We start from the raw sequence: 46,106 nt of genomic DNA on the forward strand, positions 1-46,106 counted from the left end.
CGTCTAGTCACGTTTCCCCTGGTGGGGGAGCTCGTTCCGGGCTGAAAATTGGGGGTCCGGTCGCTCGTTGACATCGTTGCTGCTTGGCTGTTGAGGCCGTCGTCTAGTCGGATGCTGGGAGCCGCGTTGTTGGGTTCTTCACTGTTGCTTCGAGCACGCGGATTAGCTTCGCTTCGCCCTTGCGGCTCCTGCGGGCGACCGGTCTGGTATGGGTTCGGCTGGGGTGGGGTGGTCTGTGATGTTGGAAGAGACGCGGGACCGCGACGAGATCGTTGAGCGGGTCGCGGCGTTGGATATCGGCAAGGCTGAGGTGGTCTGTTGTGTGCGGGTGCCTAGCCCGAGCGGGTCGGGACGGCGGGCGCAGGAGGTCAGGACGTACCCGACGATGACCCGGTCGCTGATCGCGTTGGGTCAGTGGCTGGCCGGGCTGGGGGTGACCCGGGTGGTGATGGAGGCGACCTCGGACTATTGGAAGCCGCCGTTCTACTTGTTGGAGGCGGCCGGGTTCGAGGTGTGGCTGGTCAACGCTCGCGATGTCAAGCACCTGCCGGGACGGCCGAAGACCGACAAGCTCGATGCGGTGTGGTTGTGCAAGGTTGCCGAGCGGGACATGATCCGTCCGAGTTTCGTGCCGCCCGCGCCGATCCGTCAGCTTCGCGACCTGACCCGCTACCGCATCGACCTGGTCGGCGATCGGGGCCGGGCCAAGAACCGGGTGGAGAAGTTGCTCGAAGACGCGCAGATCAAGCTGTCCGTGGTCGCCAGTGACATCTTCGGTGTGTCCGGGCGGGCGATGATGCAGGCCCTGATCGCCGGGGAACGCGACCCGAAGACCCTCGCTCAACTGGCCCGCACGCGCATGCGCACCAAACTGCCCCAACTGGAAGAGGCGTTCGTCGGCCGCTTCAGCGAACACCACGCGTTCCTGCTGGCCCGGATGCTCGCCCAGATCGACACCGTCAACGCCGATATCACCACGGTCGAGCAGCGCATCGCGGAGTTGGTCGCCCCTTTCGCCGCAGCGGTGACCCGCCTGGATGAAATCCCCGGCGTCGCTACCACCGCCGCCCACGCCATCCTCGCCGAGATCGGTGTGGACATGACCCGATTCCCCACCGCCGGCCACCTGGCCTCCTGGGCCAAGTTCGCCCCCACCGTCAAACAATCCGCCGGCAAGAACAAGGGCAACGGCGCCACCGGACACGGCAACCCATACCTGGCCCGCACCCTGGGCGAAGCCGCTGTCGGCGCGTCAAAAACCAGCACCTTCCTCGGACAGCGCTACCGCCGCATCGCCAGACGCCGGGGCAAGAAGAAAGCCGTCGTCGCCATCGGCCGGTCCATCCTGACCATCGTCTGGCACCTACTCCACGACGAACAGGCCAGGTTCATCGACCTGGGACCCGACCACTACGACACCCGCACCAGCACCCAACACGCCGTCCGCAACCACATCCGCGGCCTGAACGCCCTCGGCTACCAGGTCACCCTCCAACCCGCCGCATAACCACAAACAAACCCAGTCCCGGCTCCACTGCGCTACGCCGGGACGCTGCCGCACGCCCACCAACGCTCATTTTCGGATTAGGAGGTCGCCGCCGCGGCCGGCTTGGCCGAGCTGGCGGCCGACGAGGACGACGACGACTTGTCCGCCGACGAAGTGGAAGACGAAGAAGAAGAGGACGACGTCGAGGACGACGTGGTCGAGGACTTCTCCGGCGAGGACGTCGAGGTCGAGGAGGACTCAGCGGAGGACTTGTCGGACGACGAGCGGGAGTCGGTGCGGTAGAAGCCCGAGCCCTTGAACACGATGCCGACGGAGTTGAACAGCTTGCGGAGCCGGCCCTCGCACGCCGGGCACTCGGTCAGCGGCTCGTCCGTGAAAGACTGCACCGCCTCGAGCTGGTGGCCGCACGCGGTGCAGGCGTACTGGTAGGTGGGCAACGGATCCTCCGCAGACTGGCACTCCACTAATCCGAGTGCTAATAATGCGCCACGAACGGCCGTCGCGTCCACCTCAAGCGGGCAACATCACCAGGCCGTCGCCGGGTGTGATCAGCGCACCGACCCGCCGGTCGTGCGGCTCGTCGGGCACCTCGTCGACCACCTCGCCGTCGTGCAGCAGCGCCACGACCAGCGTCTGCGGCGCCACCCGGGCGAGGGCGCGGTCGTACGAGCCGCCGCCCCGGCCCAGCCGCGCGCCGCGCCGGTCGACCGCCACGGCGGGCACCACCACCATCTCGGCCGTGGCGATCGCCTCCGGCCCCAGCCGGCGCCCGCTCGGCTCGCGCAGCCCGTGCGGCCCGGGCGTCAGCGAGTACGGCCCGTGGTATACCGCCCAGTCCAGGTCGAGATCGGGCAGCATCACCGGCAGTAACACCCGCCCCTCCTCGCTCATCATGTCGGCGAGCGCGTCCGCCAGCCCGGGACCGCCCGGCTCCGCCCCGACCGGCACGTACCCGGCGAGACAGTGGGGCCCCACCTGCCGTACCAAGGCGGCAAGCTCAGCCACGACGCGCGTGGCAGCGTCTTCCAACGACGGCGCCGGCAGTGCCCGGCGGCGGTTGAGAAGCGCGGCCCTGAGCGTGGCCTTTCGCGGTAGTTCCGATAAATCCGGCACGCAACACTCCTGCCATAACCCGCCCTAGTTATTCCCCTTGTGTCAGCATCCCATTGAGGAGGCAACTGTGACGCTCCGTGGGCGGTTGACAACCGCTTTCCTCGCGGTCGTACTCGGTCCCGTGCTGCTCGGGGCCTTCTTTGTGGGCGCCACCGTGGCGGCCGTGAGCCGGGACCGCTCGGTCGACCGGCTCGACGTCGCCGCCACCACGGTCCGATCCTCGGTCGGCGCCCTCTGCCAGCAGCTACACGCGGTGGCCGACGCCGTCGCCCTCCCGCCCACGCCGGAGCAGCGCCTCGCCGTGGCCGACCAGGTCATCGCCCGCGGGCTGGCCGCAGCGGTGCACGTCGACGGGGTCACCACGCCGGGCGGCCCGGCGCGGCCCTGGGCGGACTGCTCCGGCGCGGCGCCCGGCGGGTTCCAGGCGCTGGCGGTCCGGGTGGAGATGCGCGACGCGAACGGCGGCCTCCTCGGCTCAGTCGAGGTCGCGCAGACCGTCGACGCGCCCTTCGTCCGCCGGCTCGCCGACGCCGCCGGCGCGGCGGTCACCCTGCGGTCGGGCCCGACCTACACCACCGAGTCGGCCCACCACCGCGACGCGGTGGTCCAGGCAGCGGTGGGGGTACGCGGAGACGCGGTCGCCGATTCCGCACCCGGCCGCTACGTCCGGCGCCTCGACCCGTCGGCCGGCCAGCCGCTGCCGCTGGCCCTCTCGGTGCCGCGAGGCGAGCCGGACGGGATCTACGCGGTGCTGGTGGCCACGGTGGTGCTGGCCGGGCTGCTCGCGGTGGTCGCCGCCTGGTGGCTGGCCCGCTCGACCACCCGCCCGCTCGCCGAGCTCGGGCGGGCGGCCGACCGGGTGGCCGGTGGTGACCTGGCCGCCCGGGTGCCGGTACGGGCCCGCGACGAGGTGGGGCGGCTGGCCGCGGCGTTCAACCGGATGACCCGCGAGACCCAGTCGTACGTGCGCGCGCTCACCACCAGCCGCGACCAGCTCCGCAACCATCTCGCGGTGCTCGGCGACACCCTCTCCAGCACCCACGACCTGCACCGCATCCTCGAGGTGATCCTGCAGACCGCGCGCGCCGCGACCGGCGCGCGGGCCGGCGTGGTGCTGCTGCTCGACCCGGCCAGCGGCACGCTCGTCGCCCAGTGCGCCGAAGGGCTCGAAGACCCGGACCTGCGGGTACCGGTGGGCCGTGGCCTGCTCGGCACGGTCGCCGCCACCGGCGAGCCGCTGCGCGGGCGGGTCGACCGCGACGGCCCGCCGATGCTGGATCACGAGCCGCGCTGCCGCACGTACGTGGCGGTCCCCTTCGCCAGCCCCACCGCCGGCACCGAGCTGGAGCCGCCCGCGCTGGGCGTGCTCGCCCTCTACGACCGGCTGGGCCTGGACGAGTTCGACGACGCCGACCTGGTGACGCTCCGGACGTTCGCGGGGCAGGCGGCGGTCGCGGTGGAGAACGTGCGGGTGCACGAGGAGGCGCAGCGGCTCTCGCTCACCGACCCGCTGACCGGCCTCTGGAACTACCGCTATCTGAAAGAGTCGGTGCGCCGCGAGGTCGAGCGGGCCAGCCGGTTCGGCCGCATGCTCGCGGTACTCGCGCTCGACCTCGACCGCTTCAAGGAAGTCAACGACACGCACGGGCACGCGGCGGGTGACACGGTACTGGCCGAGTTCGCCCGGCGGGTGCGAGGTGAGGTACGCGAGGTCGACCTCGCGTTCCGGCAGGGGGGTGAGGAGTTCGTGGTACTGCTGCCCGAAACCGACGCGCGGGGCGGCGCGATCGTGGCCCAGCGGCTCGGCGCGGCGATCCGGGACACGCCGATCGCGTGCGGCGACGAGTCGATCGACGTGTCGGTCTCCATCGGCATAGCCGTCTATCCCGACCACGGTGTCACCGGCGCGCAGGTGCTGGATGCCGCCGACGACGCCCTGTACGCGGCGAAGGCGGCCGGCCGCGACACGTACCGGGTCGCGGCGGAGGGTAAGCACCCGGAGTCGCGGGAGCTACCTGTCCCGGCCGGCGCGGCGCCTCCCGACGACGATCTGCCCCGGGCCGGCGGCGCGTCACCTGGGACTCACCCGCCGCGACAGAGCCGTGGCCGATAGTCTCGCGGCATGTCGGAGCACGCAGCCACCACCCTCTCCTCTGGTCGGCGAGCCGTTAAGGCGGTCATCCCGGCCGCTGGCCTGGCCACCCGCTTCCTTCCCGCCACCAAGGCGGTACCCAAGGAGCTGCTGCCGGTCGTCGACCGGCCGGTCCTGCAGTACATCGTGGAAGAAGCCGCGGCGGCCGGGATCAGCGACGTCCTGCTCATCACCGGGCGGGGGAAGACATCGATGGTCGACCACTTCGACCGCCAGCCGTACCTGGAGGCGCGGCTGGAGGAGAAGGGCGACAAGGAGCGGCTGGCGGCCGTGCGCAAGCCCAGCCAGCTCGCCGACATCTACACCTGCCGCCAGCACGAGCCGCTCGGCCTCGGCCACGCCGTCGGATGCGGCGAGGCGCACGTGGGCGACGAGCCGTTCGCGGTGCTGCTCGGCGACGAGTTCGTCGACCTGGCCGAGCCGCTGCTGCCGGCGATGCTGGAGATCCAGGCGCGCACCGGCGGCATCGTGCTGTCCTTCATGGAGGTCGCGCCGGAGGAGACCAAGCGGTACGGCATCGCCTCCGTCGCCGACCCGGAGCCGGAGGTCGCCGACATCGGCGAGGTGGTGCGGGTGACCGGGCTGGTGGAAAAGCCGGCCCCCGAGGAGGCGCCGAGCAACCTCGCGGTGCTGGGGCGGTACGTGCTGCCTGGCACGATCTTCGACGCGATCAAGCGGACCAAGCCGGGCAGCGGCGGCGAGATCCAGCTGACCGACGCGATGGCGCTGCTACTTGAGGAGGGGACGCCGGTGCACGGCATCGTCTACCGCGGCACCCGCTACGACACCGGCATGCCACTCGGTTATCTACAGGCGGTCGTGCAGATCGCCAGCCAGCGCGAGGACGTCGGTCCGGCGTTCACGTCGTGGCTGCGTGACTTTGTGAAGGAATCGCCGGTGGGGAAGACGACATGACATCCACGGCCGATGCCGAGGCGGCCGCCAACGAGCTGACGCCGCTCGCCGACTACCTGGGCAGCGTGCTGCGCAGGCTGCGGCCGCTGCCACCGCTCGACCTCGACCTCACCCAGGCGTACGGCAACGTGCTCGCCCAGGACGTGGTGGCGGCGCACGCCTACCCGGCGTTCGACCAGGCCGCGATCGACGGGTACGCGGCCCGCTGGGAGGACGTCGCCGCCGCGTCCGCGTCGCTCGACGGGGCGCCGAGGGCCAGCGGCGTCCGCCTCAACGTGGTGGGTGACCTCGGCGCGGCCAGCTGGCGGCCGGTCCGGCTCACCGCGGGGACCTGCTTCTCCGTCGCCGCGGGCGCGCCGCTGCCGGCCGCCGCCGACGTCGTGGTGCCGGTGGAGTGGACCGACCAGGGTATGGCCGCCGTCGAGATCTTCCAGGCCCCCAAGCGGGGGTACGGGCTGCGCCGCGCCGGCGAGGAGCTGCCCGCCGGTACCCTGCTCGCCCGCGCCGGCACCCAGGTCAACCCGGCGCTCGTGGCGGTGTTCGCGGCCACCGGCATCGGGCACGTCGTGGTGCGTTCCAGCCCGCGCGTGGTCGTCGTGGCGACGGGTGACGAGCTCGTCGACGTGGGGCGGGCCAGCCAGCCCGGCCAGGTGGTCGACGCCAACTCGCACGCGCTCACCGCCGCGGCGGTGGAGGCCGGGGCGATGGCGTACCGGGTGGGCATCTGCGACGACGACCCCGAGGGGCTGCGGGGGCTTCTCGAGGACCAGACGCTGCGGGCCGACCTCATCGTGACCACCGGTGGCACCGGCACCGGACCGGGCGACATGGTGCGCCGGATCCTCTCCCGGCGCGACGGTGCGGTGACATTTCGGGAGGTCGCGCTGTATCCCGGAACCACCCTCGGATTCGGTACGGTCGGTGGTGAGGAGGTGCCGATCGTGTGTCTACCGGGTGAACCCGCCGCCGCACTGATCGGCTTCGAGGTGCTGGCCCGCCCCGCCATCCAGCTGCTGGCCGGGGCCGAGCCGGTCTTCCGGCCGAGCGTGCGCGCCCACCTGCTGGAGACGGTGCCGTCGCCGGCCGGGCTGCGCGAGTTTCGCCCGGCCCACGTCGCCGAGCGGCGCGGCGGTGGCTACACGGTGCAGCCGCTGCCCGGCGGGCCCTACACGATGTCCGGCCTCGCCGACGCCAACGGGCTGCTCGTCCTCGGGGAAAAGGTCACCACGGCGACCGCCGGCTCCACAGTGGACGTACTGTTGCTGGACCGGCGCAGATGATCTTCGGGGTGTCGCCGGGCTGGCCGGTCGTTCTGGTCGACGGGCACGTCTCGCTACGCCCGTACCGGCGCTCCGACGCCGCCACCTGGTCCGAGGTGCGGCGGGCCAACCAGACCTGGCTGGCACCGTGGGAGTCCTCCCCGCCCGGACCCTGGGACGAGCTCAACTCGCCGAGCGCCTTCCGCTACGTCCATCGTGACCAGCGCAGGTCGGCCCGGCGCGGCGAGAGCATGCCGTTCGCCGTGTGCCTGCGCGGCCACCTGGTCGGCCACCTCAACCTCGGCAACATCGTCCGGCGCGCGTTCTGCTCGGCGTACGTGGGCTACTGGGTCGACTCCCGCGTGGCCGGGCAGGGTGTGATCCCGACCGCGCTGGCGCTCGCCGTCGACCACGCGTTCGGCCCCGGCGGGCTGCACCGGGTCGAGGTCAACATCCGGCCGGAAAACAAGCCCTCCCGGCGGGTGGTGGAAAAGCTCGGGTTCCGCGAGGAGGCCTACCACCCGCGGTACATGCACATCGACGGCGCCTGGCGCGACCACATCGGGTACGCGCTGACCAGCGAGGAGGTCGCCGCGGACGGCGGCCTGCTGGCCCGCTGGCACCGGCTGCGCGCGACGGCAGGTTGATCTTTACGCTCGGGCCTTGCGGCGCGGCGCGTGTCTATCCTGGTCAGCCCCCTTTAACCTCAGTTAACTGGGACAACGGTGACGCGGGGGTGATGCGTCACCGTCAGGGGTGACGGGAGGGGTGAGGGTGCCGACCTCGGTGCTCCTCGCCGTCCTCGCCGCCGCCGGGCTGCTCGCCCTAGCGCCGGCGCTGGTACGCCGGTACGACGCGACCGAGCGCCTGGTGGCGGAGCGGGCGCAGTCGACGGCACGGGTGCTGCAACGCCAGCGCCGCCGCCGCACCGTGCCCGGCCCCCGCCCGATCCGTGCTTCTCGGGTGGTTTTGTCCCTGCGCCCAGCGGCCCCGGTCTCCGGCATCCCGGTCTCGGCGGCCCCGGTCTCTCCCGCACCCACCGGACGCCGCGGTCGCCTCCGCTCGGTACCCGCCCGCGCCCGGCGCCGCCCGCCCGTGCGGCGCCACACACCGGCGATCTACCGGCGCCGCCGGGTGCTCGCGGCGCTGTTCCTGCTCAACCTCGTCGAGCTGGTCGGCGTCATCGTGGTCGGCCCCGGCTTCTGGATCAGCGTCTCGGTCACCGGCACGCTGCTGGTGGTGTACGTGGTGCACCTGCGCAACCGCGCGCTGGAGGAGCGCCGCCGGCGCCGCCAGCAGGCCCGCGAGGCCGCGTGGCTGGCCGCACGGCAGGCGGAGGTACGCCGGGAGCAGGCCCGCCGGGCGGCGCAGCGGCGCGAGCAGCAACGCCGGCTGGCCGCCCAGCGCGAGGCCGTACGCCGCGCCGCGATGGGGCTGGAGACCGGCGTACAGGCGCCGTCCGTCTCGTACCGCCGCGCGGGCGGACTGCGCGGCCGGGCGTACGAGGCCGGTCGTCCAGGTGCGGCGCACTCGGCCTGAGCGGCGTTCTGCTGCGCCCTTCGCGGACGCTCGGCCCGCGGGCGTCTTCCCGGCGCGCCGGGGGATCTGATTCGCGGTCGGGGTGGGCGACCTGTTAGCCTTGTCGCCGGTCCGCTGCCAGGTTTCGCTGGTCGGCGGGCAGCTTGCTGGGCTCCGGCCCAGCGGCGGGGCTGTGGCGCAGACCGGTAGCGCACCTCGTTCGCATCGAGGGGGTCAGGGGTTCAAATCCCCTCAGCTCCACAAGCATCGGGTCGGCCTCTGCCCGCGAGGAGCGCGGACAGGGCTCGCTTGTCATTTCTGTTCCGGAGGCCGAGCCCTCGGACGCCCTGCGGCGCGGTGGTGCGGTCTGTGGGCGGTGGCTGCCGCGAGTGTCAGGGTTTGACGGTCCACTGGACGTTGGTGGGACGCTGACCGGTGCGCAGGAACTCGTGGGCGGCGTTACGCGTATTCGGCGTCGCCGACGACCTGGCCGGCCGGGGCGCCGGGCGGCACGGGGCCCCACGCGGGCAGGAAGTCGGTGTCGGTCTCCCAGTACAGGTCGGACCGGTCTCCGTAGAAGTTGAGGTGCCAGGTCCGCCGGCCGTCGTCACTGGCGAGAGTCACGCCTTTGGGCGGCTCGGGGTCGAGGATCGCATCGAGGTCGGCAACGCTGGAGTCAAGAACGGCCGCTCGGTGGATCTGACGATATGGCCACCCACACGATCGCCACCACCACGGCGCCTACGACCGCGCCGCGCTTGACCATCGAGCGCCACGCGGCCCACTTCGCCGACCGCATCACCGGCACCAACGCTTTGGTCTTGATGTAGTCGCTCCGGGCTCGCCGCCAGATCGCGTGGGTGAGTCCCAAGCCGTATCCGAGGAGTAGGCCGAGGATCGTGCCGGCGATGAAGAGGCCAGGCAGGGGGGGACCCTCGGGAGGAGGAGCAGCCAACATGACGGCCAGTTTCGATGGCTCGGAAGCCGGAAAGCCATATACGCCAGCATGAATGTTGTGTCTATTGCCTGACCAAAAGGCATTCATTGCGATAAACGTCTGCCGGTAGTCGCCAAAAGGATGACCTATTCCGCGTCGTGTGAGTCGCGCGACAGCCCTTGAACCAGCTCGTTAGTAACACTAACGTTAGGTGGACTAACGACACCGAGGACGGGGAGCGGGCATGAGCGCGCTGGACATGACGATGATGTATGCCTTCCATGACGCGCTGCGGCGGGAGGTGGAGCGGATCGCGCGCGTCGCCGCCCGCCAGGACGGTGATCCGCGGGAGGTGTTGCGGACCGCGGTCGGGTGGCAGATGTTCAAGGAGTACCTGCGGGTGCACCACACCTCCGAGGACGACGCCCTCTGGCCGCCGCTGCAGTCGTTGCTCGACGGAAGGCCCGCCGACCTCGCCCTCCTCGGCGCGATGGAGGCCGAGCACGCCGCCATCGACCCGCTCCTCGAAGCGGTCGACGCGGCCCTGGCCGACCGCGACTCCGGGCCGGAGCGCCTGGGTGGCCTTGTCGACGCCCTCGCCACCGGGCTGGGTGGGCATCTGCGCCACGAGGAGAAGGACGCGCTGCCGCTGATCGGAGCGACGCTGGCGCAGGAGCAGTGGGCCCGCTTCGGCGACCTGCACCGTACCCGGATCGGGTCTGACCTGCCGCGTTACCTGCCGTGGGTGCTCGACGGCGCCGGCCCAGCGCGGGCCGAGCGGATCCTCGGTGGTCTTCCGGCGCCGCTGCTCGCGGCCTACCGGGACGAGTGGCGGCCGGCGTACGTGCGGCTGGGATTGTGGGCTGATGGGCCGCTGACGTAAACGGACGCGGGTCGAGCTCAGGTGTCCAGCCGCTTGACCAAGGTCGCCGGCGCGACCGTGCGGTACGCGTCTTGGCAGAGTTCGGCGATCTCGGCCCAGTCGACCTCGCCGTCGAGCCGGATGCCGAGCCAGCCGCGGTGGCCGACGTAGGGCGGGCGGAAGAAGCGCTCGGGCGCCTCGGCGGTCAGCTCGCCCTGCACGCCGGGCGGCGCGGCACACCACATGTGCGGGAAGTCGTTGTCGTGGTGGCCATGCTCCCACAGCGTCACGAAAGTGCTCTTCCCGCGCACGAACCAGGTCGGCGCACCATGACTAAGCCGCTCGGTCACCTCCGGAAACGCTCCGCAGATCGCCCGCAGCCGCTCTACGACGGTCACGCCGGGAGATCGGTCCACTCCAGGAGAGTAGCCGGGCCGGGCGGCGGGCGGAGACGTCTTCGATCCAGCCCAGCAGTACCAGTGGCGCCAGCAGCAACCCCAGTGCCACCAGCAGGTAGCCGACCTGGCCGAGCCGCCACGCGCCGATGAGGTCGCCCACCACGAAGCTGGCGGCGATCGCCGGGTTGTGCCAGAGGTAGATGGTGACGGCGCGGGAGTTGACCGCGGAGACCACGCGTTCGAGCGGGCGCCAGGTCAGCCGGGGCGACAGCCGCAGCAGGACGAGCACGAAGCCCAGCGAGTAGAGGGCCTGCGCCTGCGGGATGTCGTTGAGGTCGTAGACGCCGGGGGAGAAGAGCACGACCCACGCGACGCCGGCCGTGACGCAGGCGGCGGCGAGCGCCGCCAGCAGCGGGGTGGATATGCGGCGCAACGCGCCGTCGCGGTGGGCGAAACCGACCACCCAGCACGCGCCGAACGTGGCCAGGTCCGTTACCACACCCGCGTCGCCCACCACGAACACCAGGGCCAGGGGGATCAGCGCGGTCCGCAGCGGCCATCGGCGGTACGCCCAGAGCAGGATCGGTGACAGCAGGACGAACCAGAGGTACGCGACGATGTACCAGAGCACCTCGGTCGCGGGCAGTGCCCACTCGGTGCCCGGCGGCTGGCCGAGCGGCGCCAGCCACAGCAGCAGCTTAGGCCAGTGTGGACGGTCGGACCAGCCGGCCAGCAGCATCGCGGGTACCAGCACCGCGCCGAGCGCCCAGAACGCGGGCAGCAGCCGCCGCAGCCGGCTGGCCAGTACGTGGTCGGGCGCGCCGTTCGAGCGGTCCAGCGAGAGTGCCATCAGCGAGCCGCCGACGCCGAACATCACGCCCATCGCGGGAAACGCGTAGCCGAGCCAGGCCACCGGGAACGTGTGGTAGACGATGACCCGCACGATCGCGGCGGCGCGGAGCGAGTCGAGATACCGGTCACGCATTGCTGTGGACCTCCGCTTGGCCGGTGCGCTGCATCTTCTGCCACCGCAGCCGGGCGCCGGTGAGCGCGGTGACGATCGACTGGATCAGTACCAGGTACATCAGTTGCCGGTACGCGAGCTGCTGCAACGGCAGTACCCACAGTGGACGGTGGTTTTCGCGGTCGAGCCGGAACGCGACCGCGGCGGTGACCACCTGCAGCGCCAGCATGCCCGTCCACGCGATGACCGTCTGCGTCTGGCCGAGGAAGAGCAGGCCGTACACGGCGAGCAGGTCGATCACCGGCGCGAGCAGCGGCAGCGCCACGCCGAAGAGAGCGAGGAACGGCAGGCCGAACCGCCCGAACGGGCCCTTCTCCACCAGCGCCCGCCGGTGCTTCCACATCGCCTGCATCGTGCCGTAGCTCCACCGGTACCGCTGCTTCCAGAGCTCGGCGAGGGTCACCGGCGCCTCGGTCCAGGCGCGCGCCCCCTCCTCGTACACCACCTGCCAGCCACCGCGGAGCAGGGCCATCGTGATGTCGGTGTCCTCGGCGAGGGTGTCGTCACTCATCACCTGGCACGCCCCGTCGATCGGCGCTCCTCCGGAGCCGGGGGCGAGGTGCGCCCGTCCGCCGTCAGGGGTGTGGGCCGTGGCGCTGATCAGCGCGCGGCGCCGGAAGGCGCCGCCCGCGCCGGGCACGGTCGGCATGCAGCGCAGCGTCTCGTAGAGGCGGCGGTCCAGGTTGAAGCCGATGACGTACTCGATGTGCTGCCACCGGGCCAGGAGGCTGTGCCGGTTGCCCACCTTGACGTTGCCGGCGACCGCGCCCACCGACGGGTCGGCGAAGGGCTGCACGAGGCGGCGTACCGTGTCCGGCTCCAGGACGGTGTCGGCGTCGACCATCACGATCAGCTCGTGGCGGGCGGCCTCGATGCCGGCGTTGAGGGCGCTCGCCTTGCCACCGTTCGGCTTGCGGATGACGTCCACATTGGGCAGCCCGAGCGCCTCGACGATCTCGGCCGTACCGTCGGTGGACCCGTCGTCCACGACGATGACCTCGATGTCCGGGTGGTCGCCGGCGGCGAGCGAGCGGACCGTCGCGGCGATGCCCTCCTTCTCGTTGTACGCGGGCACGATGATCGACACCGGCTCGGTGACCGGCGGTCCCCAGGACCACTCGGGTGAGCGGCGCCGGCGGGCGTGGCGGCCGGCGAGGACGAGGAGCAGGAGGGTACGCCCGACCGCGAGCGCGCCCACCACGACGAAGACGATCGTGATGCCGGCCAGTACGCCGTCGGCGATCCCCACCGCCCAGACCAGCGCGGTGCCGCGCCAGCGGTCGGCGGAGGAGGCGGGCGGGTTCTGGGCGAGGGCGCGGTGGGCGAGCGCCTGGTTGAGGCCCCCGCTGACGGTGGTGAAGCGGTAGCCGCGGGCGAGCAGCTGGGGGATGAGGCGTTCCAGCGCCGCGACGGTCTGCGCGCGGTCGCCGCCGGCGTCGTGCATCAGTACGACCGCGCCCGAGTCGCCCGGCGGCGTGGCGTCGCGGACGATCGCGTCCACCCCGGGGCGGGCCCAGTCGTTGCTGTCCCGGTCGTTGACCACGACGAGGTAGCCGAGGCGGCCGGCCTCGCGGACGAGCTCCCACTGGGCGTCGTCGATGGCTTCCGGCCGCGAGGAGTACGGGAAGCGGAGCAGCGAGGTGCGTACGCCGGCCGCGCGGGCGATGGCGAGCTGGGTCTGCGAGTACTCGGCGCGCCGCCGCCACCCGGCCAGTGTGGACAGTCGCGGGTGGGTGAAGGTGTGCGCGCCCACCTCGTGACCGCTCGCGACGAGCCGCCGTACCAGGTCGGGGTGGCGGGCGACCTGCGAGCCGACGACGAAGAAGGTGGCGTCGACGTCGTACCGGTCGAGCACCCGCTGGATCCGCGGGGTCCACCACGGGTCCGGCCCGTCGTCGAAGGTGAGGGCGATGGTCTTGGCCGGCAGCCGGTAGGAGCGGGTCTGGCCGTCGCCGGTGCTGAGGATCGGCCCGCCACGAGTGATCTCCACGGGTACGGAGTCGCTGCTGCCCTCGTCGTCGGCGCCGCTCGCGTCCGGGCTGAACCGGGCGCTCGCGTACGCCTCCACGAAGAGCACGCTCAGCACGACCAGCAGGAAGGCCAGCGTGACGGCGCGGCGCGGTCTCATCGGCGGGCCAGCCCGGCGATCAGCAGGCCGAGGATCTGGCCGATCACGGGCAGACCGGCGAGCGGACCCTCCTGCGGCCTATGCGGGGCCGGCGGTTGCGTGGGCTCGGGTGCCGGCGGGTCGGTGGGTTGCGGCTGCGGTTCATCCGGATCGGTCGGCTCCGGCGAAGGCGTGGGCGGCTCCGTGGCCGGCGGTTCCGTGGCCGGCGGCTGCGTGGGCTCGGGCGGAGTGGTCGGTCGCGGAGGCTCGACGCTCCGGGAGGGCGCCGGGGTGGATTCGGTCCGGGGCGGCTCCGGCTCGCGCGACGGCGGTGCAGGGGGTGGCGGTGCGGGCTGGCGTCGCTGCTGCCGCATCGGGACCGCCTGGACGTCCGATCGTCCACCGGCCGGGAGCGGGACGCCGGTGGTGGGCGGCTCCGGCGGCCGGGTCTGGTGTACCGCGGGACGCTGGCGGTCCAGCGGTGCCGGAAGCAGGGCCAGTGCGCCAGGGCGGGCCGTGTGCCCGATGACGCTGGCGCCGACGAGGCCCGTGTACGTCAGGCAGGCCACTCCCACGGCGTACGCGATGCGGCGCACTCGCCGGCGCCGCCGCCCGCTGGTATCGACAAACACAGGCGTGGAACCCACTGGTCGAGTCACCAGGGGAGCGTAAGGATCGGCTGTCAATTTGCCCCCATTTCGGGTCCTTCCAATGGGGGCGGCGGAGTCGCGGAAAGAATTGTCCAGAAAGATGGTGTGGCGCTCCACGTGCGTTTAGGACAACGCGGTGAGCAGCCGCAATGCCCAACCCGGAATGTGGTTACTGTCCGGATGGCGACGATAGTAGGCATAGTTCCGGCGCCGTTTCCGGGAAACCTCAAGATCTCTTCAAATGTGAGACCGGGTCTCGTCAGGGCACGTCGGCAAACTCCCCCTTATTCGTATTTATCGGATATGTCCGAGCGCGACGTTGGCGTGTCCAGGGATAGTGATCGATCTCATGGTGGTTGCGTCAGAAATCTGACCTGCCGTGACCCGTTGTGCGGTTGATCCTGGGTGACTAAGCTGACCGGTGCGCGCCCCTATCGCCCGCTTCCCCCGTGGCAGGCGATCGGGGCGCGCCTCTTTGTGTCCATCCCGCAAAGCCCGCCATGATCTTGCGCTTGGGTATATCGGACATAGTCGGGCACAAGATCCTGGTACTCGCCATTGCCCTCTGCCCCGTCGCTGCCCGCTGGATATTCCCGGTGTCAACTAACATGAACGTTCCGGTTGAGTTTCTTTCACGCGAGTTGACATTGTGCCCCCTTGGTCGCGAGGCTTGTCCCGGACCGCCGGCCATAACGGGGGGCGCTCTCGTCTTCGCAAGAGCGCCGAGGGCGCGTGTCGGCGGCGGTCACCGGTGTGGACCGGGGCAGGCTCCTGGTCCACACCGGTCGGCCCGGCCCCTCGGAGGTGATCCCCGGTGACGATTCCGGCTGAGCCGCGCACCCTCGCCGACAAGATCAATCAGCTCTTCCGCACGATCCACCCACGGGACCGCGGGCCGTACAGCAACGAGGAGGTCGCCTCGGCCATCCGTGACGGCGGCGAGAGCATGTCAGCCACGTACCTGTGGATGCTCCGCCGCGGCGAGCGCACCAACCCCACGATGCGCCACCTCCAGGCGCTGGCCGGCTTCTTCGGGGTCGCTCCGGCCTACTTCTTCGACGAGGCCGTCACCCGCCGCACCGACCGCGACCTGGAGCTGCTGTCCAGCCTGCGACAGCTGGGCGCCAAGCGGGTGGCGCTGCGCACCGTCCTGGAGAGCGCCGGGCTCTCCGAGGCCAGCCAGCGGCTCGTCCAGCAGGTCGTCGACCGCTGCCTCGAGCTGGAAGGGTTGAGCGACGCGGCCAAGCCGGAGGCGCCGAGCGGCGCGTCCAGGCGGGAGGCGCGATCGTGACCCCGTGGCTGGGCCGGGACGAGGGCAACGACGACCGCCGGCGGATGCGCCGCCACTGCTCCCGGCTCGTGCGGGACATCAAGGTGCCCGTGCCGTTCGACGCGGAGGCGCTGTGCCGCGAGGTGGGTAGCCGGATCGGCCAGCCGATCCACCTGCTCCCGGTCGAGATGCCGGCGGACGGACCCTCCGGCCTGGTGATCAGCGGCGCCCGGGCGCACTACCTCTGCTACGACGCCGGCACCCGCCCGCTGCACCAGCAGCACATCATCGCCCACGAGCTGGGGCACCTCATCGCCGGCCACACGACCGGCCACGTCGAGGAGGGTGAGGCGGGCGCGCCCGTCCTGCTGTCCACACTGGACCCCGTGGTGGTGCGGCAAGCCCTCGCCCGGGACGCCGGCTACGACCGGCGCGAGGAGGCCGAGGCCGAGATCATCGCCGACCTCCTGCTGCGGCGGGCACACTCGTGGGCGCCCGAACACACCTGGCGCGTGCCGACTGACGCCGTAGACGTGGTGGCCCGGATCGAGCGCTCACTAGGGTGAGCCCGTGAACCAGGTGCTGTACCCGGCACTGGCGGCGGTGGCCTGGATCGGCCTCGCCGTCAAGATCCGCGACCTGCGCCGCGGGCGCAACCCGTCGCGGGTCGCCGTCTGCGGCGCGCTGGCCCTGCTCGGCTCCACGTTCACCGTTTCCACGCCCGCCGTGTGGGGCTGGCTCGACCGCACCACCGGTGTGGCCAACCTCGCCGCTCTCTGGGCGCACCTGTCCGTGGTCGCGTTCTCCGGCACGGTACAGCTGCTCGTGCTCTGGTGGGTCAACCCGCCCGAGGCGGCGAGGCGGCGTGCCCGTGCCCGCCTGGCCTTCCTGCTGGTGACCGGCGCCGCGCTCGTGGCGCTCTTCCTGGCCGCCGGCCCGACCGAGCCGCGCGCCACCGACTTCGTGGCCACGTACGCCGAGCGGCCGGTCTTCGCCGCGTACCTGCTGGTCTACCTCTCCGCGTTCGCGCTCGGCATGGTCGACGTGGTGCGGCTCTGCTGGCCGTACGCGCGGGTCGCCGGCCGCTCCTGGCTGCGGCGGGGCCTGCGTACCACGGCGGTCGGCGCGGGCAGCGGACTGGTCTACGCGGCCGTGCGGGTCGCCGACGTGATCGGCGCGCAGGTGGGCGCCGACATCCGGCGGTGGGAACCGGTCGCGCCGCCGGCCGCCAGCCTCGGCGCGCTCCTGGTCATCCTCGGCCTCACCATGCCGGCGTGGGGGCCACGTCTCTCCGAGTTTCGCGGCTGGGTGCGCCGCCGCCGGCAGTACCGGCAGCTCCAGCCGCTCTGGTCGGACCTGCACCGGCTGATGCCCCAGATCGCCCTGGAGCCGCCCGTGGCCGCCCCGCTGTCCAACCTGGACCGCCGCCTCTACCGGCGGGTGATCGAGCTGTACGACGGCTCGCTGGCCCTCCGCCCCTACCTGGACGAGGGCGCCGCCAACCGCGCCGGCCGGATCGGCACCCGGCTGGGTCTGCGCGCCGACGACCTGGCCGCGGTGATGGAGGCGGCCCGGCTGCGCGGGGCGGTCCGCGCGTACGCCCACGGGGAGCCCCACGCGTCCACAACGGAGGATGGCGGCGACGAGGCCGGGCCGGCCCGCCCGGACGAGGGCACCGACCTGGCCCAGGAGGTGGCCCGGCTGGTACGCGTCTCGCGCGCCTACGCCGGCTCGCCGGTCGTGGCCGCCGCCGTGGCCGGCCGCGAGGCACTGCCCGCCGAAGAGACCGAGGTGGCGATGTGACGCACGACGTGGGACCGGCCCGAAAGATCGCGCTGCCGGACGGTTCGCCGGTCTGGCTGGTCACCCGCTACGCCGAGGTGCGGGCGGCGCTCGCCGACCCGCGGCTCTCCCTCGACAAGCGGCACGCGACCGGCTGGGCCGGGTTCCGGCTGCCGCCCGCGCTCGACGCCAACCTGCTCAACATGGACCCACCCCAGCACACCCGGATCCGTTCGCTGGTCAGCCAGGCGTTCACGCCCCGGCGGGTGGAGGAGATGCGGCCGGGCGTACAGCGCCTCGCCGACCAGCTCGTCGACGCGCTGCCGGCGGGTTGGCCGGTCGACCTGATCGCCGCGTACGCCGAGCCGCTGCCGATCGGCGTGGTCGGGGAGATGTTCGACGTACCGCACGACGACCTCGCCCGCCTGCGCGGCTGGACCAACGACATGGTCACCGGCACGCGGGAGGCGGCCGGCGCGGCGATCGGGGCGATCCACCACTTCCTGGCCGAGCTCGTCGCGCACCGCCGGGCCGCGCCCGGTACCGACCTGCTCTCCGCGATGATCGAGGCGCGCGACGAGGGCGACCGGCTCTCCGAAGACGAGCTGACCTCACTGGCGTTCCTGCTGCTCTTCGCCGGCTACGAAAACACCGTCAACCTCATCGGCACCGCCGTCCTCGCGCTGCTGCGCGACCCGGCCCGGGCGGCCGCGCTCCGCGCCGACGAGTCGCTCCTGCCGGCCGCGGTGGAGGAGTTCATGCGCTTCGACCCGCCGGCCCCGGTGTCGATCCGCCGCTTTCCGACCGAAGACCTGACGATCGGCGAGGTGACCATCGCCAAGGGCGAGACGGTCCTGCTCGGCCTCGCCGCGGCCAACCGCGACCCGGACCGCTGGACCGAACCGGACACGCTCGACCTGGCCCGCCCGGAAAACCCGCACGTCTCGCTCGGCCACGGCATCCACTACTGCCTGGGCGCGCCGCTGGCCCGCCTGGAGGCGCGGATCGCCATCGGCACGCTGCTGCGCCGCCTGCCGGACCTGGAGCTGGCCGTGCCGGCGGAGGAGTTGCGCTGGCGCCCGACGTTTCGCGCGCACGGCCCGATCGAGCTCCCGGTCCGCACGAGCCCGGCCGGCGACGCCCGCGCCGGCCAGCTGTGACAAATGCGCTATATCCAGCGGCTGCCCAGCCACATGCGGGCGGACCAGTCCTCGTACGGGATGACCTGGCCGACGTAGATCGGATAGAAGTAGGCGAAGCAGATCGCGACCAGCAGCACGTACGCCCCGGCGACCACCGCGCCCACCATGCGGCGGTCGACGCCGGAGTCGGCGGGGCCCGTGCCGTCACTGGTGGCCAGCGATCTGGCGGGTGTCATGATCGCGCCCAGCACGTAGACGACGGCGAGCACGAGGAACGGCTCGGCCGGCAGCGCGTAGAAGGCGAACATCGTGCGGTGCTGGATGGCGAAGTAGAACCACGGGAGCAGGCCGGCCGCCACGCACAGCAGGATCGCGCCGGCGCGCCAGTCGCGCCGGGCGATGCCGAACCAGGCCAGTGCGGCCAGCGCTGGGATGAACGACCACCACAGCAGCGGCGTGCCGACCAGCAGGATGTGCGAGGCGCAGCTGGAGGCGCCGCACGCGCCGTCGGTGCTCCAGTAGAACGCGATCGGGCGGCCGAGCAGCAGCCACTGCCAGGGCCACGACTGGTACTGGTGCTTGTCGTCAAGTCCACTGTGGAACTTGAGCGCCTCCATGTGGTAGTGCCACAGGTTTTGCAGCGCCCCCCAGATCGGCGCCTCCGACCGGCCGTTGTCGGCGAGCCAGTGCCGGAAGTAGCCGTCGTCGGTGAGGAACCAGCCCGACCAGGTGGCCAGGTAGGTCAGCACCATCAGCACGCCGCCGAGCAGCACCCAGCCGACCTCGCCGATGACCGCGTCGCGCCACGGCTTGGGCACGCCGGCCGAGCGGCGGGCGCCCACCTCCCACAGCACCATCATCAGCACGAACACCGGCAGGAACCACACCGCGCTCCACTTGACCGCGATCCCGCAGCCGAGCAGCGCGAACGTCGCCATGCGCCACCACGGCACCCGGATCGGCAGCCGGCCGGCACGGCCAGGCACCGTCGGGTCGAGCCCGCCCTCCAGCGCGCGCAGCCAGCGGGCGCGCCGCGAGTCGCGGTCCATCACCAGCGTGCCGAACGCGGCCAGGACGAAGAACATCAGGAAGATGTCGAGCAGCGCGATGCGGGACAGCACGAGGTGGAACCCGTCGAGCGCCATCAGCAGGCCGGCCGCACACCCCAGTACCGTCGAGTGGAACATGCGGCGGGCGACCCGCACCAGGATCAGGACGGAGAGCGTGCCGATGACCGCGCCGGAGATGCGCCAGCCCCACTCGTTGTACCCGAAGATCTGCTCGCCGATCGCGATCATCCACTTGCCGAGTGGCGGGTGCACGACGTAGGCCGGACCGTTGGTCTTGTCGTCCCACTCCACGCCATGCTGCAACATGTCCCAGGCGTCGGTGGGGTAGTAGACCTCGTCGAAGATCAGGCCCTTGGGGCGGTCGAGGTTGACCATCCGGAGGATGCCCGCGATGAGCACGATGACGCCGGTGGCGAGCCACGAGTACGGGTCGAGGCGCGCCTCGAACGGCAGCAGCCGCCGCCGCACGATCTCGGCGACGCCGGAACGCTCCGGCTCGCTCTCGGGCCTGCCGTCGCCACGCGCAACGGCACCGGTGGTCTCCGCCGCCAGGGGCGCGGTCTCCGGTGCCGTGGGGCTGGCTGTCTGTGCTGTCGCCGCCGGGGTCACCCCGCGATCGTAGGCTGCCGGAGTGTGATCTGGCGCGCACTGCCCATCTGTTGGTGTCATGAACGTCGATGAAAGGCCGTTGGTTGTGGGTGAAACGTCCGGTACTGGGAGGTTGGTGCTGGTTGGCGCACCGCTCGGCAACGTCGCCGACGCCTCCTCCCGCCTGCGCGAGACCCTCGCCACCGCCGACGTGGTGGCGGCCGAGGACACCCGCAGACTCACCCGGCTGGCGCGCGACCTGGGGATCGACATCGCCGGCCGGATCGTCTCCTACTTCGAGGGCAACGAGGAACGCCGTACTCCGGATCTGGTCGACGCGCTGCGGGAGGGCGCGTCGGTCGCGCTGATCACGGACGGCGGCATGCCGAGCGTCTCCGACCCCGGCTACCGGCTGGTTCGGGCGGCACTCGACGCCGGGGTACCGGTCACCGCCGCGCCCGGCCCCAGCGCGGTCACCACCGCGCTGGCCGTCTCCGGGCTGCCCGCCGACCGGTTCTGCTTCGAGGGCTTCCTGCCCCGCTCCGGCGGCGCCCGCCGTGGCCGGCTCCGCGAGCTGGCCGCCGAGCCGCGCACGATGGTCTTCTTCGAGGCGCCGCACCGGGTCGCCGCGTGCCTGGCCGACCTGGCCGAGGCGTTCGGGCCGGAACGGCCGGCGGCGGTGTGCCGCGAGCTGACCAAGACGTACGAGGAGGTGCTCCGCCGCCCGCTCGGCCAGCTCGCGGCCTGGGCCGCGGCCACCCCGCCGCGCGGCGAGATCACCCTGGTCGTGGGGGGAGCCGCGCCGGCCGATCGGGCCGCACCGCCCGCGGGCGAGGTCCGGGCCGCGGTCGCCCGCCTGGAGGCCGCGGGTACGACCCGGCGCGACGCCATCACAGCGGTCGCCCAGGAGTACGGCCTGCGGCGGCGCGAGGTGTACGAGGTCGTGCACGCCCCCGCCTGACTCGCTCCCGCCGCCCGTCCGTGTCCGGCGGTACCACAGATACCTTATGAGACCGCCATAACGTACTTCCAGTACCGCTGGTGCTCATCTCGGCGGGCCGAGCGCACCATCCCGCCCTCGATCACTGCTAGAAGGTCGCCGCCAGGAACGCGGCCGCGACGAGCAGCGGGCCGGCGAGCCCGGCGAGCGTGGCGCGGCGGCGGGCGCGGCGGGTCTCCAGCCGCAGGCTGCCGGTGGCCCACACGATGCCGATGCCGCAGAGTACGACGAGCCCCATGCCGAGCCCCCAGCGCAGGTGGAGGACGGTGCTGGCCACGTCGACGTAGGCCCGGCCGCTGTCCGAGCCCACCATCCTGGCGGCGACGGTGGTACCCGCTCCGTCGCGGTCACCGACGCCGAGCAGCCGTACCCGTTCGGCGGTGAAGGCACCGTCCGCCGCCATGAACTCGCCCAGGCACCGCTGCGACACGCCGTCTCCCGTGCACTCGGTGACGGTGGCGGTGCCCTGGTCACCGTGCCCGACCGCGAGCCAGAGCGGTTCCGCGCTGACCCACGCGAAGAACGTCGCCAGCAGCGCGAACACCAGCAACGCGAGCAACCCCGCGGCCGGCCGGCGCGGCGACTTGGGAGGCCGCCCAGGCCGCCCACGCACTGGCGGCCGCCGCGAGCCGCGCGGCATCTCCTGGACGGGCATCCAGAAGGGCCGCTCCTCGGGCTCGGCGGCCGCCGCCCGATCCGGCACGCTGATCAACACCGTCTCGCGCGCTTCTCGCACCTCCCGCGCGGCCCGGTCATCCTGCGCGCTTCGCTCTTCCCGGGCGGCTTGCTCTTCCCGCAGCATCCGCTCGCTCCGGGCGGCTCGCTCTTCCCACGGTGTCCGCTCTTCCCGGGCCGCTTGCTCTTCGCGCGGCGCTCGCTCGCTTCGAACGGCTCGCTCGTCCTGTGGCGCTCGCCCTCCCCGGGCTGCCTGCTGGCCTTGCGGCGCTGGCTCGCCCCGGGCTGCCTGCTGGCCTTGCGGCGCCTGCTGGCCTTGCGGCGCCTGCTGGCCTTGCGGCGCCTGCTGGCCTTGCGGCGCCGGCTCGTCCCGGGCGGCTCGCTCCTCCTGCGGCGCTCGCTCTTCCCGGGCGGCCCTTCCTTCTCGCGCCGATCCTTCTCGAACCGAGATGGGCTGCGTGACCGCGGCGGCCTCGCCCTCTGCGGCTGGCACGGGGGCGGCCCCGGCCGTCGCCGGCTTACCCTTCTCCGGTTCGGCTGATCCCGCGGGCGGGGCCACGACGTCCGGCCCGGTCGTCACCCGGTCTTCGTCGGCGGTCTCCGGTCCGGCGGGCGGGTCCACCTTGGCGGCGGAGCGCTCCGCGCGTGCCGGCTCCGGCTCGTCGGGGGTCCGGTGGGTGGCGACTCGGTCAAACCTGGCCAGGTCCGGCTTCGGGCCGGCTGGCTCGGCCGCACCCGCCCGAGGCGTGCCTGACCTGGCGATGGTTGCGGCCGAGGTTGGCGCATCGGCCGCCGGCTGCTGGCTCGCCGCATCGCTCGCTCCCGACTGGGGCGCGGCTGGCCGGACGATGGGTGCGGCGGTCACCGCCCGCTGCTCGTCGGCCGGTTCGGCTGCGGCCCGCTGCTCGTCGGCCGATTCCGCGGCGCCCCGCGCCGTGGTGGTGTGTCGCTCCTCGGCCGTGCCCGGGTCGGAGATGGCGGCCCGGCTCCATGCCGAAGCGGCGGCCACGGCCGGATCCGGGCTGGCCGGCTCGGCCGTGCCTGGCCAGCGGGTGGATGATCCGCCCGCGTCCGGCGCCGGCGCGGAAGGCGCCGTAGACGGTCTGGCGGCGGCCGGCTCCGGGTCGAGGACGGCCGGCTCGGGCAGCGTTTCCGGCAGGGTGTGCGGGCCGGCTCCGGCGCGCGTCTCGGTCCGCTCAGCGCCCGGCGTCCCGGCCGGCTCAGGTCCGTGCGTCTCCGGCACCGCGTCGCCGCCACCGACCGCGCCCGTGCGTCCGCCGTGCGCGTCGGGCGCCTTGCCGGTGGTGCCGGGGCTGTCCGGAGAGGGGGGCAGAGCGCCAGCAGGCCCACCGGGCCCGGTGGGCCCGGTGGGCGGCGGGGCGGCGGGTCCACCGAGGGCGCTGGGCCGCGGGGTCGGGACGTCAGCAGGCCCGTCGGGCCCGCTGGGCGGCGGGGTCGGGACCTCGGCGGGTCCGCCGAGGGCGCTGGGCGGCGGGGTCGGGACGCCAGCAGGCCCGTCGGGGGTGCTGGGCGGCGGGGGCGGAGCGTCAGCAGACGGTGGCGGGGGCGATGGCGGGGTGAGGGCGGCGATCGGGGCGGGCGGGACCGGGTCGATCGGGCGCGTCGGGGCGAACCTTGCCGCCGCTGCCGCGGGATCACCGCGCCACCATGCGCCCTCCGGGCCGTCCGATGCCCACGGGCTGCTCCCCGCCGTCATCTCGGGCGGCTGCGTTTCGCCTGGCTGCGGCGCTGATCCGGTCACAACCTTCATTGGACAACGCCAAGCCGCCCCGAACGCGTAGCGCTCCGCGCGTGTCGGGCGATTCTGCGTGAAGGGCCGGGACGAGCCGGGCCCCCAGACAAGGCCCTAGGCTTGAGCGCTATGAGTCACGTTCTCGCGGCGGTCGCCTGGCCGTACGCCAACGGTCCGCGCCACATCGGTCATGTCTCCGGCTTCGGGGTGCCCTCCGACGTGTTCAGCCGATACATGCGGATGGCCGGCCACGACGTGCTCATGGTCTCCGGCACCGACGAGCACGGCACCCCGATCCAGGTCCAGGCCGACAAGGAGGGTGTGACCCCGCGCGAGCTGGCCGACCGCTACAACCGGGTGATCGTGGAAGACCTGCACGGCCTCGGCCTGTCGTACGACCTCTTCACCCGTACCACCACCGGCAACCACTACGCGGTCGTGCAGGAGCTGTTCGAGGGGCTGCACCGCAACGGCTACATCGTCCCCAAGGTCACGATGGGCGCGATCTCGCCGTCGACCGGGCGTACGCTGCCCGACCGGTACATCGAGGGCACCTGCCCCATCTGCGGGTACGACAGCGCGCGCGGCGACCAGTGCGACAACTGCGGCAACCAGCTCGACCCGATCGACCTCATCAACCCCCGCTCGAAGATCAACGGTGAGACGCCGCAGTTCGTGGAGACCGAGCACTTCTTCCTCGACCTGCCCGCGTTCGCCCAGGCGCTGGGAAAGTGGCTGGACTCCCGCGAGGGGTGGCGGCCCAACGTGCTCCGCTTCTCCAAAAACCTGCTCGACGACCTCCAGCCCCGCGCCATCACCCGCGACCTGGAGTGGGGCGTGCCGATCCCGCTGGAGGGGTGGCGCGACCGTGCCGACAAGCGGATCTACGTGTGGTTCGACGCGGTCATCGGCTACCTCTCCGCCTCCATCGAGTGGGCCCGCCGCTCCGGCGACCCGGAGGCGTGGCGCCGCTGGTGGGCCGCGGACGGCGAGGGCGAGGAGGCGCGCGGCTACTACTTCATGGGCAAGGACAACATCGTCTTCCACTCGGTGATCTGGCCGGCGCTCCTGCTCGGGTACTCGGGTGAGGGCGACCGCGGCGGCGAGCCGGGCGACCTGGGCCGCCTCAACCTGCCGACCGAGGTGGTCTCCAGCGAATTCCTGACGATGGAGGGGCGCAAATTCTCCTCGTCCCGCCAGGTCGTCATCTACGTGCGCGACTTCCTCGACCGGTACGACGCGGACGCCCTGCGCTACTTCATCGCCGTCGCCGGGCCGGAGAGCCAGGACACCGACTTCACCTGGGCCGAGTTCCTGCGGCGCAACAACGACGAGCTGGTCGCCGGCTGGGGCAACCTGGTCAACCGTTCGGTCTCGATGGCCGCCAAGAACTTCGGCGCGATCCCGCCCGCCGCCGAGCTGACCGCCGAGGACCGCGCGCTGCTGGAGACCGCCCAAAAGGCCTTCCCCCACGTCGGGGGCCTGATCGAAAAGCACCGCCAGAAGCAGGCGATCACCGAGGCGATGCGGGTCGTCGGCGAGGCCAACAAGTACCTGTCCGACCAGGCGCCCTGGAAGATGAAGGACGACCGGGAGCGGATGGGCACGGTGCTGCACGTGGCGCTGCAGGCGGTGAGCGACTGCAACACGCTACTCACGCCGTTCCTGCCGCACAGCGCGCAGAAGGTGCACGAGCTGCTCGGCGGCACCGGCGTGCACGCGCCGATGCCCTCGATCGTCCAGGTGGAGGACCTCGACGGCGGCCCGTCGTACCCGATCCTGACCGGCGACTACTCGGCCGGCGCGCGCTGGGAGTCGGCGCCGATCGAGGCCGGTCGCACCCTCGCGCCGCCCAAGCCGGTCTTCCGCAAGCTCGACCCCTCGATCGTCGAAGAGGAGCTGGCCCGCCTAGACCCGGGGAAGTAAGGGGCAATTCAGGGTGTCGCGCCGCCGCGCGCACCCGGGAGACTGTCAGGCGTGAAGACACCGGCCGCCGCCCTGACCGGTGTCGTGGCATTGGCGTTCGCCGACGCCTCGATCGTCGCGCTGGCCCTGCCCGCCATCTACGCCCGGTTCGACACCACGATCGTCGGTGTCTCCTGGGTGCTGACCGGCTACGCGGTCGCGGTGGCCGCCGTCGCCGTCGCGCTGCTCGCCGTCCGCCGGTGGCTGCCGACCCGGCCGCTCACGATGGCCGGGCTGGCGCTCTTCGCGGCCGGCTCGACCTGGTGCGGCGCCACCGGCTCGCTGGCCGGCCTCTTCGCCGGGCGGGTCGTGCAGGGGATCGGCGCGGCCGCGCTGCTCGCCGGCGCGCTCGAGCTGCTCAGCGCCCACACCGGCCGCGAGCGTGGCCGCCACCTGTGGAGCGGCGCCGCCACCGCCGGCCTGGCCGTCGGACCGGCGCTCGGTGGCGCGCTCACGGAGGCCTTCGACTGGCGTGTGATCTTCATTGCCCAGGTGCCGGTGGCCCTGCTGGCGCTCGCGGTGCTGGCGCTGTCGCCCACGCCGGCGCTGGAGCCCGAGCCGGATGGGCCCGCCGCCAACCCGCTGTGGGCGACCGCCGGCTACGTCACGCTCTTCGCCGGCCTGGTCGGCGCGCTCTTTCTCGGGGTGCTGCTGCTGGTCGAGGTGTGGCGGCTCAACCCGCTGGCGGCCGCGTTCGTGATGATGGCGCTGCCGGCCGGCACGATCCTCGCCGGCCGCCTGACCGCGACCGCCGCGCCCGCCGTCCGGGTGGCGGGCGGCACGCTCGCGTTCTGCGCCGGGCTGCTGGGGTTGGCGTTCCTGCCGGCGGCGAGCGTGCCCTGGGCGGCCGCGGCGCTCTTCCTCTGCGGGGCCGGCCTGGGCGTGGTCGCGCGGGTGCTCTCGGCCGCGGCGGTGCCCGCGGCGGCGCCGCTCGTGCGTTCCGGCGGCTCGGTGGTGGCGGCCAAGCACGCCGGCCTGGTGCTCGGCCTCGTCGTCATCGCGCCGCTGCTGGCCGGCTCGCTCACCGACGGCGGCCAGCAGGCCGTCGTCACCGGCACCGGCGTGCTGCTCGACGCGCGCATGCCGGTGCAGGAGAAGCTGTCGCTGGCCCTCTCGGTGCGCGACACGTTCGCCGAGGCGCCGCGCGGCGGCGTGCCCGACCTGGCCGCCGCCGTCGACACCACCGACCGCGGCGCCGCGACCACCGCCGTGGTCGAGGAGGTCGACCACCGGCTCAGCGCCGTGCTCACCCGGGCGTTCCGCCCGGCTTTCCTGGCCGCCGCGGGGCTCGCTCTCCTGACCATCCTGGCGGCCTTCGCGGTCCGCAAAAACCCCATCGGGTACGGCCAGCGGCCCACCGCCCCGGCGGCGATCCTTGCCGTCCTCGTCCTGGCCGGCCCGGCCCTGGTCGCCGCCGAGGTGGCCGCCGGCGCCCGCGACTACGGGCGCTACCAGGAGACCGACCCGTGCACGGCGCCCCCCGACCCGTACCCGGGCAACGGCGTGGACGCGCTCGTCCAGCGCGTCGCGTACGGCGCCCTGCACGGCGCGGCCTGCGAGCTCGGCCTCTCCCGGGAGCGCTTCCTGCTCGCGCTGGCCGGCCAGCCCGGCTTCGCGAACGTCGACTGGGACCCGCCGACCGTCGAGCGCACCGTGCGCGCCGCGGCCAACAAGGCGCTCGACGACATCGAGCAGCGCGGCGACCTGCCCGCCTGGACGATCAGCCTGGTCCGCGCCGCGGTGCGTTCGATGCCGCTGGAGGAGATCCTGCGCGCCGTCGGCCTCAGGTGATCCCTCGCGCGCGAGCGCGCTTTGGCGGCGGCCGCTCCCGGGTGGCGCGGCGCGGACGTCAGCCGAGCACGTACTCGATGTTGACGGTGCGGTGGTCGGTGATCTCGGCGGCCGGCGCCCACGCCTCGTAGATCCCCCGCTCGTAGCACTGCGCGCCCAGCGCCGCCACGTTGTCGGGGTTGGGGCGGCACAGCCGCAGCCGGGCCCAGCCGGACTCCTGCCGCAGCACCAGGCAGTCGGCGCCGCGCCACCTCGCGTACGCCGCGCGGCGTGCCAGCGCCTCCACGGGGTAGCGGGCCGCCCGGGTCATCGCCAGCACCCGGAACTCGCCGGGCGGGTCGGCCACCGCCTCGTACTCCTGGCCGCGGTAGCGCCCCACCAGCCGGGTGGATTTCGCCTTCTCGTCGCTCGGCACATACTCCTGCTCGGGCGCGATGTCGGGCACCCCGTGCAGCAGGTGGCGCCACTGCGGGCCGACCATGCGCAGCCAGCCCCGCTGCTCCGGCTGGTACGTGTACAGCACGACCTCGGTGCCATCCGGCGTATACGCCAAGAGCGTGGCATTGGCCGGCAGCGGCAGGTCGGCGAGGTCGGTGGTGACGAACTCGGGGATCACGAACCGCCCGCTCGGCGTGAACCCGGTGCCCAGCACCGGCGCGCCCATCCGGTCGTGCGACGGCATCCCGGCCAGGCCACGATGGTTGTCGCCGAGGGGGATCTCGAAATCGTACGGATCGATGGCCCGCCACCGGATCGCGAAGACCACGTCCGGGTCGTCGCGTGCCGACTCGCTGTCGGTGCGCAGCAGCGTCAGGTCGGCCGGGGTGCGCAGGTGGGCGATGTCGTGCTCGCGGTAGCAGAAGCCGTGCGGCAGCCAGCCGCGCAGGTAGCCGGCGAGCTGGCGGGCCGAGAGCACCTTGACCATGCGGGTGCCGCGCCGGATCGCCGCCGTGCGCCGGATGCCGCCGACCGTCGGGTCGTGCGCGAACGCCGGGGACTGGCTGAGCGTGTGGATGTCGTGCCACCCGCGGGCCCGGTTGAGCGGCACCATGAGCGGCGCCTCCAGCACGTCGGGCGTCTCGGCCCGCATGCCCTGCACCGCCGTCACCTCGGTGACGTGCACGAACCGGTGCCACGGATGCGCCGCCCCGGGCCGCGGGTTGCGCTCGAAGCCGTCGGCCGGCTCGATGCTGAACAGCTCGTAGGCCGCGCCGTGGGCGAGCTCCTCGGCCGCGTAGACCACACCCTCGAACGTGACGTGCAGCCCCGCACCCGCCATGTGTGGCTGCGTCGGCGAGGGGGTCACTGTCACCCGCCTGACAATAGAGCGCAGCCCGTGCCCGCGGGTGAACGCAGGGTTACACCTACCTGTGACACCTGGCACGACAGCGCGTGGGATGCTGGGCCCGATGAGGAGTACGCGACGCCAGCGTCAAGGGGAGTTTCCGCCGCCCCCGGAGCCGCTCGCCGTTCCGGTGATCGACAGCCACACCCACCTCGACATCACGGTCGCCGAAGAGGGCGCGCCGGGCGGGGTGGCCGAGCTCGTCGCCCTCGCCGCCGCCGCTGGCGTCGACCGGCTCGTGCAGGTGGGCGTCGACGTCGCGTCGTCCCGCTGGGGCGCGAACGCGGCCGCCGGGCACCCCGCGATCGTGGCGACCGTGGCGCTGCACCCCAACGAGGCACCCCGCCTCGGCGCCGGCCTCGACGAGGCCCTGCGCATGATCGAAGAGCTCGCCGGCCACGAGCGGGTTCGCGGCATCGGCGAGACCGGGATGGACACGTTCCGCACCGGCGACGAGGGGCGGGCCGCGCAGGAGGCGAGCTTCCGGGCGCACATCGCGATCGCCAAGCGGTACGGCAAACCCCTCGTCATCCACGACCGCGACGCGCACGCCGACGTCCTGCGCGTACTCGACGACGAGGGCGCCCCGCAGACCGTCGTGCTGCACTGCTTCTCCGGCGACGCCGACTTCGCCGCCGAGTGCGTGCGCCGGGGATACCTGCTGAGCTTCGCCGGCACCGTCACCTTCGCCAACGCCGTCGCCCTGCGCGACGCGGCCCGGGTCACCCCGATCAAGCAGATGCTGGTCGAGACCGACGCGCCGTACCTCACCCCGATGCCGTACCGGGGGCGTCCCAACGCCTCGTACCTGATCCCGCTGACCGTCCGCGGCCTGGCCGAGGCCACCGGGGCCGACCTCGACGACCTCTGCGCCGCGATCTCCGCGACCGGCGACCGCGTCTTCGGGCCGTGGTGACCGACCTGCTCGGCCCGGCCGAGATCCGGGAGCTGGCCGCGCGGCTCGGCGTCGCGCCCACCAAGCGGCTCGGCCAAAACTTCGTGCACGACCCCAACACCGTGCGCCGCATCGTGGCGGCCGCCGCCCTCGACCCCGGCGACGTCGTGGTCGAGGTCGGGCCCGGCCTGGGGTCGCTCACCCTGGGACTGCTGCCGGCGGCCCGGCACGTGCACGCCGTGGAGATCGATCCGGTACTGGCCAGAGCACTCGCCGACACCGCCGGCCGCCCCGCCAACCTCACCGTGCACCAGGCGGACGCCCTGCGGGTCACCGCCGCCGAGCTCGACCCGCCACCGACCGCGCTGGTGGCCAACCTGCCGTACAACGTGGCCGTGCCCGTGGTCCTGCACCTCCTCGCCGAGCTGCCCACACTCCGCCACGGGCTGGTCATGGTGCAAAAGGAGGTCGCCGACCGGCTGGTGGCCGGCCCCGGCTCCAAGGTGTACGGGGTGCCGTCGGTCAAGCTCGCCTGGTACGCCAGCGCCCGCACCGCCGGCCGCGTACCGCCGAGCGTCTTCTGGCCCGTGCCCAACGTCGACTCCGGCCTGGTCGCCTTCACCCGGCGTGAGCCGCCCGCCGCCCCGCGTGAGCGGGTGTTCGCGGTCGTCGATGCCGCGTTCGCCCAGCGGCGCAAGACCCTCCGCGCCGCCCTGGCCGGCTGGGCGGGCGGCCCCGACCGCGCGGCAGCGGTCCTCGAAGCGGCCGGTGTCGATCCGGGCGCGCGCGGAGAGGCCCTGACCGTCGACCAGTTCACCGCCATAGCGCTTGCCGCGCCCGTGGCAAGCCGGGTCGCCGAGTAGTCTGACCACGTGCGAGCGCGAGTGCAGGACATCGCTCCGTGACCGAGGCTTGGCGGCCGGACGAGGAGCTGGACCGGCCGCGCCTCGCGGCGTCCGGCCCGGTAAAGGTGCGCGTCCCCGCGAAGATAAACCTGCACCTCGGCGTCGGCCCCGCGCGGCCCGACGGCTACCACGAGCTCAGCACCGTCTACCACGCGATCTCCCTGTACGACGAGATCAGCGCCCGCCGCGGCGACACCCTCACCCTCACCATGGAGGGCGAGGGCGCCGGTGAGCTGGCCCTCGACGAGAGCAACCTGGTGATCCGCGCGGCCCGCACCCTCGCCTCCCACGCCAAGGTGCCCGCCCACGCCCGCCTCCACCTGCGCAAACAGATCCCGCTCGCGGCCGGCCTCGCCGGTGGCAGCGCCGACGCCGCCGCCGCGCTCGTCGCCTGCGACGCGCTCTGGGGTCTCGGCCTCTCCCGCGACGAGCTCGCCGACATCGCCGCCGACATCGGCTCCGACGTGCCCTTCCTCGTGCACGGCGGCACCGCCCTCGGCACCGGCCGCGGCGAAGCGGTCAGCCCCGTCCTCGCCCGCCCCAACACCTGGCACTGGGTGGTCGCGATCGCCGACGGCGGCCTCTCCACGCCAGACGTCTACCGCGAGCTCGACCGGCTCCGCGACACCGGCCAGGCACCGCGGCTGCCCGGCCACGCCAGCAACCCGCTGCTCGGCAGCGCCGACCAGCTGCTCGCCGCCCTCCGGCAGCGCGACCCGGGCGTGCTCGGCGCAGCCCTCGACAACGACCTGCAGCCCGCGGCCCTCTCCCTCCGCCCCGCCCTGGCCGACGTGCTCAAGGCCGGCCACGCCGCCGGCGCGCTCGCCGGCCTCGTCTCCGGATCCGGGCCGACCTGCGTCTTCCTCGCCGCCGACGGGCCGCACGCCACCCGCATCGCCGAAGACCTGACCGCCGCCGAGGTGTGCCGCGCCGCCCGTACCGCCCACGGACCGGTCCCGGGAGCCCGCGTCATCTGATGGCCAACATCGTCAACCTGGACCGGGTGTCCAAGGGGTACGGCGCGGCCGGGCCCCTCCTCACCGACGTATCCCTCGGGCTCGACGACGCCGACCGAGTGGGCGTCGTCGGCCTCAACGGCGCCGGCAAGTCCACCCTCCTGCGGCTGCTCACCAAGATCGAAGAGCCGGACGCCGGCCGGGTCACCCACCGCCGCGACCTGCGGGTGGCGTGGCTCCCGCAGACACTCGACCTCGCCGCCGGCGCCACCGTCCACGACGTCGTCATCGGCACCGCCTGGCTCGGCGAAGGGTTCGCCGCCGAGCACGAGTGGGCCGGCGACGCCGGCGTCCGTGCCATCCTCGACGGTCTCGGCATGCCCCACCTCGGCCTCGACCAGCCGGTCGGGCCGATGTCCGGCGGCGAGCGGCGCCGCGTCGCCCTCGCCGCGCTCCTGGTCCGCGCCGCCGACCTGCTCATCCTCGACGAGCCCACCAACCACCTCGACGTCGCCGGCGTCGACTGGCTGGCCCGCCACCTCACCACCCGCCGCGGCGCGCTCGTCGTCGTCACCCACGACCGGTGGTTCCTCGACGCCGTCTGCACCAGCACCTGGGAGGTCGCCGACCAGACCGTCCGGGCGTACGAAGGCGGCTTCGCGGCCTGGACCCTCGCCCGCGCCGAACGCGAGCGGGTCGCCGCCGCCACCGAGGCTCGCCGGCAAAACCTCCTCCGCAAAGAGATCGCCTGGCTGCGCCGCGGGCCGCCGGCCCGCACCTCCAAACCCCGCTTCCGGATCGACGCCGCCAACGCGCTCATCGCCGACGTCCCACCCCCGCGCGACACCGTCTCCCTGCGCCGGCTCGCCACCGCACGCCTCGGCAAGCAGGTGTACGACCTGGAAGGCGTCACCCTCCACGCCGGTCCGAAGGAGATCCTCGACCGGGTCACCTGGCAGGTCGGGCCCGGCGACCGCATCGCCGTCCTGGGCGCCAACGGAGCCGGCAAGACCACACTGCTGCGGCTGCTCGCCCAGCGGCTCCAGCCGACCAGCGGCACCGTACGGGTCGGCGCCACCGTCCGCACCGCGTTCCTCTCGCAGGAGCTCGCCGAACTCCCCGGCCACCTGCGCCTGCTCGAAGCCGTCGAAGAGGTCGCCAAACGGGTCAAGCTCGGCGACCGCGAACTCTCCGCGGCCCAGCTCGCCGAGGTGTTCGGCTTCACCGACCGTCGCGTATGGACACCCGTCGCCGACCTCTCCGGCGGCGAACGGCGGCGGCTGCAACTGCTGCGCCTGCTCGCCGGCGAACCCAACGTCCTCCTCCTCGACGAACCCACCAACGACCTCGACACCGACACCCTCGCCTCGCTGGAAGACCTGCTCGACTCCTGGCCCGGCACGCTCGTCGTCGCCAGCCACGACCGCTACCTGGTCGAGCGGGTCACCGACTCCGTGTACGCGCTGATGGGTGACGGCACGCTGCGCCACATGGTCGGCGGCGTCGAGGAGTACCTGGCGTCGGTGTCGACCCCCCAGGCGCCCGCGCCCCCCGAACGGACCGAAAGGGACCGGCCGTCCGCGGGTGACGTGCGAGCCGCCCGCAAGGAACTGGCCCGCCTCGAACGCGCCGTCGCCAAGCTCGAACAGCGCGAAGCCACCCTCCACGACGAGATGGCCCGCCACGCCACCGACTACGCCAAAATCGCCGAACTGGACGCGCAGCTCAAAGCCGTACAAGCCGAACGCGCCGAGGCCGAAGAAGCCTGGCTCGCCCTCGCCGACCAGGTACCAGATCACGGATAGCGGGGCTGCCCGGCAGCTCCCCGAAGCGATGGTCCACAATCAGCGCCCATGGCGCACTTTCCCGTCAACCACCCGCTGCGGCCCACCTACCGGGCCCTCGGCGGGCTGACCGGCCTCTACCTGATCGCCTTCGGCATCCTCGGAGTCATCGAGACCAGCGGCGACGAGTTCTTCGCCCAAAACGACGCCGAAGCTCTCTGGCAGGGCACCAACCTCGGCCACTCGGTCATCTCGGCCGCCGTCGGGCTGATCATCCTCGTCGGCGTCGCCGTCGGCCGCAACGCCGACGCGGCCATCCACAAGTGGTCCGGGTACGCGCTCGCGGCCCTCAGCCTCGCCGAGCTCGCCGTCCTGCGCACCGACGCCAACTACCTCAACGCCACGATGCCCACCGTCATCGTCACGATGGTGCTCGGCCTTGTGCTGCTGCTGGCCGGCATGTACGGCAAGGTCGGCACCGAAGAGCAGGCCCAGGCCTCCCGCGAAGCCCGCCTCTTCCTGGAGTAGCGGCTTCCTTGAGCAGCGGCCGCGTGCTCTTCCTTGAGTAGCGGTTGCGGCTGCGCGGAGGCCGCATCGGGGTGACAATCCAGGTATGGCGCACATCCCGGTCAACCACCCACTACGACCGCTCTACCGCACACTCTCCGGGCTGATCGGCCTCTACATCCTGGTCTTCGGCATCATCGGCGCGATCCAGACCGCCGGTGACCCGCTCTTCGACCGGGGCGACACGTGGGTCCTCGGCCTGCGCACCAACCTGGCGTTCGCCATCCTGTCGATCATCTACGGTGCCGTACTGCTCGCCGGCGCGGTCATCGGCGGCAACGTCGAACACATCGTCAACCTCGGCGCCGGCCTCGTCTTCATCGTCGTCGGGCTGTTCATGATGACGGTGATGCAGACCGACGCCAACATCCTGAACTTCTCGATGGTCAACAGCATCGTGTCGTTCATCTTCGGACTACTGGTACTCACCGCCGGCCTGTACGACAAAGTCGGCTCCGACGAAGATGTCAAAGCCGAAGAGCGCTACCGACACCACGCCCAGCCGGCCCCCACTAGCGCGCGCGGCGAGTGAGCAGCACCGGCTTCGCCTCCAGGTGCGACAGGCCGTTCCAGGCCAGGTTGACCAGGTGCGCCGCCACCGTGTCCTTACGCGGCTTGCGCACCTCCAACCACCAGCGCCCGGTCAACGCCACCATCCCCACCAGCGCCTGCGAATAGAGCTCGGCCAGCTTCGGGTCGTACCCACGCGACTTGAACTCGGCGCCCAGGATGTGCTCCACCTGATGCGCCACGTCATTGAGCACGCTGCTGAAGTTGCCCGTCGCGGACATCAACGGCGACTCCCGCACCAGCACCCGGAAGCCGTCCGTCTCCGACTCGATGTAGTCCAGCAGCGCCAGCGCCGCCTGCTCCAGCAACTCGCGCGGATGGCCAGCGGTCAACGCGTTCGTGATCCGGTGCAGCAGCGCCCGCACCTCACGGTCGACCACCACCGCATACAGGCCCTCCTTGCCGCCGAAATGCTCGTACACGACGGGTTTGGAAACCTTCGCGCGGGCCGCGACCTCCTCGATCGAGGTCGCGTCAAACCCGCGCTCGGCGAACAACTCACGGCCGATCGCGATCAACTGCTCGCGACGCTGCGCCGCCGACATCCGCACCCGGCTACCGGTCTTCGCCGGCGCCGCCCCGTTGGCGCTCAGGCTTTCAGTCACGAGGTCGGTTTTACCAGCTTCGCTGCGATGCGCTCCGGCCTCGGCCAGCGCACGTCCCACGCCGCACCCAGCTTCTCGAAGAACCAGATGACCCGCGCCGAGATGTCGACCTGGCCGCGCAACACACCATGACGGGCACACGTCGGATCCGCGTGATGCAGGTTGTGCCAGCTCTCACCGAACGACAGGATCGCCAGCGGCCAGAAGTTCGCCGCGCGGTCACCCTGGCGCACCTCGAACGGCCGCTCGCCGTAGACGTGGCAGATCGAGTTGATCGACCAGGTGATGTGGTGCAGCAGGCCGACCCGCACCAGCCCGGCCCAGAAGAACGCGGTCAGCGCGCCCTGCCACGACCACGTCACCAACCCGCCAGCCGCGGCCGGCGCCAGCATCGAGATCGTCACCAGCAGCGGGAAGAGCCGGTCGACCCGGTTGATGTCCTTGTCGGCCACCAGGTCCGGCGCGAACCGGTCACGGTTGGACAGCTCACGGTGAAACAGCCACCCCATGTGGGCGAACCACAGGCCCTTGGTCAGCGCCCAGAAACCCGGCCCGAACCGCCACGGCGAGTGCGGGTCACCCTCCACGTCCGAGAACATGTGGTGCCGGCGGTGATCCGCCACCCACTGCGTGATGTTGCCCTCCACCGCGAACGAGCCGGCCACCGCCAGCGTCACCCGCAACCACCGCTTCGCCTTGTACGACCCGTGGGTGAAGTAGCGGTGGAAGCCCACGGTGATGCCGAGGCCGGACACCGAGTACATCACCAGGAAGATCGCGACATCGGTCCACGAGAGCCAGCCACCCCAGGCGATCGGCACGGCGGCGAAGACCGCGAGGAACGGGATCACCACGAACGCCCAAAGGCCGATCAGGATGCCCTTGGACTGTGTGCCGTCGGTCAGCGGCTTGGGATTCTTGACGGAGGTGTCGTCGAGAGTGGAGGCGGTGGTCATGGCACCTCACTGAACTGAGTGTGGGCTTTTGGGCGGCCGGGGCACTTAAGCTACGCCTACGTCACCGTAACTTACGGAACCGTAGTCTGACAGAGGTCCGCCCCGGTTTTCTTCCTGGGAATCCCCTGTAAAAGGCGGCCCACACATCTCGTACGCGCGTTCTACCCTGCTTGCCCATGACACACCCCCTGGCCGCCGAAGCGCGGCGCCTGCGCACCGAGGAAGAGCTCTCCACCCGCCAAATCCGCGAGCGGCTCGGCATCGGCCGGGAGCTGCTCCAGGAGATCCTCCGCGGCATCCCGCCACCCGACTGGACCCGGCGGCCGAACGCCAAGGACGACCTGCGCGCCCGCGCCGTCGAGCTGCGCGGCCAAGGCCGGTCGGTCAACGCCATCGCCGACGAACTGGGCGTCTCGAAGTCCACCGCCTACCTGTGGGTCCGCCACCTGCCGTTCGACAAGGACCCGGAGGCCGAGCGGGCCCGGCGGCAGGCCCACGCCAAGGTCATGACCGACGCCAGGTGGGGCGGATACCGGGTCGCCCGCGACGAGCTGGAGACCGGCATCCGCGACAAGGCGGCCCAGTGGGTCGGCCGGCTCAAGGAGCGAGAGCTGGTGCTCGCCGGCGCGGTCCTGTACTGGAGCGAAGGCGCGAAGAGCAAGCCTTGGCGGCAGCAGCACCAGTTGGACTTCACCAACAGCGATCCCGGACTGGTGGAGCTCTTCATCCGCTTCGTGGAGGCGCTCGGCGTTGACCGGCGGCGGCTCACCTACCGTGTGTCCATCCACGAGTCCGCGGATGCGCTCGCCGCGTCTCGATGGTGGGCGGATCGGATCGGCGTCGACGTGGGGGAGATGCGGCGCCCGACGCTCAAGCGACACAAGCCAGTGACAAACCGTCACAACACCGGTGACGGCTACCACGGCTGTCTCGTTGTCAAGGTGCCACGCAGCCGGCGGCTCTACGTCCGGATCGAGGGCCTGATGGCGGGTGTCTTCGCGGACCTCGCGCGCAAGTAGGGTTCTCGTTGCGATCTGGCGAGCGCTACTCTGGCAGACGCAACAGTCGGGTGTGGTGTAATTGGCAGCACTGCGGTTTTTGGTGCCGTATGTTCAGGTTCGAGTCCTGACACCCGAGCCCTCCATGAATGTCCGATTTACGATATCGGGGCTTCCAGCAGAGGACAAGGCCTTCGCGACTAGCATGAGGCCGCAACCCACAGCCGCTCTGAGGGAGCTACCTCGTGACGTCCTCCCGGTCCCGTACCGTCGTCGTCCTCGCCGCCGGTGAGGGCAAGCGGATGAAGTCGGCGCTCCCGAAGGTGCTGCACCCGCTGCTCGGCCGCACCCTCGTGGGTCATGTGCTCGCCGCCGCCGGTGGGCTGGAGGCGCAGCGCACGCTCGTCGTCGTCGGCCATGGCGCCGACCAGGTGACGGCTCACCTCGCCGAGGTGGCGCCGGCCGCCGAGCCGGTGCTCCAGGCGGTGCAGCACGGCACCGGCCACGCGGTGCGCATCGCGATCGAGGCCGCCGGCGACGTCGGTGACACGGTGGTGGTGCTCAACGGCGACGTACCGCTGCTGCGCCCGGAGACGGTGCGCGACCTCGTCGAGGCGCACGAGGCGGCCGGTCTGGGCGCGACGGTGCTGGCCGCCGAGGTGGCCGATCCGACCGGTCTGGGGCGGATCGTGCGGGACGAGTCGGGCCGGCTGGAGCGGATCGTCGAGGAGCGCGACGCGACGGCCGAGCAGCGCGCGATCCGGGAGATCAACGCGGGTATCTACGCGTTCGACGGGGCGTTGTTGCGGGCGGCGTTGGGCAAGTTGTCGACGGACAACGACCAGGGCGAGGAGTACCTGACAGACGTCTTCGGGCTGCTGGCGACGGATGGCCGCCCGGTGGGTGTGCACGTGGCGGCGGATGCGACGGAGACGCTGGGCTGCAACGACCGGGCGGAGTTGGCCGGCTTGCGGGCGTTGTTGCGCGATCGGGTCAACCGGGCGTGGATGCGCGCGGGTGTGACGTTCCTGGATCCGGCGACGGCGTGGGTCGACGTGACGGTGGTCCTGGAGCGTGACGTGGTGGTCGACCAAAACACCCAGTTGCGGGGTACCACCTCGGTCGCGGCGGGGGCGGCGGTGGGTCCGGATACGACGCTGGTCGACTCGGCGGTGGGTGCGGGTGCTTCGGTGGTCCGCGCGCATGTGGTGGGTGCCGAGGTGGGTCCGGATGTGGCGGTGGGGCCGTACGCGTATCTGCGTCCGGGTACGAGGTTGGCGCGTAAGTCCAAGGTGGGCACGTTCGTCGAGGTGAAGAACTCGGAGATCGGCGAGGGTACGAAGGTGCCGCATCTGTCGTACGTGGGGGATGCGACGATCGGCGAGCAGAGCAATATCGGCGCGGCTTCGGTGTTCGCCAACTACGACGGTACGCACAAGAACCGCACGGTGATCGGTAGCTACGTGCGGGGTGGTGTCGACACGATGTACGTGGCTCCGGTCGAGGTGGGTGACGGGGCGTACACGGGTGCTGGGACGGTTGTGCGTGAGGATGTGCCGCCGGGTTCGCTTGCGGTGTCGGCCGGGGCGCAGCGTACGTTCGAGGGGTGGACGGAGCGTAAGCGTCCGGGTACCGCTTCGGCGGAGGCGGCGGCTCGGGCGCGGGTGGCGCGGGGTGAGACTTCGCACGACGGGGACGATGGCGGGCGTGCTGGGTTGACCTCGGGAGATACTGCAACCGAGTGACTCGTCAGATCCACACGGACCCACGGGAGCGGATTGCCGATGGGCAGCATCGTCGCGGAAAACCGCAAGAGCTTGATGCTCTTCTCTGGTCGCGGTTTTCCGGAGCTCGCCGACGAGATCGGTGCGGCATTGGGGGTGGCCCCGACCCCCGCCGACGCGTATGACTTCGCGAACGGCGAGATCTTCGTGCGGTACCGGGAGTCCGTGCGTGGCTCGGACGCGTTCGTGGTGCAGTCGATCGGGCAGGGCGTCAACAAGTGGGTCATGGAGACCCTGATCATGGTGGACGCGTTGAAGCGGGGTTCGGCGAAGCGGATCACGGTGGTGTTGCCGTTCTACCCGTACTCGCGGCAGGACAAGAAGCATCGCGGGCGTGAGCCGATCTCGGCGCGGCTGGTGGCTGATCTGTTGAAGACGGCGGGTGCCAACCGGATCCTGACGGTCGACCTGCACACGGCGCAGATCCAGGGTTTCTTCGACGGGCCGGTGGATCACCTGTTCGCGATGGACACGCTTGCGGGGTATGTGGAGCGCCGGTACGCGGGGCGTCCGTTGTCGGTGGTGGCGCCGGACTCGGGCCGGGTGCGGGTGGCTGAGCGGTGGACGGACCGGTTGGGTGGTTGCCCGCTGGCGTTCATCCACAAGACGCGCGATCCGATGAAGCCCAACCAGGTGGTGGCGAACCGTGTGGTGGGTGACGTGGAGGGGCGGGTCTGCCTGATCGTCGACGACATGATCGATACGGGTGGCACGATCACTCGGGCGGCCGACATCCTGTACGACTCGGGTGCCGCGGATGTGGTGGTGGCGTCGACGCACGCGCTGCTGTCCGATCCGGCGACGGAGAAGTTGAAGAACAGCCGGATCAGTGAGCTCGTGGTGACGAATACGTTGCCGTTGCCGGCGGAGAAGCGCCTTGACAAGATCACGGTGCTGTCGATCGCGCCGCTGCTGGCGCGGGCGATCCGTGAGGTCTTCGATGACGGTTCCGTTACGACCTTGTTTGGCGGATTGAGCTAACGGGCGGTACCCCGGCGGATCACGGCGACCGGCTCCGCTAGACTGGAGCGGTTGCCACGGCGAGGGTGTCCCGCGGGCTGCTGCTGAGACAGCGCGCACCGTGCGGCACACCGTGATCGACGCGGTGCTCCGGGCCTTGCCCCGCGCGCGCCCCCGCCCGGCACCGCCGCCGACCTCATGCAGCAAGACGAAACATCAGGAGTACTCCCGTGTCCGAGGTAAAGATCAGCGCCGAGCCCCGCACCGAGTTCGGCAAGGGCGGTGCCCGTCGCACCCGTCGGGCCGGCAAGGTGCCCGCCGTCCTTTACGGTCATGGCGAGAAGCCGCAGCACATCGCGCTTCCCGCTCGTGAGTTCGCCGCCGCGATCCGCCACGGCGGCATCAACCAGGTCTTCGCTATCGACATCGTGGGCGGCAGCACGACGCTGGCCCTGGCGAAGGCGATCCAGCGCGATCCGGTGAAGGACACCTTCGAGCACGTCGATCTGCTGATCGTGCGCCGTGGTGAAAAGGTGACCGTCGACGTTCCGGTGCAGCTGACCGGCGAGGCGGCCCGCGGCACGCTGGTCGTGACCGAGAGCGCCACGCTTTCGATCACGGCCGAGGCGCTGCACCTGCCGGACCACCTCGAGGCGTCGATCGAGGGCCTGGAGGCGGGTTCGCAGGTTACGGCCGCCGACGTCAAGCTGCCGCGTGGTTCCGAGCTGGCCGCGGATCCCGAGCAGATCGTCGCGCTGGTTACCGTCGCGCCGAGCGCGGAGGAGCTGGGTGCCGAGGCTCCGGAGGCGGAGGCCGCCGAGGAGGAGGCCGCGGAGGAGCAGCCGGCCGAGGCCGCCGCGTCGGCCTGATTCGACAGGCGATGAAAGGGGGCCCGGGCGGGCCCCCTTTCGCGTAGGTAAGGGCAGCGTGATGGACGGACGATGGCTCGTGGTCGGGCTGGGCAACCCCGGCCGGGAGTACGCGGGCAACCGGCACAATGCGGGCTTTATGGTGGCCGATCTGCTGGCGGGGCGGATGGGTGCGCGGTTCGGCCGGCACAAGCGGGCGGTGGCGGAGGTCGCGGAGGGGCGCCTGGTGCCGGGTGGGCCGGGGCTGGTGCTGGCGAAGCCGTTGACGTACATGAACCTGTCGGGTGGGCCGGTGGCGGCGCTGTCGCAGTTCTACAAGGTCCCGGTCGGCAGCATCATCGCCGTCCACGACGAGCTCGATCTCGGGTACGGGACGGTGCGCGCGAAGATCGGCGGGGGCGAGGGCGGGCACAACGGGCTGCGTTCGATGTCGAAGTCTTTGGGTAGCAAGGAGTATGTGCGGGTGCGGTTTGGCATCGGGCGGCCGCCGGGGCGGCAGGACCCGGCCGACTTCGTACTGTCCGATTTCTCGGCCGCGGAGCGCAAGGAGTTGGAGTTCCTCGTCGATCGGGCGGCGGATGTCGTCGAGACGGTTGTCACTCGCGGTGTGGAAGCCGCGCAGAACGCCTATAACGGGGCGTGACGCCCAGACTGGTCAACGCGTTGGTAACGGCAGACGCGATGATCATCGGGGGGCATGGTGCGGCAGCTGTGGGACGTCGACGACGAGCTGGAACTCTTCCGGGCGCCGTTCCCATCCAGACCTCCGTCCCGGCCGCTGCGGCGGGTGCCGGGGCGGCACGCGGCCCCTTCGCGGCGGGCGGCGTGGGAGTCGCGGTACGTACGCTGTCTCCTGATCGGTGACCTGCTGGTCGGGTCGGGTGCGGGTGCGCTGGCGTTCGAGGTGCGCTTCGGCCAGACGGTGACCTCGTACAACCGGGTGTACCTGCTGCTGTCGCTGCTCCTGCCGGTGCTGCTGATCGGCATGCTGGCGCTGCATCGCACGTACGAGGGTCGGTTCCTGTTCGTGGGCACGGACGAGTACCAGCGGGTGATCCGCTCGGGGCTCAGCCTGATCGCGGCGGCGGCGATCGTGTCGTACGCCTTCGACCTGCCGACCGCCCGCTTCTACGTGCTGGTGGCGCTGCCGGTGGCGACGGCGAGCGCGCTGGTGGTGCGGTTCGTGGCCCGTAAGCGGCTGCACCGGGCGCGGGCGCGGGGTGAGTGCCTGCGCCGGGTGATCGTGGTGGGGCACGAGCTCGCGGTCGTGCACATCACGCGGCAGTTGCGCCGTGAGCGGTACCACGGTTTGGAGGTCGTGGGTGCGTGCCTGCCCGCGGACGGTGACGGTGACGTGGGCCTGCCGGTGTACGGCACGTTCGACGACGTCGCCCACGCGGTGGACGCGGCGGCCGCGGACACGGTGATCGTGCTTTCCTGCCCGGAGTTGGACGGGCATGCGCTGCGGCGGCTGGCGTGGCGGCTGGAGCGGGACGAGGTGGATCTGATCGTGGCGAGTTCGCTGGTCGACGTGGCCGGCGACCGTACGACGATCCGTCCCGTGGACGGGCTGCCGATGCTGCACGTCGAGCATCCGCGGCTGGAGGGTGGCGCCCGGGTGGTGAAGGAGATCGTCGACCGGGTGGGTGCGGCGCTGCTGCTCGCGTTCCTCTCCCCGCTGTTGCTGACTCTCGCCGTCCGTATCTGGCATGACTCACCCGGGCCGGTATTCTTCCGTCAGGTCCGGGTGGGCCGGGATGGGCAGCCCTTCGTGATGTTCAAGTTCCGCAGCATGTACCTCGACGCGGAGGCACGGCTGGCGGAGATCCGGCACCTCAACGAGCACGACGGTGTGCTCTTCAAGGTGCGTGACGACCCGCGGGTGACCCCCGTCGGTCGCTGGCTGCGCCGGCTGTCGCTCGACGAGCTGCCGCAGCTGCTCAACGTGCTACGCGGCCAGATGTCGCTGGTGGGCCCGCGCCCGCCGTTGCCAGAGGAGGTGGCGACCTACCCGGACGACGTCCGGCGCCGGCTCGCGGTCAAGCCCGGCATGACCGGGTTGTGGCAGGTTTCCGGGCGATCGGACCTGCCGTGGGAGGAGGCGGTCCGGTTGGACCTGCGGTACGTGGAGAACTGGACCTTGTCGCTGGACCTGATCATCCTGGCCCGCACCGTCTCGGCGGTGGCCCGCTCCTCGGGGGCGTACTGATGGCGCCCCCGGTGGTCGACGGCGCGTTCGCCCGGTGGCTCGCCGCGCGCGCCGGTGAGCTGCTGCTGGAGGTGCGGGCCGAGCGTGGGCACACCGACCCGGCGGCGCTGAAGGCGGCCGGTGACAAGCTCTCCCACGACCTGATCCGCACCGAGCTGGCGCGGTGGCGCCCGGCGGACGCGGTGCTGTCGGAGGAGGACGACCACGCCCGAAAAGCGTGGGTCGAGGGTGACGGACCGAAGGCGCCGGCTCGCCTCGATGCCGAGCGCGTGTGGATCATCGATCCGCTCGACGGCACCCGCGAGTTCGCCGAGGAGGGGCGGGCCGACTGGGCGGTGCACGTCGCACTCTGGTCCAAGCGGGCCAGCGGACCGCGAGGGCTCGCCGCCGGCGCGGTGGCGCTGCCCGCGCAGCACCGGGTGCTCGGCACGGACTACCCACCCGCGTACCCGCCGGCGACCCTCTCCGCGGCCAGTGGCGGACCGCTGCGCCTGGCGGCGAGCCGCAGCCGGCCCCCGGCGTTCCTCACCGCGGTCGCCGAGGAGGTGCGCGCCGAGCTCGTCCCCATGGGGTCCGCCGGCGCCAAGATCGCCGCGGTCATCAGCGGTGAGGTCGACGGGTACGTGCACGCGGGCGGCCAGTACGAGTGGGACTCCGCCGCGCCGGTCGCTGTGGCAGCGGCCACCGGACTGCACGCTTCCCGGATCGACGGGTCCGCGCTGAAATACAATCAGCCCGATCCCCGCCTGCCAGACCTGCTGGTTTGCCGCAAGGATCTGGCGCCGCGGCTCCTGGCCGCGCTCCGGCGGCAGCTGCAGGTAGAGTGATCCTGGTTTAACCGATCGGAAAGGTCTGGAACAGTCCGATGAGCCAGACGTACCGGGTCTCGCACCTGGCGGCACTCGAGGCCGAGAGCATCTTCATCATGCGTGAGGTGGTCGCTGAGTTGGAGCGGCCGGTGTTGTTGTTTTCGGGTGGTAAAGACTCGATCGTGATGCTGCGGTTGGCGGAGAAGGCGTTCGCGCCGGCGCGGGTTCCGTTTCCGGTGATGCATGTGGATACCGGTCACAATTTTCCGGAGGTGATCGCGTTCCGGGATGCGCGGGTGGCTGGGTTGGGCTTGCAGTTGGTGGTGGCCAGCGTCCCGGAGGCCCTGGAGGCGGGGTTGGTGCGGGAGTCGGGGGATGGTTCGCGTAACCGGATCCAGACGCCGGTGTTGCTGGCGGCGGTGGAAAAGTACCGGTTTGATGCGTTGTTTGGTGGGGCGCGGCGGGACGAGGAGAAGGCTCGGGCCAAGGAGCGGGTGTTCTCGTTCCGGGATGATTTCGGGCAGTGGGATCCGAAGAACCAGCGGCCGGAGTTGTGGTCGTTGTACAACGGTCGGCACCATCCGGGTGAGTCGATCCGGGTGTTCCCGTTGTCGAACTGGACCGAGTTGGACGTGTGGCACTACATCGCCGCCGAGGGGTTGGCGTTGCCGGAGATCTACTACGCGCATGAGCGTGAGGTGGTGGATCGGGCCGGGATGTTGTACGCGGTCAACGAGTTCTTGGCGGCCCGCCCCGGCGAGATCGTGTTCACCGAGACGGTCCGGTACCGCACGGTCGGTGACGCCTCCTGCACGGCGGCGGTCCGTTCGCGGGCGGACACGGTGGCCGCGGTGATCGAGGAGGTCGCCGCCACGCGGATCACCGAACGCGGCGCGACCCGCGGCGACGACCGGGTCAGCGAGGCGGCGATGGAAGACCGTAAGCGGGAAGGCTACTTCTGATGAGCGTGCCCGTGCTGGAGACCCGCACGATGGACCTGCTGCGGTTCGCGACCGCCGGTAGCGTCGATGACGGCAAGTCGACGTTGATCGGTCGGCTGCTGTACGACACCAAGTCGCTGTTCACCGACCAGTTGGAGGCGGTCGAGGCGGTCAGCGCCGCCCGCGGGGACGAGTACACCAACCTGGCCCTGCTCACCGACGGGCTCCGCGCCGAACGCGAACAGGGCATCACCATCGACGTGGCCTACCGCTACTTCGCCACCCCGCGGCGCAAGTTCATCATCGCCGACACCCCCGGCCACATCCAGTACACCCGCAACATGGTCACCGGCGCCTCCACCGCCGACCTGGCCCTGATCCTGGTCGACGCCCGTAAAGGCCTGGTCGAACAATCCCGCCGGCACGCGTTCCTGTGCTCGCTGCTACGCGTGCCCCACCTCGTGCTGTGCGTCAACAAAATGGACCTGGTCGACTGGTCCCAACAGGTCTACGAACGCATCGCCGACGAGTTCACCTCCTTCGCCGCCAAACTCGAAGCCCCCGACCTGACCGTCATCCCCATCTCCGCCCTACACGGCGACAACATCGTCACCCGCTCCGAGCACAGCCCCTGGTACGAAGGCCCCTCCCTGCTACACCACCTCGAACACGTCCACATCGCCTCCGACCGCAACCTGGTCGACGTCCGCTTCCCCGTCCAATACGTCATCCGCCCCCAATCCACCACCATCACCGACTACCGCGGCTACGCCGGCCAGGTCGCCTCCGGCGTCCTCAAACCCGGCGACGAGATCATGGTCCTACCCTCCGGCTTCACCAGCCGCATCACCAGCATCGACACCGCCGACGGCCCCGTCACCGAGGCCTACCCACCCATGTCCGTCACCATCCGCCTCCAAGACGAAATCGACATCTCCCGCGGCGACCTCATCTGCCGCCCCCACAACGCCCCCACCACCACCCAAGACATCGACGCCATGATCTGCTGGATGGACGAAACCCGCCCCCTCACCGTCGGCGGCAAATACACCGTCAAACACACCACCCGCACCGCCCGCGCCATCATCCGCAGCCTCCAGTACCGCCTCGACGTCAACACCCTCCACCGCGACGAAACCGCCACCCAACTCGGCCTCAACGAAATCGGCCGCATCCGCCTACGCACCACCATCCCCCTACTCGCCGACCCATACCGCCGCAACCGCACCACCGGCGGCCTCATCCTCATCGACGAAACCACCAACCGCACCGCCGCCGCCGCCATGATCACCGAAACCACCTAACCCCCACACCACAACCCCGCAGCCGCACCCCATCCGACAGCCCTACCAGCGGCGATCAGCCGAACGGCCCCCTCCGACAGCGACCGCCGGTCGTCAATCCAGAAAGCTCTCAACCTGCACGCACAAACAGGGCAACTCCAGAGCCGCTTCAGACAACCACCCGGCCGGCCC

Annotated in this window: 43 protein-coding genes, 2 tRNA genes and 1 pseudogene; 34 read left to right on the top strand and 12 right to left on the bottom strand. The window is 71.7% G+C overall.

Translation table 11 applies throughout. The annotated features are described in order from the left end of the window. Positions 1-238 precede the first annotated feature (238 nt). Both RB614_RS41235 and RB614_RS41240 read left to right on the top strand, forming a co-directional pair. Positions 239-1,507: an IS110 family RNA-guided transposase gene (locus RB614_RS41235; RefSeq protein WP_308714092.1), complete on the top strand. Its 1,269-nt coding sequence runs from the start codon at positions 239-241 to the stop codon at positions 1,505-1,507. Positions 1,508-1,609: 102 nt separating this feature from the next. After that, positions 1,610-1,789 carry a hypothetical protein gene (locus tag RB614_RS41240; protein ID WP_308718210.1) on the top strand — a complete coding sequence of 60 codons (180 nt, stop codon included), beginning with the start codon at positions 1,610-1,612 and terminating at the stop codon, positions 1,787-1,789. A gap of 62 nt (positions 1,790-1,851) precedes the next feature. Here RB614_RS41240 and RB614_RS41245 read toward each other — a convergent pair. Both RB614_RS41245 and RB614_RS41250 read right to left on the bottom strand, forming a co-directional pair. Continuing rightward, positions 1,852-2,016, bottom strand: a pseudogene (locus RB614_RS41245) (FmdB family zinc ribbon protein); the annotation flags it as partial. A 1-nt stretch (position 2,017) separates the two neighbouring features. Continuing rightward, positions 2,018-2,620 carry a 5-formyltetrahydrofolate cyclo-ligase gene (locus RB614_RS41250; protein ID WP_308718171.1) on the bottom strand — a complete coding sequence of 201 codons (603 nt, stop codon included), beginning with the start codon at positions 2,618-2,620 and terminating at the stop codon, positions 2,018-2,020. Positions 2,621-2,687: 67 nt separating this feature from the next. Here RB614_RS41250 and RB614_RS41255 point away from each other — a divergent pair, with 67 nt between their 5' ends. From RB614_RS41255 to RB614_RS41280, 6 genes are all read left to right on the top strand, one after another. Continuing rightward, positions 2,688-4,733: a sensor domain-containing diguanylate cyclase gene (locus RB614_RS41255; protein ID WP_308718172.1), complete on the top strand. Its 2,046-nt coding sequence runs from the start codon at positions 2,688-2,690 to the stop codon at positions 4,731-4,733. 9 nt (positions 4,734-4,742) lie between these two features. Further along, positions 4,743-5,687, top strand: a complete 945-nt coding sequence (locus tag RB614_RS41260; RefSeq protein WP_308718173.1) for a UTP--glucose-1-phosphate uridylyltransferase — start codon at positions 4,743-4,745, stop codon at positions 5,685-5,687. Then, positions 5,684-6,967 carry a molybdopterin molybdotransferase MoeA gene (locus tag RB614_RS41265; protein WP_308718174.1) on the top strand — a complete coding sequence of 428 codons (1,284 nt, stop codon included), beginning with the start codon at positions 5,684-5,686 and terminating at the stop codon, positions 6,965-6,967. The genes RB614_RS41260 and RB614_RS41265 overlap by 4 nt, the downstream gene beginning before the upstream one ends. Next, positions 6,964-7,593: a GNAT family N-acetyltransferase gene (locus RB614_RS41270; RefSeq protein WP_308718175.1), complete on the top strand. Its 630-nt coding sequence runs from the start codon at positions 6,964-6,966 to the stop codon at positions 7,591-7,593. Before RB614_RS41265 ends, RB614_RS41270 begins: the two co-directional genes overlap by 4 nt. Before the next feature lie 127 nt (positions 7,594-7,720). After that, positions 7,721-8,485: a divisome protein SepX/GlpR gene (sepX, locus tag RB614_RS41275; protein WP_428983217.1), complete on the top strand. Its 765-nt coding sequence runs from the start codon at positions 7,721-7,723 to the stop codon at positions 8,483-8,485. 166 nt (positions 8,486-8,651) lie between these two features. Then, positions 8,652-8,725 (top strand) — tRNA-Ala (locus RB614_RS41280). Between the two features lie 131 nt (positions 8,726-8,856). Here RB614_RS41280 and RB614_RS44550 read toward each other — a convergent pair. Together RB614_RS44550 and RB614_RS41285 are read right to left on the bottom strand one after the other, a co-directional pair. Further along, the gene (locus tag RB614_RS44550; protein WP_428983218.1) at positions 8,857-8,907 is read right to left on the bottom strand and encodes a hypothetical protein; all 51 of its coding nucleotides are present in this window, start codon (positions 8,905-8,907) and stop codon (positions 8,857-8,859) included. A 16-nt stretch (positions 8,908-8,923) separates the two neighbouring features. Further along, positions 8,924-9,088 (bottom strand): hypothetical protein, encoded by a 165-nt coding sequence (locus tag RB614_RS41285; RefSeq protein ID WP_308718177.1) that lies wholly within the window; start codon positions 9,086-9,088, stop codon positions 8,924-8,926. 83 nt (positions 9,089-9,171) lie between these two features. Here RB614_RS41285 and RB614_RS41290 point away from each other — a divergent pair, with 83 nt between their 5' ends. Both RB614_RS41290 and RB614_RS41295 read left to right on the top strand, forming a co-directional pair. Then, complete coding sequence (locus RB614_RS41290; RefSeq protein WP_308718178.1) at positions 9,172-9,294, top strand: hypothetical protein; 123 nt, start codon at positions 9,172-9,174, stop codon at positions 9,292-9,294. A gap of 351 nt (positions 9,295-9,645) precedes the next feature. After that, the gene (locus RB614_RS41295) at positions 9,646-10,284 is read left to right on the top strand and encodes a hemerythrin domain-containing protein (protein WP_308718179.1); all 639 of its coding nucleotides are present in this window, start codon (positions 9,646-9,648) and stop codon (positions 10,282-10,284) included. 17 nt (positions 10,285-10,301) lie between these two features. On the opposite strand, the gene RB614_RS41300 is transcribed toward RB614_RS41295, so the two are convergent. Genes RB614_RS41300 through RB614_RS41310 form a run of 3 tightly spaced genes read right to left on the bottom strand, consistent with a single transcriptional unit; the run spans position 10,302 to position 13,813 of the window. Then, entirely contained in the window at positions 10,302-10,679 is a 378-nt protein-coding gene (locus tag RB614_RS41300; protein ID WP_308718180.1) for an MmcQ/YjbR family DNA-binding protein, read from the bottom strand. Next, a complete protein-coding gene (locus RB614_RS41305) occupies positions 10,597-11,646 on the bottom strand; it encodes an acyltransferase family protein (RefSeq protein WP_308718181.1) in 1,050 nt (349 codons plus the stop codon). The genes RB614_RS41300 and RB614_RS41305 overlap by 83 nt, the downstream gene beginning before the upstream one ends. Further along, complete coding sequence (locus RB614_RS41310) at positions 11,639-13,813, bottom strand: bifunctional polysaccharide deacetylase/glycosyltransferase family 2 protein (protein ID WP_308718182.1); 2,175 nt, start codon at positions 13,811-13,813, stop codon at positions 11,639-11,641. The genes RB614_RS41305 and RB614_RS41310 overlap by 8 nt, the downstream gene beginning before the upstream one ends. 1,443 nt (positions 13,814-15,256) lie before the next feature. Between RB614_RS41310 and RB614_RS41315 the strand changes: the two genes are divergently transcribed. From RB614_RS41315 to RB614_RS41330, 4 genes are read left to right on the top strand one after another with little or no spacing between them, the layout of a single operon-like run. Beyond that, the gene (locus tag RB614_RS41315) at positions 15,257-15,733 is read left to right on the top strand and encodes an XRE family transcriptional regulator (RefSeq protein WP_308718183.1); all 477 of its coding nucleotides are present in this window, start codon (positions 15,257-15,259) and stop codon (positions 15,731-15,733) included. Next, a complete protein-coding gene (locus RB614_RS41320; protein WP_308718184.1) occupies positions 15,730-16,278 on the top strand; it encodes a hypothetical protein in 549 nt (182 codons plus the stop codon). Before RB614_RS41315 ends, RB614_RS41320 begins: the two co-directional genes overlap by 4 nt. Before the next feature lie 4 nt (positions 16,279-16,282). Next, positions 16,283-17,515, top strand: a complete 1,233-nt coding sequence (locus RB614_RS41325; protein WP_308718185.1) for an MAB_1171c family putative transporter — start codon at positions 16,283-16,285, stop codon at positions 17,513-17,515. Further along, positions 17,512-18,654 carry a cytochrome P450 family protein gene (locus tag RB614_RS41330; RefSeq protein ID WP_308718186.1) on the top strand — a complete coding sequence of 381 codons (1,143 nt, stop codon included), beginning with the start codon at positions 17,512-17,514 and terminating at the stop codon, positions 18,652-18,654. Before RB614_RS41325 ends, RB614_RS41330 begins: the two co-directional genes overlap by 4 nt. An 8-nt stretch (positions 18,655-18,662) precedes the next feature. On the opposite strand, the gene RB614_RS41335 is transcribed toward RB614_RS41330, so the two are convergent. Further along, positions 18,663-20,315: a dolichyl-phosphate-mannose--protein mannosyltransferase gene (locus RB614_RS41335; RefSeq protein WP_428983214.1), complete on the bottom strand. Its 1,653-nt coding sequence runs from the start codon at positions 20,313-20,315 to the stop codon at positions 18,663-18,665. A gap of 58 nt (positions 20,316-20,373) precedes the next feature. Between RB614_RS41335 and rsmI the strand changes: the two genes are divergently transcribed. Continuing rightward, positions 20,374-21,255: a 16S rRNA (cytidine(1402)-2'-O)-methyltransferase gene (rsmI, locus tag RB614_RS41340; RefSeq protein WP_308718188.1), complete on the top strand. Its 882-nt coding sequence runs from the start codon at positions 20,374-20,376 to the stop codon at positions 21,253-21,255. A 127-nt stretch (positions 21,256-21,382) separates the two neighbouring features. Here the strand turns inward: rsmI and RB614_RS41345 are convergent, their stop codons facing one another. Continuing rightward, positions 21,383-22,096, bottom strand: a complete 714-nt coding sequence (locus tag RB614_RS41345) for a hypothetical protein (RefSeq protein WP_308718189.1) — start codon at positions 22,094-22,096, stop codon at positions 21,383-21,385. Positions 22,097-22,150: 54 nt separating this feature from the next. Between RB614_RS41345 and RB614_RS41350 the strand changes: the two genes are divergently transcribed. The 3 genes from RB614_RS41350 (at position 22,151) to RB614_RS41360 (ending at position 27,478) form a co-directional block, all read left to right on the top strand. Further along, positions 22,151-22,510 (top strand): hypothetical protein, encoded by a 360-nt coding sequence (locus tag RB614_RS41350; RefSeq protein WP_308718190.1) that lies wholly within the window; start codon positions 22,151-22,153, stop codon positions 22,508-22,510. Positions 22,511-23,851: 1,341 nt separating this feature from the next. Continuing rightward, positions 23,852-25,648 carry a methionine--tRNA ligase gene (gene metG / locus RB614_RS41355; RefSeq protein ID WP_308718191.1) on the top strand — a complete coding sequence of 599 codons (1,797 nt, stop codon included), beginning with the start codon at positions 23,852-23,854 and terminating at the stop codon, positions 25,646-25,648. A gap of 51 nt (positions 25,649-25,699) precedes the next feature. Continuing rightward, positions 25,700-27,478 carry an MFS transporter gene (locus tag RB614_RS41360; RefSeq protein ID WP_308718192.1) on the top strand — a complete coding sequence of 593 codons (1,779 nt, stop codon included), beginning with the start codon at positions 25,700-25,702 and terminating at the stop codon, positions 27,476-27,478. Between the two features lie 58 nt (positions 27,479-27,536). Here the strand turns inward: RB614_RS41360 and RB614_RS41365 are convergent, their stop codons facing one another. Next, entirely contained in the window at positions 27,537-28,790 is a 1,254-nt protein-coding gene (locus tag RB614_RS41365; protein ID WP_428983215.1) for a hypothetical protein, read from the bottom strand. Positions 28,791-28,875: 85 nt separating this feature from the next. On the opposite strand from RB614_RS41365, the gene RB614_RS41370 reads away from it, so the two are divergent. The 6 genes from RB614_RS41370 to RB614_RS41395 all read left to right on the top strand — a co-directional run bounded on the left by RB614_RS41370 (position 28,876) and on the right by RB614_RS41395 (position 34,462). Next, a complete protein-coding gene (locus RB614_RS41370; protein ID WP_308718193.1) occupies positions 28,876-29,739 on the top strand; it encodes a TatD family hydrolase in 864 nt (287 codons plus the stop codon). Continuing rightward, positions 29,736-30,581, top strand: a complete 846-nt coding sequence (rsmA, locus tag RB614_RS41375) for a 16S rRNA (adenine(1518)-N(6)/adenine(1519)-N(6))-dimethyltransferase RsmA (protein ID WP_308718207.1) — start codon at positions 29,736-29,738, stop codon at positions 30,579-30,581. Before RB614_RS41370 ends, rsmA begins: the two co-directional genes overlap by 4 nt. A gap of 38 nt (positions 30,582-30,619) precedes the next feature. Continuing rightward, positions 30,620-31,600 (top strand): 4-(cytidine 5'-diphospho)-2-C-methyl-D-erythritol kinase, encoded by a 981-nt coding sequence (locus RB614_RS41380; RefSeq protein WP_308718194.1) that lies wholly within the window; start codon positions 30,620-30,622, stop codon positions 31,598-31,600. Further along, entirely contained in the window at positions 31,600-33,384 is a 1,785-nt protein-coding gene (locus RB614_RS41385) for an ABC-F family ATP-binding cassette domain-containing protein (RefSeq protein WP_308718195.1), read from the top strand. Before RB614_RS41380 ends, RB614_RS41385 begins: the two co-directional genes overlap by 1 nt. Before the next feature lie 48 nt (positions 33,385-33,432). Next, on the top strand, positions 33,433-33,891 hold the full coding sequence (locus tag RB614_RS41390; protein WP_308718196.1) for a DUF4383 domain-containing protein: 459 nt from the start codon (positions 33,433-33,435) through the stop codon (positions 33,889-33,891). Between the two features lie 85 nt (positions 33,892-33,976). After that, a complete protein-coding gene (locus RB614_RS41395) occupies positions 33,977-34,462 on the top strand; it encodes a DUF4383 domain-containing protein (RefSeq protein WP_308718197.1) in 486 nt (161 codons plus the stop codon). Here RB614_RS41395 and RB614_RS41400 read toward each other — a convergent pair. Next, positions 34,443-35,045 carry a TetR family transcriptional regulator gene (locus tag RB614_RS41400; protein ID WP_308718208.1) on the bottom strand — a complete coding sequence of 201 codons (603 nt, stop codon included), beginning with the start codon at positions 35,043-35,045 and terminating at the stop codon, positions 34,443-34,445. The genes RB614_RS41395 and RB614_RS41400 overlap by 20 nt on opposite strands. Positions 35,046-35,101: 56 nt before the next feature. After that, on the bottom strand, positions 35,102-36,061 hold the full coding sequence (locus tag RB614_RS41405) for an acyl-CoA desaturase (RefSeq protein WP_308718198.1): 960 nt from the start codon (positions 36,059-36,061) through the stop codon (positions 35,102-35,104). Between the two features lie 176 nt (positions 36,062-36,237). On the opposite strand from RB614_RS41405, the gene RB614_RS41410 reads away from it, so the two are divergent. From RB614_RS41410 to RB614_RS41455, 10 genes are all read left to right on the top strand, one after another. After that, positions 36,238-37,080 (top strand): helix-turn-helix domain-containing protein, encoded by an 843-nt coding sequence (locus RB614_RS41410; protein WP_308718199.1) that lies wholly within the window; start codon positions 36,238-36,240, stop codon positions 37,078-37,080. Between the two features lie 46 nt (positions 37,081-37,126). Then, a tRNA-Gln gene (locus tag RB614_RS41415) sits at positions 37,127-37,198 on the top strand. Positions 37,199-37,304: 106 nt separating this feature from the next. Further along, positions 37,305-38,804 (top strand): bifunctional UDP-N-acetylglucosamine diphosphorylase/glucosamine-1-phosphate N-acetyltransferase GlmU, encoded by a 1,500-nt coding sequence (gene glmU / locus RB614_RS41420; protein ID WP_308718200.1) that lies wholly within the window; start codon positions 37,305-37,307, stop codon positions 38,802-38,804. Positions 38,805-38,843: 39 nt separating this feature from the next. Then, complete coding sequence (locus RB614_RS41425) at positions 38,844-39,824, top strand: ribose-phosphate diphosphokinase (RefSeq protein ID WP_308718201.1); 981 nt, start codon at positions 38,844-38,846, stop codon at positions 39,822-39,824. 209 nt (positions 39,825-40,033) lie between these two features. Further along, on the top strand, positions 40,034-40,672 hold the full coding sequence (locus RB614_RS41430; RefSeq protein ID WP_308718202.1) for a 50S ribosomal protein L25/general stress protein Ctc: 639 nt from the start codon (positions 40,034-40,036) through the stop codon (positions 40,670-40,672). A gap of 61 nt (positions 40,673-40,733) precedes the next feature. Next, positions 40,734-41,315: an aminoacyl-tRNA hydrolase gene (gene pth / locus RB614_RS41435; RefSeq protein WP_308718203.1), complete on the top strand. Its 582-nt coding sequence runs from the start codon at positions 40,734-40,736 to the stop codon at positions 41,313-41,315. 54 nt (positions 41,316-41,369) lie between these two features. Then, entirely contained in the window at positions 41,370-42,881 is a 1,512-nt protein-coding gene (locus tag RB614_RS41440) for a sugar transferase (RefSeq protein ID WP_308718204.1), read from the top strand. Beyond that, on the top strand, positions 42,881-43,708 hold the full coding sequence (locus RB614_RS41445) for a 3'(2'),5'-bisphosphate nucleotidase CysQ (protein ID WP_428983216.1): 828 nt from the start codon (positions 42,881-42,883) through the stop codon (positions 43,706-43,708). Before RB614_RS41440 ends, RB614_RS41445 begins: the two co-directional genes overlap by 1 nt. A 38-nt stretch (positions 43,709-43,746) precedes the next feature. Then, on the top strand, positions 43,747-44,652 hold the full coding sequence (cysD, locus tag RB614_RS41450) for a sulfate adenylyltransferase subunit CysD (protein WP_308718205.1): 906 nt from the start codon (positions 43,747-43,749) through the stop codon (positions 44,650-44,652). After that, positions 44,652-45,935 carry a sulfate adenylyltransferase subunit 1 gene (locus RB614_RS41455; RefSeq protein ID WP_308717262.1) on the top strand — a complete coding sequence of 428 codons (1,284 nt, stop codon included), beginning with the start codon at positions 44,652-44,654 and terminating at the stop codon, positions 45,933-45,935. Before cysD ends, RB614_RS41455 begins: the two co-directional genes overlap by 1 nt. Positions 45,936-46,106 lie beyond the last annotated feature (171 nt).

It is taken from the genome of Phytohabitans maris (genome assembly GCF_031085175.1).
In the GTDB taxonomy this organism is placed as follows: domain Bacteria; phylum Actinomycetota; class Actinomycetes; order Mycobacteriales; family Micromonosporaceae; genus Phytohabitans; species Phytohabitans maris.

Excerpts from the sequence above, each read along its gene's own strand:
- RB614_RS41235 (WP_308714092.1), top strand. The coding sequence starts at position 239 with ATGTTGGAAGAGACGCGGGACCGCGACGAGATCGTTGAGCGGGTCGCG.
- RB614_RS41260 (WP_308718173.1), top strand. The coding sequence starts at position 4,743 with ATGTCGGAGCACGCAGCCACCACCCTCTCCTCTGGTCGGCGAGCCGTT.
- RB614_RS41265 (WP_308718174.1), top strand. The coding sequence starts at position 5,684 with ATGACATCCACGGCCGATGCCGAGGCGGCCGCCAACGAGCTGACGCCG.
- RB614_RS41270 (WP_308718175.1), top strand. The coding sequence starts at position 6,964 with ATGATCTTCGGGGTGTCGCCGGGCTGGCCGGTCGTTCTGGTCGACGGG.
- RB614_RS41290 (WP_308718178.1), top strand. The coding sequence starts at position 9,172 with ATGGCCACCCACACGATCGCCACCACCACGGCGCCTACGACCGCGCCG.
- RB614_RS41295 (WP_308718179.1), top strand. The coding sequence starts at position 9,646 with ATGAGCGCGCTGGACATGACGATGATGTATGCCTTCCATGACGCGCTG.
- RB614_RS41305 (WP_308718181.1), bottom strand. The coding sequence starts at position 11,646 with ATGCGTGACCGGTATCTCGACTCGCTCCGCGCCGCCGCGATCGTGCGG.
- RB614_RS41310 (WP_308718182.1), bottom strand. The coding sequence starts at position 13,813 with ATGAGACCGCGCCGCGCCGTCACGCTGGCCTTCCTGCTGGTCGTGCTG.
- rsmI (WP_308718188.1), top strand. The coding sequence starts at position 20,374 with ATGAACGTCGATGAAAGGCCGTTGGTTGTGGGTGAAACGTCCGGTACT.
- RB614_RS41345 (WP_308718189.1), bottom strand. The coding sequence starts at position 22,096 with ATGCTGCGGGAAGAGCAAGCCGCCCGGGAAGAGCGAAGCGCGCAGGAT.
- metG (WP_308718191.1), top strand. The coding sequence starts at position 23,852 with ATGAGTCACGTTCTCGCGGCGGTCGCCTGGCCGTACGCCAACGGTCCG.
- RB614_RS41370 (WP_308718193.1), top strand. The coding sequence starts at position 28,876 with ATGCTGGGCCCGATGAGGAGTACGCGACGCCAGCGTCAAGGGGAGTTT.
- RB614_RS41385 (WP_308718195.1), top strand. The coding sequence starts at position 31,600 with ATGGCCAACATCGTCAACCTGGACCGGGTGTCCAAGGGGTACGGCGCG.
- RB614_RS41390 (WP_308718196.1), top strand. The coding sequence starts at position 33,433 with ATGGCGCACTTTCCCGTCAACCACCCGCTGCGGCCCACCTACCGGGCC.
- RB614_RS41395 (WP_308718197.1), top strand. The coding sequence starts at position 33,977 with ATGGCGCACATCCCGGTCAACCACCCACTACGACCGCTCTACCGCACA.
- RB614_RS41400 (WP_308718208.1), bottom strand. The coding sequence starts at position 35,045 with ATGTCGGCGGCGCAGCGTCGCGAGCAGTTGATCGCGATCGGCCGTGAG.
- RB614_RS41405 (WP_308718198.1), bottom strand. The coding sequence starts at position 36,061 with ATGACCACCGCCTCCACTCTCGACGACACCTCCGTCAAGAATCCCAAG.
- RB614_RS41410 (WP_308718199.1), top strand. The coding sequence starts at position 36,238 with ATGACACACCCCCTGGCCGCCGAAGCGCGGCGCCTGCGCACCGAGGAA.
- RB614_RS41425 (WP_308718201.1), top strand. The coding sequence starts at position 38,844 with ATGGGCAGCATCGTCGCGGAAAACCGCAAGAGCTTGATGCTCTTCTCT.
- pth (WP_308718203.1), top strand. The coding sequence starts at position 40,734 with ATGGACGGACGATGGCTCGTGGTCGGGCTGGGCAACCCCGGCCGGGAG.
- RB614_RS41440 (WP_308718204.1), top strand. The coding sequence starts at position 41,370 with ATGGTGCGGCAGCTGTGGGACGTCGACGACGAGCTGGAACTCTTCCGG.
- RB614_RS41445 (WP_428983216.1), top strand. The coding sequence starts at position 42,881 with ATGGCGCCCCCGGTGGTCGACGGCGCGTTCGCCCGGTGGCTCGCCGCG.
- cysD (WP_308718205.1), top strand. The coding sequence starts at position 43,747 with ATGAGCCAGACGTACCGGGTCTCGCACCTGGCGGCACTCGAGGCCGAG.
- RB614_RS41455 (WP_308717262.1), top strand. The coding sequence starts at position 44,652 with ATGAGCGTGCCCGTGCTGGAGACCCGCACGATGGACCTGCTGCGGTTC.